Raw genomic sequence first — 57,671 nt, 5'->3', positions numbered from 1 at the left:
TCAAAGAAAGTCTCAACGGCAAAGGGATGACTTTTTAACAGTTCCATCATGCATTTAGGTATTTTAACCGTTTCGATAAAATAAACTCCTTATAATAAATCAGGGCTATAAATAGTATCGCAAAAAAGCTATTGAGCCTTCCCCATAATAACAACTCAGGAACCATGATAAATTCGATAATATTCATGATCGCGACGATTATCATCTGTGTTACCGAATTCCATTTACTCCTGAAACCGGAAAATATCCAAATAGCCATAATAATCTCCGAAAATCCTATAAGTATCGTATAAATTTCAGCATGCTCAGCTCCAATGATCCTATTTACGATCTCGCGATGACGTGGAACCAGATTCAGTACCTTACAAAATAATCCATTGATCAACCAAACGAAGGCGGTTATAAGGTTTAGAATTATATAAAGGTATTTGGTTTCCAATTTTAAAAGAATCCTGTTTCAGGATAACAGATGGTCATAAATTATAGTTCTATAAAGGTACTGATTTTCTTAATAATATGTAACAGAAGTACGTTGAGTTTTAGGAGTGATTACCTACTTAATTAAAGTATAATTCTACAAACGGTTTTGTCTATTTTTACAGATGTTTATTTTGATAGACTGGCCGTTGTATTAATTGAGTATAGTATGGTTAAAAGCTTCTGGTCTTTTAGCGCTTGAACATACTTGCGCGACCGGTGATGAAAGTATTCATCGCAGGCTCATTATATTGTTCATTCTAGCTAGCTCAGAAATTTCAGCTTTTATTTTCGGCCGGAGATCAAACTATCTACTTCCAGAAACTTTTCCCTGATCAGGCTCAGGGCAAAAGCACCTCCAGCAGCGGCAAAGACAGAATAATCGAAGGCTCCCTTAATGCCTGATGCAAAAGTCATCGACAAACCGAAGATCAGCATCAGATATCCACTGAGCTTTGCAAATAGTTCTGTTTTGAAGCCGATGATCAAAAAGAATGCAAAGACGATCTCAGCTAAGGTGGCTACAATGGCAAGAACAGGAATTACTGCAGCAGGAAACCAGGGATTGATCATCGCTGTATATCCAACGAAGTTATCCCAGTTACCCCATACCGACACCTTCTCGTCCCACATTCCGAAACGATCGGCTACAGCGGACAGAAATCCGGCAGCAATGGCTAATCTTAAAAATAGTTTGACAAAATTTTTATACATCGTATTTAAATTGGCGGTTTATATTGAATGTAAAGATAGTCCTTCCCTGAATTAATCTTAGATTTTTCTATTCATTCCCTTCCTATTATCAATCAAATACCACTCCTTTTCAGGAAAATTCATTTTTTTTAGCACGTTTGAGAATTCACCGACGTAATTCTGACTTTTTTACTAAATTCAGTCCGTCTGATTTCATCGGACCACTTTTATCATATAGAATACAAATGCTGCCTATACCAACAGGTAGCTTAAATACTAATATTTCAAAAACCAAAAACCAATAATTATGCGTAAACCACTACTCCTGTTATTCCTTATCCCCTGGATAATGAATGCCCAGGTTGAAGAACCCGACACACTGGCACTTTCAAAGATCAAAAAAGAAGGACTTGAAAACTCGAAGGTTATGGATTTTGCCTTCCACCTAACCGATGTCTCAGGCCCGAGACTTACCGCATCTCCGGGATTCCTGAAAGCTGCAAACTGGTCAAAAACCCGATTAACTGAAATGGGATTAGAAAATGCTCAGCTTGAGTCCTGGGGAGATTTCGGAAAAGGCTGGGAACAGGAAAAATGTTATGTGGCAATGCGTACTCCCTATTATACGCCTTTAATTGCTCAACCCCTTGCCTGGACCGGTAGTACTCCGGGCCGTGGAGAAATTTCTAAAGAAGTGGTCCTGATCAAGGCAACCGATACTGTTGAACTCGAAAAGTATTTGGATAAGATCAAAGGAAATATCGTAATGCAATGGTCTGATGACGAATTATCTCCATCATTTGAACCTGACGGAGCCCGATTCACTGAGAGCGAGCTTTTCGAAATGGCCACCGCCTTTGCCGGAAACAGTGGTGGAAGATCCTGGGCTACTATGAGAGCCGCAGAGAGAGAACGTCGTATGCAACAATTCCGTCTGGCACGTCGTGTTCAGGAAATGATCAATGAGGCCAAGCCAGCTTTGGTATTAAAGATGAACGGAAGAGGTAACGACGGTACTATTTTCGCAAGCAGTGGCGGTAGCTATGACAAAGATGCAGATAATGCTCCTGCTTCAGTTATGTTATCCAGCGATGATTATCTCAGAATTCAACGTCTGATTAGCGCCGGAGAGAAAGTGACTATTGAAGCTAATGTTAAAACCAATTTCTATACTTCTGACCTTAAAGGATACAACGTGATCGCGGAGATTCCGGGTACCGATCCTGCACTTAAAGACGAGATCGTGATGCTTGGCGGACACCTGGACAGCTGGCATGCAGCTACTGGTGCGACCGATAATGCTGCCGGATGCGCGGTAATGATGGAAGCAGTTCGTATCATCAAAGAATCCGGACTACAACCAAAGCGTACCATTCGTATCGCTCTTTGGGGTGGTGAGGAACAAGGCCTCCATGGTTCCAGAAATTATGCAAAAATGCATTTTGCGGAAGCTATCGATGGTGAATGGGATATCAAACCCGAACAACAAAAAGTATCGGCCTACTATAACCTTGATAACGGGACCGGACGTATTCGCGGCGTTTATCTACAGGGTAACGAAGCTGTTCGACCAATCTTCAGCAAATGGCTGGAACCTTTTGCCGATATGGATGCTAAAACACTTACGATCAATAATACCGGAGGAACCGATCACCTGGCCTTCGATGCTGTGGGTATTCCTGGATTCCAGTTCATTCAGGACCGAATCGAATACAATACCCGTACACACCATACCAATATGGACACCTATGATCATCTCGTTGCCGATGACCTGAAACAAGCTGCTGTCATCGTAGCGACTTTCGTATACAACACCGCTCAACGCGAAGAACAAATACCACGTAAAGATATGCCTGTGCTTTCAGACAGCGCTAGCAGATAATTAAATAAAAAACTTTTACATTAAAAAAGTCCTCACCTGTTCGGGTGAGGACTTTTTATTTGAATTGATATTATACTGATTATCAATATTTGGTATACTGTACCACTGGTACGTATCCAGAGATTATTACTTGCTAACGATCGGTAATTTGATCGATGAGGGGTACTTCGAAGAATGATGTACTTTATTATGAGCAATCACTCCTTCCGCTTCATCATAGTTATTTCCTCCAGTATTCAAATTACGAGCGAAACGCGGGAAATTACTGCTGGATATTTCAATTCTGATTTTATGTCCCTTTTCAAAATAATTACTCGTTGACATCGGAGTCAGATCGATTTTATAAACCTGTCCGTCCTCCATAAATACTTCCTTATCATATCCTTCTCTGTATCTCACTCTCTGGATGGTTTCATCAAGATTGTAAGCACTGCCATCAGGATAAACATCGATGAGTTTGATCGTGAAATCGGTATCTTTTGCATCCGAAGAAACATAGAGCGTAGCTTCTATAAATCCGGAGATCTCTACTCCTTCTTTCAAGGCTTCAGAAGTATACACCAGAATATCATCTCTGGTTTCCATATTTTGTTGATCATAGGAACCTCCTTTAACCGCATTTCCGGTGCAACAAACGTTTCCACCGTACGATTCAACCGGATCCATCGGATCGTACGTAAACCCATCCGGATTATCTTTCCTGGCTTTTTTGGTCGATAGTAAGCCGTCTTCCATTGAAGTTCCGGCATTTCCAGTACTGTTCAGGTAAAAGGTCTTTAACCTGGCTGCTTCCGGTGGCCAGGTATCGGCACTTTGCCACTTATTAATTCCCATTGTGTAATACTGCACTCTAGGGGTCTTCTCTTTGAAATCATTTTGTTCGCCCTTAAGCCAAAGATCGAACCAGCCATAGATTTGCTCCTCATAATTGAGTCGGGCATCCCCGACACTTCTCTCCCCTACAATGGTATTCTCAGTTGCTCGCGTATAGGCACAGTGCAGGGTTGGTGCGATCACCAAATATTGATTCTCCCTTACGTCTGCATCGGATGCATTTTCTCTTACATGGTTAAAAAGCTTCAGGTTTGGTGTGATCGACACGTCATACCACGATGCAAACCAAAAACTCGGTACTCCGAAATCCATATCATCATGGTAGAGTCCGCCTTCATACCAGGCTGGATCATTGGGCTTACGACGGATCATCTTATCGAAGATCTCCTTTTTACCATTAACATTCTTTAAAATGTCCTGAATCGGTAAATGTCTTAATGCTTCTGCCATATCCACCGGTGGATTTTCCGGAGCCAGATCATAGAATCTTGAAATCCTGATCAGGTCTTCCTGGGTCGCACCTTCCGGAATACGAGGTTTAAACTTATCCTGCTCCACTCCGTATAACCAGGCAAAGAAAAGCATTTGTTCAGCGCCTCCACGGTACCAGTTTCCCTGCTCATTGACATCGCCTACACGGCCAACTCCAGCACCAAAGCCTTGAGGTACCATGGCTGCATGCGACGGATGATCCAGAGCAGCAACCGCCATTTGCCATTCGGCAGTAGATGAGCAACCAAGGGTCCCGATCTTTCCGTTTGACCATGGCTGATCCTTCATCCACGAGAAAGCGTCATAGCCGTCTGTTAATGGTACACCAAGAATATCCCATTCTCCTTCTGAAAAATATCTTCCTCTTTCATTCTGTACCACATAGGCATAGCCCCTTTTTACAGCCTCCAATGCTCTTTCGGCCGTACGGGTCTTTTGTTCTCCATCACCCCAGGAATTAAAATTATAGGGAGTACGGGAAAAAATGATCGGTACTTTCTCTTCCGTTTTCGGACGATAAATATCCGTTGCGAGGCGAATACCATCTCGCATCGGCATCATTACCTTTTGGTCGATAATGGCAATTTCTGCAAGTTCATCCAGCGGATTGCTTTGAGCCAATAGGTACTGACTACTTCCCAAAAGAGTGACTAACAGAAACGTAATTAAAATACAGCGTTGTTTCATATGTTGATTGGTTAGGGTTAGATAATTTCAAACTGATGATAACCTACTCAATCGTAGGTTAATAGATTGTAATATTCTCAAGTAAAAAATTGTTATCAGGAATTTCTTCTAAACTTTTCATCTGAATCGCTTAAAAATAGCACTTTTTTTGTTAAAAATTCCTTTTAGATTTTCCTCTGCATCACTATAGATTCCGGTTCGGAGGATATGCACATTGACTATGAGGGGGTTCTGAAATTTTAACAGTGCTATTATTACCCAATACTAATACTTTATTATCCCAAGAATTGTTGAATATAATTAAATCAAATAATTTAATACGTAATTACACCAAACCATTACACCTAAATTACCTTTCAAATTATGAAAATTCTACCTTTTAAGATCCCCAAACCAGAACAGGAGGCTCTTGTCTATCAGGAGGACTCCTGTTTTCATTTTTATGACAAATTACACCAGCATGACGACATTCAAATCAGTTACATTGTTTCCGGAGAAGGATCGCTTGTTGTTGGTGATACGATTACCGATTTTATGCCGAATGATATATTGGTCATCGGTGAAAATATCCCCCATGTGTTTAAAAGTCATCCGGAGTCTTCGTCGATTTCCGTGATGCAAAAACTCTTCTTTACCCGTGATTCATTTGGGAAGGACTTTTTTAACATTTCGGATATGGCAAGACTTCAAAGTCTTTTAAATGAATCCCGACATGGCATTAAGATCATCAGTGATCGTGATAAACTGATTCCCTTTTTCAATGAACTTAAAAATCAAAATCGTATTCAGCGTATTGCAAGCCTTTTGAATATCCTGAACATCATGATCTCAGCAGAAAAGCAACAGTTGTCAAAGTTTACCTACCGAAAAAAATATTCAGATGATGACGGAAATAGAATGAATGTGGTAATCGATTATACGTTGAAGAATTTTCAGGAACCATTTTCACTGGATAAAGTAGCGGAAAAGGCAAACATGAGTAAGAATGCCTTTTGCCGATACTTCAAAAGTAAGACAAACAAAACTTATTTTCAGTTTTTAATAGAAGTCAGGATCGAATATGCTTGTCGTCTTCTCTTTAAGACCAATGACCTGCCGATCTCGGAAATATCCGGACTTTGCGGTTTTCCGAACATCGCTAATTTCAATCGGAAATTCAAGGATCTGAAGGGTACCACTCCCTCGAACTACCGAAAATTCATGATCGCAAAATGGAATAATCAAAATTCCATTTCTGCCTGATCATTGGTTATAAAACTTCCAATGCGCCTTATAATCTTTTTGTAAGGCAGCATTGGTTAATATATTGCGAATCATTTCCACGGGCATGGCGTTCAATTTGATCGTTTTGTCATGGAATTCCTTTATTCCCATTTTACCACTGTCAACCAGTTCTTTTTTCAAAGCATAGAACTGTCTGCCTCCGGTAAGATAACCTACCTGATATAAAGGGTCACTATTACTCGATAAAGGTCCTCTGATCTCACTTTCTGCATTTTTATATTCATGCCCCACCTTCTCTACCAGAAAGTCGATACATTCCTGAGGGGTCCATTCTCCCATATGGAAATTAAACGAAAAAATGATCCGGGCACAACGGTGCATATGCCAGAATAACATTCCCACGCGCTCTTCCGGAGTCGATGGAAAATCCATATCCCAAAGCAAAAGTTCCCAGTACAATGCCCATCCTTCCATCCAGAAAGGAGAATCAAAATTCCTATAGGTACGCTCCCTCGCATTCATAAAGAATTCGAGGTTATGTCCTGGTATCAATTCATGATGTACGGTTGCAAAAGAAAAATTAGGATTATTACCCCGCATACTCATCATCTTAAACTCATGATCCATCGTATTGGTCGGATACGAGATAGTAATATCCCATCCTCCGGTAAAGAATGCATTGGTTCGCTGACGTTCCGGCGACATCATATACATCCCCCACACCTCCTCTGCCAGCGGAGGTATCGTTACCAGGTCATGTTTCTTCACAAAAGAAACAGAGGTTTTATATAGTTTTAATATCGCTTCCGGTTGCTCACCAGGTGGCACATAGGTGTTTTTTACGCTTTCAAGGGCTGCTTTCCAATCATTTCCATACCCCATTTCCCTGGAAGCTTTCAGCATTTCCTTTTCACACCACGCGAATTCCTCATTAGCGATAATGGTCAATTCTTCGGGAGTATATGGAATCATACGATATTCCAGCTGGCGCATCAATTCTTCCTTTCCTACAGGTTTACGGGATACGATACCATTTTTATCCGGAATTTGTTTTCCCTGAAACAATTCTGTATACTCCTTCAATGCTGTATCTGCTTTTGGAAAAACATCGGAAGTCCACCAGGTAAACATCGGGTCATAGCCTTTGTAAAATGTATTGATATCTGCAAGAACATCCCTAAGTCCATTTCCGGTTTCGGTGGCCTTTCGTATCACCAGTACACTCAATTCATTTTCGGTAGCTAATTCAGCTTTTAAGGAATCGATCTGGTCCAGAATCTCCGACATATCTTCAGCAACCTTTTGTGCATCCGGCTGTATTCCTCTTCTTCGTAAAGCAAAGATTTCATACACTCTAGCACTGAAAGGATACCACCTTGAAACACTGTCCAATTCCTGTCTTTCGACTTCCGATTGCCTGAGTGCCTCTTCCAGATCGCGTTTAAACAAAATATAATCGGCTTGGCATTCCTGAGTTAATCCTTCAAAATCAAGTGTCTCAAGCTTTTGTAAGTAATCGTAGCTCAAGCGGTCAATCCTTTCTGATTTCTCCGGATAGGAAACGGCAGATTGATTCCGCCACCGATTATCGGAGCGACCGGCAGGATTGTAGAAATTATTCAATACCTGCCTGTCGGCCTGATAGTTCTGTATTAAAAACGGCATTTCCTGACAAGGAACAAAAGTCTGTTCCCCGGATTCCTGTGCAACGAGAGTCCCTGAAAAGAAGAGCATACTGCACAGAAATGGAACCCATTGTAAAAATTCTATTTTTCGGTATCGTAGAATTTCCATTTCGTTTTATAATTTTTTCTGAGTTTCTGATCAGTCATTATCGCCCGGATCATTTCCACAGGCATGGCGTTTAACTGCATAATGGTATCATGGAACTCCTTATTGGTCATTTTTCCACTTTCCACCATCTCCTTATGAAGGGCATAAAACTGACGTCCGCCGGTAAGGTATGCCAGCTGGTATAATGGTGGATAGTTTCCAACAAAGGAACGTCTTACCTCACCTTCTGCATTCGCTCTTTCAAACCCAACACGGTCTACCAGAAAATCGATACATTCCTGTGGGGTCCATTTTCCCAAATGGTAATTCAGAGAAAAAATGATTCGGGCGCAACGATGCATATGCCAGAATAGCATTCCGATTCGATCTTCAGGTCCTTGTGGAAAATCCATATCCCACAACAGTAATTCCCAGTACAATGCCCAACCTTCGGTCCAGAATGGTGTTCTGTAATTTCTATACGTCCGGTATCGACTGTTCATAAAGCCCTGAAGATTATGACCTGCAATCAATTCATGATGTACGGTCGCTCTGGAAAAATGCGGGTTATTTCCACGCATACTCATCATACGTTGTTCATATTCCATATCGTCGGTCGGATAAGAAATACTGATAGAGGAGCCTCCGGTGAAGAACGGGTTCACCAACTGCCGCTCCGGAGTCATCATAATCATTCCCCATACCTCCTCTGCGAGCGGTGGAACGGTGATCAGATCATTTTTCTTAAGAAAATCAACCGATTCATTATAGAGTCTCAGGATCATTTCCGGTTGTTTTCCGGGCTCCACATAGGAATTCTTCACTTTTTCCTGTGCTGCTTTCCAATCATCACCGAAGCCCATTTCACGGGATGCTTTCAACAATTCTTCATCACACCAGGCAAACTCTTTGTTAGCGATCTCGATCAGCTGTTCCGGTGTATAGGGAATCATCTCATATTCCAATTGTTTCATTAATTCATCCCGACCTGCCGGAACGCCTACAATACCGCTTTCATCCACCGCCTTGCCTTTCTCAACCTTTTTTTCAAATGTCGCGGCATACTGATCCAATGATGCGGTCATAGCTTCGTATACCTTGGGCATCCACCAGGTGAACATCGGGTCGTAGCCATTATAAAAAGTATAAACATTCTCAGCAGAACTCTTCAGATCTCCGATGACCAATAAAGCCTCTGCAACCTCATCCTTATCCATTGATGCGGTGGCTTCCAGTTTCGTTTTCAATACTTCTATCTGAGTTACCACTTCATTCCATTCTTCAGCCATTTTAGTCGCATCCGGCTGATGCCCTCTTCTTCTGGCTTTCAAATAGGGATAGATCTTATCTGAAAAGGTGAACCAGGGTTTGATTTTCTGGTAAATCGCTTCTTTTTCAACTGCAGCTGCTACCTCCTTTTCGAGATCCCTTTTAAAAAGGATATAATCTACCTTACATTCCTGAGGAAGACCTTCAAAATCGATCTTTGAAAGTTTTGAGAGATAATCTTTTCGTAATTCACTCATTCTTATTCTTCGCTCCGGAGATCCCCCGGCATCAAAAGTTCTTCCGTAGTATCCCCTTGATGCCGGCGAATAAAAGCGCACCAAGGCATCATGATCAGCGTTGTATTTCGTCATCAGATCCGGCATCACCTGACAGGGTACAAAGGATGCATCCTGTTGTGCACTTATTTGACAAGTGACACAGAATACTCCCATAATCAAAAGGTTCTTTGAGATCCGTATTAAATTTATTTTTCCCATTTTTCTAATTAATTTTTAAAACATTTTCTAAGTTGAAATTGTTTGGCGTTGCTCCTATTCACGTAGCGTATAAATCTTATATAATTTTGAATGTAATTACTCCAATAGAAAAAGGGGCCTCATTTTTTGGCGGAATCGGCCCCTTTCTTTGAAAGCTAAATACTAAACAACTCAAACAAATATTAATCTTTATAGAAATCCCAAGATGTCTTATAGTTCTTATTCAGTGATTGATCTGTGAGAATCGCTCTGACCATTTCTACCGGCATACTATTCTCACGGAGCACAGCATCATGATATTCCTTATAACTCATTTTTCCGGTATCAACCAGTTCTTTTTTCAAAGCATAGAACTGCATACCTCCTACCATATACGCCAGTTGATACAGTGGTCCGTAACGGGCGGTGAATGATCTTCTCACTTCTCCTTCTGCATTGGCGCGTTCATGTCCGACTCTGTCTACCAGATAATCGATACATTCCTGTGGTGTCCATTTCCCCAGGTGATAGTTAAGTGAAAATATGATACGGGCACAACGATGCATTCTCCAGAAAAGCATACCGATACGATCCTCAGGTGATCTCGGAAAATCCATATCCCACAACACCAATTCCCAGTATAGTGCCCAACCTTCGGTCCAGAATGGGGTACGGAAATGACGATAAGGTTTAAAACGGCGATTCATGAATCCCTGAAGATGATGACCTGCGATCAATTCATGATGCACGGTAGCCCTGGAAAAATGTGGATTATTTCCACGCATACTCATCATTTTATCATCATGATCCATGGTATTTGTAGGATAGGAGATCTGTAAAACCTCACCTCCTAAAAAGAAAGGAGCTATTTTTTGTCTTTCCGGACTCATCATACTCATTCTCCAGGTCTCTTCAGCCATCGGTGGTATAGAGAGCAGATCGTTCTTCTTCAGAAAGTCTACCGATTGTTTATACAGCTCATACATCGCTTCCGGCTGGTAACCCTCCGGAACATAAGATTGCTTTACTTTTTCCTGTGCAGCTTTCCAGTCATCCCCGAAGCCCATCTCTCTGGAGGCTTTCAACAATTCCTTATCACACCAGGCGAACTCCTTATTGGCGATCGCCACTAATTCTTCAGCGCTATAAGGAATGAACTCCTCTTCGAGTAAATGTTTCAATTCCTTTGCTCCTATTGGATTGCCGATAATACCACTTCCATCATCTTTGGGTTGTGTACTTTTATCGATTTTGGTCATGACCAAGGCATCATATTCCTGGAGCTTTGCCGTGAGCTTTTCATAGGGTTTTTCCATCCACCAGGTAAATTCAGGATCATACCCGTAATAGAACTCATATACACTTTTCAATGCGGTTTGATGTCCCTTAATCACATCCTGAGCTCTTTCCGCAAGTCTGCGATCCAGAAAGGGCTCCTTCGCCCCCAATGCAATTGTTAGTTTATCCAATGCTTCCGAAATACTGTTTAATTCGGCCGCTACTTCAGAAGATTTAAGATGTGTTCCTCTCCTTCTCAATTTCTCGATCTGATAGATGGGATCCCCGTAAGAAACCCAATCTTCGATCGATGTGTATTCCTCCTTTTCATCGGTAAGCGTTCTCAACGCTCTCTCGATATCTCTTTTGGTCAGTAAATAATCGACCTGCCCTTCTACTGATAATTTATTGAAATTATAAGTGCCCAGACGGGACAAATAGTCTTGATAGAATTCCTGAAAGCGCGCTCTTTTCTCCGGAGAACTTTGTACAATGTAGAACCTTTCAAGGCTACCGTAGTCCGCAGCCATTTCATTCATAAGCTGATAAAGTTCGCTTACAGGAGATTCATTATTTTGTGCATCAGCATAAGCCCAGAAGATTAGGGTCAGAAATAATGCAAAAACCTGTCTTTTTAAATTAGTTTTCATAGTGAGTAGTTGATTTTTGTTGAAGATACATATAAAGGGGTCAATTTTTAACTGACCCCGTTATCAATCATGCAACTTAAACTATTTGGCATCCCATGTAGTTCCTTTGGCAAACCAGTCAGGCTGGCCAACAGCACTTACATTCGGATTTCTTTCCACCTCATTGAGGGGATACGGAAATCTTCTTGGATAAGTTTCCGTATTAAATACGTTCTGTAACATATAGTCGAAATCAAATTCCGGGTAACCGGTTCGCACGTAATCCAGATAGGTCTCTCCGGTTCTGAAAACATCAGCTATATACTTTTGTTCGATGATCAGTTTCTGAGCACCTTCTTCATCAGCGGGCATGTCGAGCGACGATTGTGCCAGATAAGTGGTTATATCCGCTTCAGCTACACCAATATATTCCATATCTGCTCTGGCTCCTGCTTTCATCGCTTCTTCTGCCATAGCCCAATCCCCTTTTAAAGCATAAGCCTCGGCCCGCAAAAACTGAGTTTCTGCATATAACATAACATGATCAGGATACGACATTGAAAGATACGTGAAACGATAATGGCTGGGTGTTTGTCCCGGTTGTACCACTGCACCTGATTGTAACCCGGCAAAACTGTCCGGAAATTCCTCAGAATTGGTGAACATGATAGGCCTTCTCGGATCGTTATAGGAATTCATAAGATCGATAAGAAAATTACCAGGTGTTAGTCCGAGTCCTCCTGAGTAGGCACGATTCATATAGGAATACAGAATATTAGCATTTGCCAGTTCATCGAGATGTTGCCATGCAACGTTATCATCATTGGAAGCTAAACCGTTCTCAAGATAGGAAAGTACCAGATCTGCCTGTTCGGTCTTGGAATAGCCGGGAGCATAGATGAGTCGCATCGCCTGTCTTGCTTTCAGCGAATAGGCAAATTTCACCCATTTATCCATATCCCCTCCAAGTATGTAATCATCGTTATCAGGTACGATCTCACCTTGATTTGGTGCATTTAACAGTTGGATCGCCTCATCCAGCAGGCTTATGGCATGTGCATAGAGTTCCTCCTGAGAGGCTAGTGTAGGCTGAAGATTATCAAGTCCCTGTATAGCATCTTCCAAAGGTGCCTGATCATATACATCAGCGATATAGAACCAATGATGAGCAGCGATGATCCCGGCTACCGCCTGATAGTGGGTATTGGAATTAGCCTGTGCCTTGTTATAGAGTTCAACAGCATGTTTTAAAGAATTGGAATAGGAATACCAAACCTCATTTCCATAACTCGCATTGATATCCATAGATTTTGAGGTTGACCCTTCTATTGAATGCCAGGATAACCATTGAACATTCCCTTCCCAGGTATCCATTTGATTGTTTGCAAATTCTACCCATTCTGCCTCTACTCCGATCAGCATCACATCTTCTGTAATCAGCGGACTATCAACGATGGCGTTAGGATTCTGGTCAATATCTGTCCAGCTTTCACAACCTGTAAGGACAGAAAGCAGGGTCACCATAACGAGAGAGCGTTTTATTGTATTTCGTTTCATAATAATCAAATTAAAATTTGGCAGTTAAGGTGAATGTATATGTTTTGGTAGACGGCATACTATACCCCATATAGGCATTACCGTTGCTGATACCATCAGTGTTAACTTCCGGATCAGGACCTTCAAATCCATCCTTGAACTTTCTCCAGAGATTTCTTCCTGAAAGAGAAACATCCAGAGCGGTCAGTCCGATATTGGATAGGAATTTCTTTGGGATCGAATACCCCAGATTTACCTCTCTCAACTTGATATAATCTCTAGGCATCACATTATCTTCCCAAACGGATTGTGCAACTGTCTGCCAGTATAAATCATATCGTGTAGCCTCCGGAGTTTCACTGGTCACCACCACCTGACCGGTACTATAATCATAATGTCCCATCACCCCATCAAATGTGGTCATATTGTCTTCCGGTCTGTTCTCCTGATGCGCTGCCATTCCATAATAGGTAAGGTAGTGATCGTTCAAACTATATACGTAACCTCCCACACTCATATCGAGTAATGCAGATAAGGTAATGTTCTTATATCTGAAAGAAGTTCTGAAACTCCCCAGCCAGTCTGGCGTAGTTTGTCCGAGTATCTGATTCTGAGTATTATCCGCCAGAGGTCTTCCATAACCGGCACCCGGATTATCATCCAGAACAAGACGACCCTGATCGTCACGAAGGAAACCAGGTCCGTAAATCACCGGATAAGGCTGACCCACAACAGCAGTACCGTAAGAACCAACACCGATCGGCTCATTGTTTGTTCCAAGGTTATCTACTTTAGATTCATCTTTTGAATAATTGATGTTCACATTCCATTCAAAATCTTCGGTTTTTACAGGAGTTGCTGTGATTGCCAGTTCCACACCCTTATGTGTGATTCCACCGATATTTACATTCCCATAGGTATATCCGGTAGAAGGCAGGAACTGTTCGCTCAAAATTTGGTTCTCACTCCAGTTGTGATAATAGGCAAAGTCGATTCCAAGTCGGTTATCCAGAAAATTAAGCTCTGCTCCGATCTCAATCTCACTCTTAAACTCATTGGTAAGTCCTTCATTAGGCATCTGCGTGGTGGAAAGGTAACTTCTTTGTCCGTTAAAAGGCCAGGTTACCCCTTCTCCTCCGGCATCACCAAGTACCACATTTCGCGAATATGCTCCTGCTGGCGCACCTACCTTCGCATAACTGGCTCTTAATTTACCGTAGTTGAAGATATTCGATTCCGGTAAAAGTTCACTGAAGACAAAACCTAAACTATGGCTTGGATAGAAAAAACTGTCAGCCACACTGGATGCCCAGTCATTACGGCCTGTTATGGTATAATATAAAAGGTTCTTATACCCGATCCTAGCTTGTCCGAAGAAGGAATACGTTCTGAATAAACTCAAATATTCATAGGCGGTATACCCACTGACATTGGTCGTATTATAGATTCCGGGTAAGATCAAACCATTTCCATTATAGACCAGCTGTCGACTTCTGTTCTCGGAAATGTTATGTCCGACTAACGCCATCACATCAAAATCTCCGAACTTATTATCATACGTAATGGTCTCGGTAGATTCTATACTTCGGTTGAATTGTTCATTCGTAGAATAACTTCCCTGTACGGATGCGTACCCACCTTTATTATAATGTGTATCCTGATGAATACTTGAAGTATTTATACCGGTGATGGATCTGAAACTAAGTTTTGGAACGATCTCATATTCTACTGTAACGGTCGCATTGAAACGATCACGGATATTATTACTACCTAAATTATCCATCACCCATAGATACGGATCTCTGGATCCTCCCCGGTACGATCTAAGATTTCCGTCTTCATCATACAGCGGATAAGGATTCCAGGTATTCGGTGTACCTAAAACCGTATTCATAAAAGCACTGTTAGAACTATCTTCTCCAAGCCTTGAATTCTTCTGAGTAGAATACATGATGTTAGTGGATACCGATAATTTTGGTGTGAACTTAAACGTGGTATTAGCATTAAGTGAATTTCTGCGATACTCAAGCGGTTCAAGAATACCATCATTCATCAAATTACTATAGCTTACAAAATAAGAGGCTTTGGAAGATCCTCCGGAAACACTTAACGTACTTTCATTGGTAAATCCTGTTTTAAAAATATCCCAACGATCATAATATTGTGCTCCGGGAACATCTGCAATCCGTGGTCCAAAGCTCGTAGACGTAAACGCGCTTTCACCGTCTACATAACTCCAGTCTGTACCATCCCAATATCCCTGAGACCAGGATTTCTGAAGTGGGATCTCATAGATCTCATCGAAACTGGAAGAGTTAGAGAAGGTGATCACAGGTTTCGCCTCGTAGGTTCCGGATTTAGTAGTGATCAGAATCACCCCGTTTGCTGCTCTACTCCCATAAAGTGCTGAAGCTGAAGCACCTTTCAGCACACTCAGACTTTCGATAGAATTAGGATCTATATCTCCTAATCCTGAAGACGAACTACTGTTGGAAGCATCAAACGGAACACCGTTAACAACGATCAATGGCTGGTTGTTACCTGTAATGGATGAACCTCCTCTGATCACAATCCGTGTACCACTACCCGGTTGACTCGAAGTGCTGGAGATCTGAACTCCGGCAACTTTACCACTCAAAGCACTTACAAAGTTGTTGGCAGCTTTTACATTACTGATATCATCGCCACCTACCTGAGCCGTAGCATATCCCAGTGCCCTTTTATCACTTTTAATACCAAGTGCCGTAACGACTACCTCTCCTAAAGCTTCGGCATTTTCCTGAAGAACCACATCAATAGTGGTCTTTCCTCCTACCGGAATCTCCTGGGTTATATATCCAATATAGGAAACAGAGATCACAGCATCCGGAGACGAAAGTTGAATTTGAAAATTACCATCAAAATCGGTCTGAACTCCATTCGAAGTTCCAACCTCCATAATATTTGCTCCCGGAAGCGGAGTTCCCGTAGCATCTACTACAGTACCACTGATGGTAAGTTGAGGTTCGTCGGTAACAGTATTTAGTTCGTTTAAATGAATACTGTTGTTCATTCCAGAATTCTCTACGGTCACAGGATTCCCTGTTTCAGCAGCAGACATGGAACAATAAAACACCCATATGCCAAAAATAAATGCCTTATTAAGCACTTGGGTGGGTAACTTTATCAAGTTTTTCATAATTTAATTTGATCAATTGGTTGTTGGTTTCTTTTTCTTTAAAGCCTTTCGTTTTTGAAGTTTCGAAAGTGATTTTTAAACTAAGGTGTTATTCATATCAATTTTTGGATTAAACATTATTCAGATCGTTAATAAATGAATTGATGACATAGTGAATTAGGCCCGGAAGATCCGTAAGGTCATTGCAGATCATAATATTCAGCGATTGAACAATTCTCAGCATTTGTTGGAAAACGCTAAATTATCCACAGCCTAAACACTATTTATCAAACATTATCTGTAGTGTTTTTGTAATTTTTTTACTGAAACTAAAAAAGAAAAAAGGAGGTAAAAAATAAGTGGTAATATAATATCGGTAATTGCTAATATCTAATATGTCTGCCTATCTAAGCAGGTAAAAATCACCCTTTTTACAGAGGTTCGTGGTGAATTGTACATTGTAATTCCATTCTCAATTCTCAATTCTCAATTCATAATTCTCAATCCTCAATTCTAAACACTCTATTAATTCATTATTTTTCAATACATTAGAGATCCTAACTAATGCAAATCACTGTAATTTTAAAAAAGGTTTTTTATGAAAAATTCGTTTTTAGCATTAGCCATATTTCTTGCTCTTTACGGCTGCAAAGAAGACCCCAAAAAAAATTCCTCCACTGAAAAAATGACTTCCACCGAAACTCACATGAAGGAAGAGGTGCCAACAAATTCTTTAAAAGAGGTGTATTGGGGTGACCAGCATTTACACACGGCTTGGTCTGCTGATGCAGGGGCTGCCGGTACCCGTCTGGAACCAGCGGATGCCCTCAGATTTGCCCGTGGAGAAGAAGTGACCACCGCGACCCATCAAAAGGCCAAGCTTAAACGGCCGTTGGATTGGTTAGCCATTGCAGATCATTCTGATGGTGCCGGAGTGATCATGGCAGTGATCAATGGAGATGAATCGGTGATGGGAGATCCTGTTGTTGCCCAGTATCATGAAGATATGCAAGCCGGAGGTGAAAAAGCTGCAGCGGTAATGATGGACCTGATCAACCGGCAATCAAATAATAATCTACCTCCCGTATTTACCGATCCTACCTTCGCTAAATCTGTCTGGCTGGATAATATTGAAATCGTTGAAAAATTCAACGATCCTGGAAAATTCACTGCTTTTATAGCCTATGAGTGGACCTCAAATTATGGGGGCGGAAACAACCTTCACAGAAATGTCATCTACAGAGATGGTGGTGATATCGCAAAACAAATGAGTCCGATGACCACCTTTGATTCAGAAAATCCTGAGGATCTTTGGAAATGGATGGCTAATTTCGAAGAGAAGACCGGAGGATCCCTACTGGCTATACCACACAACGGAAATCTTTCGAACGGCCTCATGTTTAAAACAACCGCTTTTGACGGCTCTCCGCTATCCAGTGAATTAGCCGCTTTACGAAATAAATATGAGGTCTTGTATGAAATTACCCAGGGTAAAGGTACCAGTGAGTCCCACCCTATTCTTTCACCAAACGATGAATTTATAAATTTTGAGCTCTGGGATCGTGGTAATCTGGTGATGGTACCGAAGACCAAGGAAATGCTGCAAACTGAATATGCGCGTAAAGCTTTAAAGGACGGACTAAAATTAGAAAGTGAACTCGGGGTGAATCCATTTAAATACGGATTTGTCGGCGGTACCGATGCCCATACTTCCTTATCTACCGCTGATGAAAATAACTATTGGGGAAAATATCCTTCCTCTGAACCCAGTCCGGAACGCTGGGAAGAAAAAGCACTTGATTTTCCATCCGGGTTCGTACGTGGCTGGGAATTAGGAGCTTCCGGTTATACTGGTGTTTGGGCTACTTCCAATACGAGAGAAGCCTTATGGGATGCCATGAAGCGTAAAGAGACCTATGCTTCCACCGGACCCCGAATCACAGTGAGATTCTTTGGTGGTTTTGACTATACGGAAGGTGATATAAATGCAAATAATAGTGTCGCCATAGGATATGACAAAGGGGTTCCTATGGGTGGTGACCTTACCACTGCTCCCGATGGAAAGTCCCCTGTATTTATGATCAGTGCCGTTAAAGATCCGGAAAGTGGTAATCTTGACAGAATACAGGTGATCAAGGGATGGTTAGATGCCAAAGGAGAAACTCATGAGAAAATCTACAATGTTGCATGGGGTAATGCCGATAAAAGAAATTTGGATGCTCAGGGTAATCTTCCTCCTGTAGGAAATACGGTAGACGTATCTAAAGCAACCTGGGAAAATACCATTGGTGACACAGCTCTTAAAACCTTTTGGAAAGATCCGGAATTTGACCCTACACTCAAGGCCTTCTATTATGTCAGGGTTCTGGAAATTCCTACGCCACGATGGACTACCTATGATGCCGCTAAATACAATATTAAAATGACCGATGAAGTGCCCAGAACAATTCAGGAAAGGGCCTATACTTCCCCGATCTGGTATAATCCAAACTAAGTACCATGAAAAAATTTTTAAAAGAGCCGCTATTACATTTCTTTGTGCTGGGTGCATTGTTCTTTCTCGTTTACGGTATGATCAACCGATCTGAAAATGAGGAAGAAATCATTGTAGACAATGCTGATATCGAGCATATGATCGAGATCTGGGAAATGCAGTGGCAAAGACCTCCTAGTTCAGAGGAATTACAGGGAATGATCACTAAATATGTCGACCAGGAAGTGATGTACCGGGAAGCTCTCCGCCTGAATCTGGATCACAATGATGAGATCGTAAAAAGAAGGCTGGCGCAAAAGATGGAATTTCTGGGAAATGATTTATCTGCTATGGTCGCTCCTCCTACCCATGAAAACCTCAGATTATATTATGATCAGCATCAGGAAAAGTATGCCACAGAATACGTATATACACTTCATCAGATCATCTTTACTGCCGATAAGAACGAAGACCCGATCAGGAAGGCACAATCGGTTTTAAAAGAATTGCAATTAGGTAATATCAAGGATCTGGTAACCGCAGGTGATAATTTCCCGCTTCCATATTTCATTGCGGAAGCAGATGAATTTAAGCTAAATCGTGAGTTCGGTGAAAAATTCACCGAACAACTAGCTGCTTTAGAGACCGGGAAATGGATCGGACCTGTCATATCGGGGTTCGGAGCACATCTCGTATACATCGAAAGTAGAAAGGATCCTGTAATACCGAAATTTTCACAAGTTGAAGAACAGGTAAAAAGAGATTTTGAATATGAAATGGTTAAGGAAAGTAAATCAGCCATCCTGAATGAATTAAAAAAGAGATATAACATTCGCATCGAAGCTGATAATATCGATCAGGAATTGAAAAAAGAATTCGCAACCAATCAAAACTGATGAAATTATTCAAACATATCATTATCGTATGTATTTTTCTCATTTCAGGAAATGTCGTTGCCCATGAAATCAGACCTGCATACCTACAGATTATACAGACAGATCATGAAAATTATGAGGTATTATGGCGCGTACCTGCCATGGGAACTATGATCTTGCAAATCTATCCGGAATTCGATCCGTCCTTTACGCTTACTGAAACCGGAATACCCAAACCAGTTTATGCTTCCGTGATCAATCGATTTACATTATCCGGACCGAATGAGCTTGCCGGAACGTACCTTAATATTGTCAATCTCAATAAAACGATGGTCGATGTTCTGGTTACGATTACATATCTCAATGGTGAAGAATCAACACTGATGCTTCAACCAGATTCTCCATCAGGATTACTTCCCGGAAAAACCGGTAAAGGGCAGGTGATACAAACCTATACCCGATTAGGAATTGAACATATTTGGCTGGGAATCGATCATTTGTTATTTGTGCTTGCACTGATCATCATTACTAAAGGCTTCAGAAAGATTGTAAAGACCATAACCGCTTTCACTTTAGCCCATAGTATAACCCTAAGCCTTGCTGTTCTCGGTTATGCTGATTTACCCGCACCTCCTGTGGAAGCAATGATCGCATTAAGTATCGTTTTTCTGGCATCAGAGATCTTAAAGATCGATCAGGGAAAACCCACCCTGACTTCGGAAAAACCATGGTTGGTCGCTTTTTCATTCGGACTCCTGCATGGTTTTGGCTTTGCCGGTGCACTTTCGGATATCGGACTCCCTTCAACTGAGATTCCCCTGGCACTGGCTTTTTTCAATATAGGCGTAGAAATCGGACAAATACTTTTTGTGATCCTGATTATCGGAATATTACGACTCATCAGCTTAAAAAAAGAATGGCCAACCTTTGCACGAAAAATTCCCGCCTATGCGATAGGTACGGTCGCAGCCTTCTGGACCATCGAAAGAGTGATCGGATTCTTCTAAGTAAATGAAAAGGATAGTGGTAAGCGGTAAATGGTAAATTGTAGATTTTAGGTTATAATTCAATTCTTAATTCTCAATTCTTAATTCTCAATTCTCCATTCTCCATTCTCCATTCTCAATTCTAAGAATGAACTCAAACCTTATAGTTATCCGGCCTTAACTTGCAAAATATTATGTGATTACCTGTTAAAATAGTACCATGATGGAGGATTTATTAATATATCAAATGATTAAATACTTTTTTTAACAAAAAATTATGCTATTTTTGATAATATCGTAAACCGATAAGCTAACACCGACAACACACTATGATCAAAAGATCCTCTTTGATTTTTTGCTTCCTGATAAGCTTTATGCTACAGGCACAGATTGAATCTCCAAAATTCAGTTTTGTGAGTGTGAATGATGACATGCCTAAAGCTGGTATCTATTCCATCAATCAGGATGATTACGGATTTATCTGGATGTCTACTAATGGATCGGGATTATTTCGTTATGATGGAATGGAGTATAAAGGCTATAATCATGTTCTTAATGATACCTCCTCTCTAAAAAGCAGTGTGGTTTACACTACCTTCCTGGACTCAAAGCAGCGCTTGTGGGTTGGTACAGAGAACGGACTTAATCTCTATGATCGGGACAATGATCATTTTATAGATATTCCGAATGGAAATTTTGGTGACTACCTCAATGATTATATCGCCATAAAAAGTATCACCGAAAGTACTACGGGAAAATTGCTCGTCGGGACCTATGACAATGGGATGTTTATGGTTGATCCGGATAATTTTTCGGTTAAGCCCGTTAAAACAATTACAGCTGAACCATTTGACAGAGTAAATGTGCTTGCCCTGACCCGTGATGAAACCGGAAAGATCTATGCAGCAACTACGCTTGGTCTGATGGAGTTTGATCCGAAGACCAACAGCATACAGCATTCCGTATTTGGAGATAAAAAAATTACGGAAGCCCTTGAATCTTTAAAATTCGATCCGTCAGGAAATCTATGGCTGGGCTCTTATCGTGCCGGTTTGATAAAAATAGCTGCAGAGACCGATTCGAGAAAATTTGGTGAAAAGATCATGGTCTCACCAATCTCAGACCATCCGATATTCTCCATACTACCTTTGGAAAACGGAGGTTTGTTATGTGGGACGGAAAATGACGGTCTTTATCATATCAATACTGATGGAGCGGTCATACATCATTACGTTACCAGCAAGCGGAATGAAAAAAGTTTATTATCAAATTCAATCTGGTCCCTTTTCAGAGATAAGGATGAAAAGATCTGGCTTGGATATTACAACAAGGGTGTTGCGATTCACGACGAGCTATACGACAAGTTCCAGGACATTGAAAGTCTGTATAACAATACGAATTCATTACAATCCGGATCAGTGAAGTCTATAGTTCAGGATAAAGAAGGTAGATTCTGGATTGCTATGGATGGTGGTGGGATCGATGTGGTCGACCTTGCTACTAATGAATTTCAACATATCAATTCATCTGACAAGCATAGTTACCAGGGTTTAACTTCTGATTATATACAATCATTATGCATCGATAAGAAAGGAAACATCTGGGCCGGTAGCTGGGATAATGGATTGTACTTCCTCAAAAAAGGAAGCCGAAAATTCATAAATTATAATACCGAAAATACAAATAACGCGCTAAGTTCAAACACTATTGTTAGTTTAGCAGAAGACACGGAAGGAACCATATGGATCGGTACCTTCAATAACGGAGTTTGCTCGATCACCCCTACTGATCATAAGATCACCAATCATAACGAAGCGATCTTTGAACAAAATCATATTTCCAGCAGTAATATCTGGAAAATTCTAACAGACCAAAAAAACAATATATGGATCGGTACAACCAAAGGACTTTATAAGATTCGAAAATTGACTGGGGAAGAATTTGAAGTAACATCCTTAAACAGGAAGTTATCTGAGAAATTCGGGAATCAGATCACTGCGAATCATGTCCTCTCACTATTTGAAAGCAGGGATCATGCGATTTGGGTAGGTACAAAAGGTGCCGGAATGTGCCGAGTGGATCCTAAAACCGGAGAAATCACCTGGTATAACCGACAAAACGGACTGATATTCGATAATATTTGCAGCATAATCGAAAGTAAGAACGGAAATATCTGGTTTTCAGGAAATGCGGGAATTGCAAAACTCGATATGTCCAATGGCAGTTTTTCCCATTACACAAAGAATGATGGGTTGATCTGCAATGATTTTAATTTAAACGCAGTCTTTGAATGTTCGAACGGTAATATATATTTCGGAAATTATCAGGGTGTGGATTACTTCGATCCAGACAGAATTCCAGTCAATAAGAATGAGAATTCACTTTACCTGACCGAATTCAAACTGTTCAACACCAAGGTTTCACCTTTCCAGAAGAATTCACCCTTGCAAAAGGTTATTACCGTTACCGATAGTATTTCCTTGAATGCCAGTCAATCGGTTTTCACTATAGAATATTCCGGGATCAATTTTACCCGTCCGGAAGAAAATGAGTTCGCTTATTATTTGGAAGGCTATGAGAATAGCTGGAATTATGTGGGAAATGTTAGGAATGCAACCTATACAAACCTGGACCCGGGAAACTACACCTTTAAATTAAAATCTTCCAATAATGATGGAGTGTGGAATGAAAACCCATTAGAACTGAAGATTACCGTACTTCCACCCTGGTGGAAAACCAATTTGGCGTTGCTGGCATATCTCCTACTCTTTATCTGTGGTGTGATTCTATTGAACAAATTAACGCAAAGCAGAATCAGAGAGAAGCAGCTTGCGGAGAACGAACGTGCAAAAAGGGCTCAGGAAAACGAATTGAACGAAAAGAAATTTCAGTTCTTTACCAATATATCACATGAATTCAGAACGCCGCTTACACTGATCATGAATCCCCTGGAAGATCTTCTGAATAATGAGGATATGTCTTTGAGTCAGCGCATTCGTGAAAAACATAAGATCATTTATAAGAATACCTACCGACTTCATCGTCTTATCAATGAATTGCTCGATTTTAGAAAATTGGAATACCGCAAATTAAGGGTCAAAGCACGTCAATTCAACCTGAGAGCACTGGCATCGGATGTTACGGAACATTTTAAGGATGAGGCTTATACCCGTAATATACATCTCGGCCTTATCACCAACACACAAGACCTGCGTATCTGGGGTGATGAAAATATGATTGAAAAGATCATGTTCAATTTACTATCTAATGCATTTAAATTTACACCGGATGGTGGTAAGATCAATATCGAACTCTTTGCAAAAGATGATCTATGTGCCTTTCCCGGAGTTGCTCCTGGTTTTGTGTCAAAATCAGTAGAAATCACGATCTCCGATACAGGGCCGGGTATTGCCAAAGAGGAGATTGATAAAATGTTCGAACGATTCTATCAGATAGAAAGCCTGAATAAAAATTACTATGGTGGTACCGGGATCGGACTGGAAGTTGTGAGAAGCTTTGTAGAACTGCACAAAGGAGAGATCAAAGTGGAAAGTGAACTCGGTCAGGGGACCACGATCAAGATCAGTATCCCAGCTGGAAAGGATCATTTCTCTGAAGAGGAGATCATCACCGAAATCAGCGAACAGACCAATCAGCGTAAAACCATACCCGGGACCGGAATCTCTGAAACGATGGAAGCTCAGAAAGCTGCCACGATAGCAAATTGTTCCCGAACCTTATTGATCGTAGAAGATAATGCTGATCTCAGAAACTATCTGAAGAATGAATTAAAGGAGCAATACAAGATCATTACGGCTAAGAATGGAAAGGAAGGACTGGATCTTGCCAATGAAAATCAACCGGACGTAATCCTTACTGACGTGCTTATGCCGGAAATGAATGGGTTTGAGTTCTGTAAGCAGGTCAAATCGGATATCAGAACCAGCCATATTCCAATTCTGATGCTAACCGCTAAAGCCACCATCAATGACCGAATCGAAGGGATTGAAATAGGTGCTGATGCTTATATGGTTAAACCGTTCAATCTAAAACTGCTAAAACTACGAATATCACAACTCATCACCAGTCGACAGCTGATCTTCAATAAATATTTCAGTATCATTTCTGATCTGCCACAAGATATGCAGACGAATTCTCTGGATAAAGAATTCATAGAAAAGGTGTTCTTCTATATCAATGAAAATATCAGTGATCCTGATATCAGTGTGGAATCTCTGGCCAATAAATTAAATCTGAGTCGCAGTCAGGTCTATCGTAAGATTAAATCGCTTACCGATCAGTCACCGAATGAATTCATCAGAAATGTTAGACTTCAAAAAGCCAGGCAAATTCTTGAATCCGGAAACACCAATATTGGAAACGTATGCTATGCTGTTGGCTTTGCCTCTCCCTCCTATTTTTCCAAGTGCTTTAAGCAGAACTTCGGTATTTTACCCACAGAAGTTCAACCCGTTAAGATTTAAATTGGAGTAACGATCCCGGTCTCGGCCTACGGTGAGACAGGTGTGTCGTCGTTATTTAATGCTTGTTGATTTTAAATGTAAGAGTGACCTGAGTTATTTATGCTTCGCAGGCTCAAGGTATCTTTAGCCTTCGGCTATCAGTTTTACCAACTTTGTGTATATATTATGTTGCTGAAGGCAACACTTTCAAAAAATCAAAACAACATTATAAATAGCGATCAAAGGATCGCCTATTATAATAAGCTCAAGTCATCATGTCCCTGTATTAATAATTGTGCGAAACAAAAAACGACACTCAAGCATCATCGTGCGTCAGCACTATGATTGCGGTGACACTCGACGAAACCTAAGGCAGGCTTGCCTGAATTAGGGATGAATCCCGATAATTGGGGAGACACTCCCCCCTCGCCACAGTTGTCCCGAAAAATCGGGAACGGGATCATCGCCGGGTTAGCCAATTACCCTTCGCTACTTTAACAACTTCAAAATTAACACATTAACACCTGATGCAACAAATGTAGCATCCAGCCGAAATAGATGTTGCATACTCGTAGTTTTTCTCAAAGATTGCATCATTTGTTGCAACGGTTGCTCAAATCCTCCTAACAATTATTTAAGATATTTTTCACATTTACATAATGACTAAGAGATTTTCAAAATTCCGATGGAAGTACCTGAGCGAAATATTACTGATGGCAGCGATCATCAGTTTACTCGCATTTATCATCTTTTACATCCTTTAGATGCATAGTTCAGGAACGAATATCGTAATAGAAAGCTCAACACTAACTTAATAACTTAAATGATTAATATGATGCTAAAGTTTAAATTCATGTTTATTGCTTTGGTCATGGTTTGTACGCAACAGGCGTTCTCACAGACCCGGACCATTTCAGGAAACGTTACTGACGCTACCAATATGCCACTGCCGGGTGTTTCGGTAATGGTTGAGGGTACGAATAACGGAACCATGACAGACTTTGACGGTAACTATACCATCAATAATGTCGGACCGAACGACTTTTTGATCTTTTCATATGTCGGGATGCAGGAGAAACGGATTGCGGTGGGTACGAATGCTACCATCAACGCGGTTCTGGAAGAATCTCTTGAATCTTTGGAAGAGGTTGTGGTTGTAGGATATGGTGTTCAGAAGAAAGCGCTGACAACCGGGGCCAATGTCAATGTAAAAGGAGAAGACATAGCCCGTCTGAACACGGCCACCGCAATGGAGGCACTGCAAGGGGTGACTCCTGGGGTAAGTATTACACGAAACAGTGGGCAACCCGGGGCAGGAACCAAGGTAACTATTCGAGGTCTGGGTACAACGGGAAGTTCTAACCCTCTCTATATTGTTGATGGTGTTGCCACAGGAAATATCGATTATCTGAGTTCCGGAGACATAGAAAGTATTGACGTTTTAAAGGATGCGGCGTCTGCAGCGATCTATGGTTCACGTGCGGCTAACGGGGTGGTACTGGTAACTACCCGAAAAGGTAGAAAAGGGCGTCAGGCTCAGGTACATTATGAAACTTATTATGGATTTCAAAACATCTATAAGAATTTAACGCCACTGAATGCCCAGGAATACATGTATATCATGGATGAAGGTCGAGTAAATGACGGCTTAGCGCCCTATGACTGGCAATCAAGAATTTTGAATAACAGCTGGCTGAATAACAACTTTTCAGGTGATCTGGGAACTCAGTTAGGTGAAGATGTTTGGGCCATGTTACAAAATGGCTGGGAAGGCACAAACTGGATTGATGAGATGACCACCAAAAACGCTCCGATCTCTAATCACTCTATCAATATCACCGGAGGAAGTGAAGATATCGTATATTCTTTTGGAGCTTCCTATTTCGACCAGACAGGGATGCTCGGAGGTGATCTTACGAATGCAGGATTCAAAAGACTTACTACCCGTATGAACACCGAGTTCGTACTTTTTAAGAATAACAGTCATTCAATCATAACAATGGGTGAGAATTTCACCTATACGAATTCAGAGAACCGAAGTGTAGCTACCGGAAATATTTATTGGAACGACCTTCATAATGCATTGATACAACATCCGTTAATGCCAGCATACTGGGATAAATCTCCAAACCAATTCGGATTTACCCCTACTATGGAAGGGATTTCCAATTTTCAACATAATCCATTGGCAATTATGTTCTATCGCCATAATTATGCGAACTTAGGGAACAAGTCAAATTCCATCGTTGGAAACGTCTATTTGCAGATCGAACCTATTAAGAACCTCAAATTCCGCTCTTCCTATGGTGTGGATGCCTGGTTCGGACATAGTAGATCCTGGACACCAACCTATGCACTTGGAGCGCTATATAACAACTCTGTCGACGGGGCTTCTCAAAGTCAGTATTTTGGAAATAACTGGACTTTTACGAATACGCTAACCTATGATTTTGAGCTTGGTGATCATAAATTCAATGCGATGATCGGTAACGAACTTTACAAGAATCAGATCAACAATGAAGTAGGTGGTAGTATGGCTAACACGCGTTTCGGATTACCTGACTATGCCTTCCTGAACAACGTTGACAAATCGGATATTGGATCGATCAATACCTGGGGAGCCGACTGGGCTGCCGGTGGTGGCGGACTCATGTCATATATTGCCAGGGTTCAGTATAACTATAAAGAAAAGTATCTTCTATCAGGTAGTATAAGAGCAGATGGCTCTTCTAACTTCGCTGAAGATTTTCGTTGGGGATATTTCCCTTCAGTTTCCGCTGGATGGGTTATCAGTAAAGAGGATTTTATGGGAGATTCCGGTACTTTTATCAAATTACGTGGAAGCTGGGGTCAAAATGGAAATCAATCCATTCCTAACTTCTATTATACGACTACACTATCCTATGTGAATCCAGGATATTTCTTCGGAGATACCAAACCTATTTCCGGGGCTACAGCAATCCCTGCACGGGTTTCTAATCCAGACATCGGTTGGGAAACCTCAGAGCAGCTGAACTTTGGTGTGGATATGCGATTCTTTGATTCCAGATTGACCTTCACTGCAGATTGGTATGACAAATCAACTAAAGACTGGCTTGTTTTGGCTCCGCTATTAGGTACCGCTGGTGCTGCAGCTCCATATATCAATGGAGGTGATGTAAAAAATACAGGATTTGAAGTGATGGTGGGATGGAATGACAATTCCGGAGATTTCAAATACGGAGTAACTGTAAGTGGTGCCTATAATAAGAATGAGGTAACCAAATTGAATAATGCTGAAGGAATCATTCAGGGGCCAAGTCATGTTTTATCTCAAGGAACTGCTCCGGTATCAAGAGTACAGGTAGGTTATCCGATTGGCTATTTCTATGGATTTGAAACCGACGGACTTTTACAAAATCAGGATGATGTGGATGCATGGGTAAAACCGACCGACGGTACACCTTACTTCAGTGACCAACGTCCGGGAGATGTGAAATTTGTAGATCAGAACCAGGATGGGGTAATCGACGAAGCAGATAAGGTGGAATTAGGTAGTCCATTACCAGATTTTGAACTAGGTATCCAGCTCAATGCGGAATATAAAGGATTTTACGCAAATGCAACAATGGCCGGTAAATTCGGAATGCAGGTAATGCAGTCTTATCGTTCATTTGCTGACTCCCCTACTCAAAACTATACCACTCAGATCTTTCAACGCTGGCATGGCGAAGGAACTTCAGACAGGATTCCACGACTTAGTTCCGTTTCGAACAGAAACACAAATTATGTATCAGACATCTATATGCATGATGCAGATTACTTAAGAATCAGTAACTTAACAGTAGGTTATAGTTTAAGGAATCAATTAAAGAATGTAAACTATATCTCAGATATCAAAGTTTATATGGCAGTGAACAACCTGTACACCTTTACAGGATATGACGGAATGGATCCCGAAGTTTCTTTCGGGCATGATGCCAGTTGGGCATCCGGAATTGACCTGGGATTATACCCGCTTCCAAGAACGGTAATGTTCGGACTGAATGTAGATTTTTAATTAAAAATTAGAAGAAAATGAAAAAACTAGTTTATATACTATCTATTGCAGCAGCGACCGTCTCTTCGAGTTGTAATAACGACTTTCTGGATACTGATAACTTATATGAAAAAAGTTATGAGAACTTCTATAGAACACCTAAAGATATCGATGAGGCTATGTCTGGTGTATATAACGCCCTTTATGTAGGGAATCCGCATAGTAATGAAAGTATTGCTGCCAACCTTCTTTCAGACCTAATGTTAGGTGGTGGTGGTCCTGATGATATTTCCGCCAAGAATGTGGATGCATTTATGGATCCAGCTGAAGACACTTATCGTGATCTTTGGATTGAAACCTATAACGGTGCGACCAGAGCAAATATCATTATTTCCAAAGTGGCAGAATCTGATTACTCTGAATTTTTTGAATCTGAACAGGAAGCTGAACAATTCAAAATGCAAACTTTAGGCGAAGCCTATTTTATGAGAGCATTCTTTTATTTCAGAGCAGCAAAGTTTTTTGGCGGTATGCCGTTGATCACTGAAGTGGAAGGCGCTAGAGATGTTGCACGATCCAGTTATACTGAAACCTTTGGACAGATCGCATCTGACCTTAAAATGGCTATAGAAACTATGCCTGCTATTCCATTTTCGCAAATTCCAACTTCCCAATACGGGCATGCTAATAAATGGGTGGCTGAAGCCTACATGGCACGGGTTTATTTATTCTATACGGGCTATATGACCAATATTGAAGGGCAGGCTACCAGTGAGATCCCTTTAGCGGGTGAGGCTGGAGGTTCGATCACCAAAGCGAATGTATTGTCTTATCTCGAAGATTGTATGAATAACAGTACTTATGCCTTGGCGGATGATTTTAGAAACATTTGGCCTTATTCCTATGTAAATCAAAGCGCAGGAACCACAGTGTTACCCTGGGCTGAAAATGAAGGTCTGGAATGGGTAGGCCAGGATGGACTAAGTCCGACCTTTGGAACCGGAAATCCAGAAAGTATGTTCGTACTTCGTTATTCCACTACTAACTGGGATTGGGGTCAGGAATATAACAACCGTACTCCGCTTTTCTTTGGTATCAGAGATAACTCCATGGTTCCCTTCGGTCAAGGATGGGGTTGGGGCCCTGTAAATCCGAAATTATGGAATTCCTGGGATGATGCAGATCCACGTAAAAAAGGTTCTATCTTACAAATGTGGGATGCAGAACAAGGAACTGGTGGATATCAACAGGATAAAGGAGATCATGAAACAGGGCTTTTCAATAAGAAATACACCACATTACAACATGATGACCCCGATGGAGAAGATGGGGTTAAAGGGATGTTCTACTTCCTGTATGACATGAATAACGGGGATCCGTTACAACTCTGGGCAGCACAGGATTTCATCTATATGCGTTATGCCGATGTGCTCTTAATGCATTCAGAGATCTCCGAAACTGCTGACGGAATGAATGCAGTACGTAACCGAGCCGGATTAAGTTCAATAGGGTATTCATTGGATGCCATCAAAGAAGAACGTATGCATGAATTCGCATTTGAAGGTTTACGCTGGTTCGACCTGGTACGCTGGGGAGATGTAAATAATGCTTTTGGTGATCAGATCAATGTAAGGAATTCAGGAGTAGATGCTGTTTACAGTGTTCAATACAGACCTGAAACTAAAGGACTCGTTCCTGTTCCTGAATCCGAGATCAGGTTATCAAACGGTGCTTATGAACAAAACCCTGGATGGTAAATTAATAATCCTTAAAATTTAAAAATTATGAAATTGCATAATATAAAAAGAATTTTGGGTGTAGGTCTGATAGTATTGGCGACCGCCTGTCAGCCTATTGAAGACCCAGATTATTTAGAGAACTCCACCGATGTAGATGGCGTGGAACTCGTCGCCACCCAAAGTACTCCAGGAGGTAATAAGATCCAATTAGAAATGGTTAGTCCGGGTATTACAGGTTATTGGGACTATAACATCGGACAAGCCCTGACGAACAGAGTGGAATTTGTTTATCCAATTCCGGGAACCTCTACCTTTACCTATGTAGGAACTCTTGGAAAGGAATTCTTCACCAAGACTATCGATGTACAGATCGACGTTCTCGACAGTCCGTTGGAACAGGATTGGTATGATCTGGTGAGTGAGAATACCTCGGAAGGAAAGACCTGGGTTTTTGCAGGGGGGCCCTCTCCTGATGGTCAACGTTGGTGGTATATGTCTCCGCCAAATGATCCATCTGCCTGGGAATCTGCCTGGTGGAATGCTGCCGGTGATTGTTGTCCACCACAGGATGCTGCGGGAAAAATGAAGTTCGATCTTGATGGTGCTGCCAATTTCACTTATTGGGCTAACGAAAGTGCTTCTCCTCAATTAGCAGGTTTTGCATTGGATACAGAGAATATGACATTACAAATTAACGGTGGAAATATCCTTGGATTTGAAGAACCCTGGGGTAATCCGAATGGATTGTATACCATCATCGAACTCACCGAAGAACGAATGATACTTTACAACCCAAGTAACTCAGGAGGAACCGGATGGACCTGGATATTCAAACCAGAATAGCAACCTAACCACTACCCTGATATGAAACTATATTTAAATTTTTGATTAATTAAGTTAGTTTATGTCGAGCCTCATTATCCTTTTGGATAGTGAGGTTTTTTTATGCCGTTTTACCACAACGAATTCATTATATATCCTTTTTTGCAGTAGTCAAACCTTCCAGGGATATCGGAACGCTAACACACCTCTATTCCGACAACTCCTATGATTTCAGGCATGAAAAACCCTCCGTATTTCAGGAGGGTTCTTAATACTAAAACTTAAAAAATAATAATTATAAATGAAACCCTTAGAAACTCTGGTTTACTGTCTTTAACGCCGTCTTTTGAGCAGCTTCTTCCGGCACAAAAATTATATCCAGAAGGTCAGCATTCTTCAGGAACCGGCGAGCTGATCTTTGTATGTCTTTCGTAGTAACCTTATCCAGAATCTCCTCCAGATAGGCCGTTTGTGTCATATCTTCTCCATTCTCATAATAACGTTCCAATGCATCCATCCAGAATTTATTACTATGCATTCTGTTGGCTGTGGTCTTCTTCAGGTTTTGAAGAACCTTTTCTAGGTCATTTTCACGGACTTCTGATTGAATGATCTCCAGTTCTTTATAAACGAGGTCTTTTAAATGATCTACTCTTTCCGGATCGCAGCTAAATGATATATCCAGGGAAAGTTCTTCTCTGGGAACTCTACTGGCAGATGCATTGACTCTTACTCCATAAGTTCCTCCTTCTTTTTCTCGAATATTTTCGGTAAACCGAAGGTTAAGAATATATCCCATTATCGAATGTTCGATTAATCGCTTACGGTTATATCGAAAATTATCCTTCATTTTCATCATATAGGTTGCCTTTGGATGTTCCATGGCAACGGTGATCTTATGATGGTTCTCCCCCTCTGGAAAATGATCCTCATAAGTGATATAGGCCTCTTTTGAACCCTTTCCATTAAGTGCCCCGATATATTTCTCAACCAAGGTGCGGATACGCTTCTCTTTTACATTCCCAACGATGAAGAACGTGAAATCTGATGCATCATCAAATCGCTCTTTATATATTTCAACCATGCGATCAAAATCTACCGACCTTAAAAAATTGATATCCGATCTGACATGTCTTGGATCATTACCCCTTAGAATAGCATCGACCGTATCTCTCATTACCGATTCTGCGGTCTCCGGATTACTTTCCATCGATACTATGCTTCGAGCCAATAAATTGTCAAATTTATCCTCATCAAATCTCGGTTCTTCGAAACGCATGTATACCAATTTCATCATGGTTTCCAAATCTTTCGGCTCTGCACTGGCTGTCACTGTTTCAGAGGTTTTTCCCATGTAAAAACTGCTTTTTGCAGAACTCCCTGTCATTATCTTTCCATAGCTCACCGCATCAAAAGATCCAATACCGAAGCCTCCGATCATTTTACCTGCACTGTTATACGAGGGGAGATCTTCGACAGGATATAATGAAGATCCTCCGTAACTAACCGCTTTCAGGGAAATATTCGATCTTTGAAAATTGCTGTATCTGTAAACTACCCTTGTTCCATTTGAAAGCTTCCATTCCACCGCTTTGAAATCGTCTAATCGTTTCTCCTCAAGTATCTTTCCTCCCTTTGGCTCATAGGACAGTAGCTTCATATCTTCCGGTACACTATCCTGATATGGTTCCAGATCTAATAATTCCACCTCCTGAATAGCTGCCTGAAGTTCATTCAGTTCCGGATAGGTAAAATCTTCAATTACGGGACCGGTTACCGTAAATACACGATTCATTTCAACTACATTTTCTTGTGCAAATGCCGTGATATCTTCCAGAGTGATCGAAGGGATCACCTCCTTAACAAAGTCATACTTAAACTGTGGATCAGAAACAGAATACCCTTCCAGGAATGCGGTCTTCAATGATTTACAATAATTCTCCGAAGGCATATGACCACTATTTCTGAACTGTTTCTCCGCGGCCGCGAGCATGTTCTTTTTCATTCGGTCCAGTTCTCCTTCGGTAAAACCATACTGCAAAACCCTTTCAAGTTCTGCATAAACCGACCTGAATGCCGGGAGCATTGCATCTTCTCTTGCTTTTGCAACAATATCCAATGAATTATAACCTTTTACCAAACTTTTATAGTATATGCTTCCCCCCAGGAAAGGTGCATCTCCATCCGCAACCAACTCACCCAAACGTTTTTTCATCAAGCCATTGAACATGTTCTTAACGTACATCTTTCGTAAAGAACCATAGGTATTCGTGGTTTCGTCTTTGTGGCGAATACTAAGCGTTATCGTCCCGTATTTTAATTCTGTATCTGTAGCCAGTGCGTACTGATCATCGATACTATCCGGAATTTCAATGCTATTACGCGGTTTCGCATTTTTCACGGCCGGAATAGCTGAAAAAAGTTCAATGACTCTTTTTTCCACCTTTTCTGCATCGATATCCCCCACAATGGCTACCGCCTGAAGATCAGTTCGATACCAGTCGTGATAGAATTGCCTTAATGTCTCAGGATCAAAGTTTTTTACGACATCCATATTCCCGATAACATTCCTTACTCCGTAAATCGTACCGTTGTATAAGGTTGGGTTTATTTTTTCTCCTAAACGATAACCTGCATTGTATCGGGAACGCCATTCTTCCGTAATCACTCCCCTTTCTGCATCAATCTCTTTGGTTTCCAACGTAAGTTCATTACACCAGTCTCTTAAGATATACAGACAGGAATCGATCAGTTTCTCATTTTCCGATGGAACACGACTAATGTTATATACCGTTTCGTTAAGAGCTGTATAGGCATTTACATCCTTCCCAAACTTAACACCATATCGTTCCAGCATATCCAGCATACTGTTTCCAGGATAGGTACTGGTACCATTGAAGGCCATATGTTCCAGAAAATGTGCTAAACCATCCTGATCATCATTCTCGAGAACAGCACCTACATTCTGATAAATATAATAACTCGCTTTACCCGCAGGATGCGGATTATTCATAACGTAATAGGTAATACCGTTGGGTAATACGCCTGTACGAATACGGCTGTCGAAAGGAATTTCCTGATCAAGGTTCGAAAATTGCTGTCCGAAAGCCATAGTCGTGCCGAACAGCAACAGTAATAAGCCTGTTAATTTTTTTGTCATTCCCTATAAATTTTAAAGTAAAAGCCCCCCATTTGTTTCGCTAAATCTAAAAATACCATCAAATTACTTGACAAATAAGTTTATCAGGGGGCTATATACGGTATGTATGTTTTAATTCAGACTAATACAATGTGATCTCATCACCTTCCTTCATCATCTCAAGATCGGCAAGGATTCCGGATGCTCTTTTCAGATCCTCCTTCTGTGCTAGTTCGAAGGCTTCCTCCTTAATTTCAAGTGCTTTATCCTTATCTCCATACATATACAAAACATTCGCATACGTACTCATTATGATCGGATCATAAGGGATGATATCATAGGCGACTTTCATCCAGCGTTGCACGTCCGCTTTATCCCTTTCCGTTTGTACGAATTTGGAGTAATCCTCCACCATTTGAGCTATCTGTGTACTCCAGCGTTCAGCGTATGGGTGGAGTCTAAGGGCTTCCGGATCTCCTTCAGCTTTTCGTTTCAGCCAATCCAGGTAAAATGATCTTGTATCTTCAACGTCGATACCATTGACAAAGGCTTCATGGTCTGGTCGAACCAGCGCTTTATATTTTTCACCTTGTCCTGATTTTAAATAGAAATAAATATAGCTTCGCTTTCGTTGTGCCTTATCTACATTAACCCCTATCTCCGCAGCCTTTTCCATCGTCAATTCAAGAATAGTGGAATCTTTCCTGGCAATTGCATATTCTGTTGTTGCCATCACCATACTCTTTGGAATTTTCTGGTAAATTTCACGAATATCTTTCCTAACATATTGGTTCCATGCATCCGAATAGAGGTTGTCATTAATGATCTTTTCAGCCTTACCCCCGAAAATGAGTAGCTGATAATGATCTGCCAATAACATTACCATTTCTTTGCTCTCCTCAGGAATCGATGTTTGAATAGCCAGAAAATGTTCTAGTATATCGTAATAATCCGTTGCATTGGCATCCTTCAACACCTTTAAATAGTTCTTTAGAAAGGATTCATTATCCTTTTCTGACTCATACTTTTCCGCCATTCTTCCCAAACTATTTGGAGAACTTGCAAAACCATGAGCCTTCTTGCACTCGTCAAGAAATTCTTCTGTTGACATCGACTCAGCAAAACGATACACCACTTCATCATTTCCATCGATGAACACATACCCCGGAAGACCCGTAATTCCATACTTTGATTTGATCTGAGGGCCTTCTCCTCTTTCCACATCAACTTTCAGGGCGATAAAATGTTCCCTGAAATAATCCCCTACCTCCTGCTCCTTAAACACAGTTTTTTCCATCAATTTACAAGGGCCACACCAGGTAGCATAACCATCGATGAATACTGTCTTGTCTTCCATTTTTGCCTTTTTCAAAGCTTCTTCAAGACTGAGGTCTTCAAAATGAATACCCTGAGCTATGATTGACACAGGAAATGCGAGAATAATTACCAGTACTATATTTTTAAACATTTTCATCTATTTATATCGTTTGGTTTTTCATGGTTTTCAATTCGTACGCAATACTTACTTTCTTTTTATCGCTGTCCGGCCAATTCTCTAATGCTTTTTCTTTAAGGGCAATTGCCTTTTCCGTCTTCCCTTGTTTCATTAAAAGTTTCGCCTTAAGATTATCCAGTATATACGAATCTGGAATTAACTCATATCCATATTCGATCCATTTATCCAAAGTCCTGAACTCCTTTCGCCCTTCATTTAAAACAAGATAACCCGAGCCCACTTTAGCTATATTTTCGATCATTTCGGTTGCCTGAACACCTTGCTTCAATTTGGTCAGAATCCCGGCACTATAATAACTGGGCATACCTTCATAGGCACTTCGTTTTTTCTCATAGGTCTCCAGATCTTCTTTCTTTATTTCGGCTATTGATTTTGCATTCATTCTGGACTCCATAAACGTTTCGGCCAATGCGGAATATGTTTTTGAATCTTTCTTCATTTGATAATATTCCATTTCATAGAAAGGTTCTCTTCCGCTTGTTTTCATTGCTATGGGTAACGCTTTATACGCATCAAGAAATAATTTCATTTTTGACACATCATTATTCCTGATCGCATTCTCTCTGGTATTCGCAAGCATATGAAGTTTGAATTTTTCAATACGCTGTGCTTCCATTCGGGTTGCGATATCCATATACTCCGCACGATTGTTTGCAAAAATTTTCGCTGCCATTCCTCCTACTTCCATATACGTGATATTTTCAAGATAAAATTCCATCATTCTCACATGATCATTGGGGAATTCCGTCTGATATTTTAACCACTGCTCTATCGCTTCGGTGGGCGACTGACCATATTCCTTAAGTTTTTTGATATAGATCTTCAGGAATGATTCATCCTCTGATTTCTCTGCATACATTGAATTAAGTTTTTCAAGACTATATTTATCATGTAGCGAAGCGATTACCTTCTCACCTAATTCAATAAAGTCGCTTTCTGGTTTAGAACCTGTATCGAGATAAACCACATCACCTTTGGGATTCAGGAATAAAAAAGTTGGGTAGGCTGAAATATTATATTTTCCGGCAGCTCCTTTACCCTCCTTTTCTGCATCCAGTTTAATACTTATGAAATTCTTATTGAAATAGTTTCCAACGCTCTCCAGAGGAAAGATATTTTTAGTCATCACCTTGCAGGGTGCACACCATTCTGTATAAAAGTCGATGAAAACCAACTTTTCTTCCTTAGCAGCCATTTGCAAAGCATCTTCCAGAGATATATGTTCGAATTCGATACCCTGAGCCTTTGAATTCCAAACCTGACCTAACAAGGACAAGAATAGTAGAATGATCAATCGTTTATTCATTATTTAAGTTTTCGAGTTAATAAATTATAAACCAATAGCTATTAGGTTTATCAATCTGTTATAAGGACGTTCAGAATGTTGAAGAGAGTGACATAACCCTAAAAAAAAAGGTGTTAAAATAATTAACACCTTTATTACTAATTTAAATTTTCCTTTTTATCGGGTCTTCGAATGATCAGAAAAGGATCTTCGGGATCGATAACCTTTTTCATGACCTGCCTTATTTCTTCCGAAGTCAGGTTTTCTATCATAGCCTGAATCTCATCATACGACCAGGCGTGTCCATAATCCTGAATCCATTTTAAATAGGGTTCACTCAAGCGATCTTCATCATAGAAATAGATCAGGTAAGGACTCCCGATCATGGCCTTAAAGGCTTCCATCTCTGAATCCTTAAGCATGCCCAGGCTCATAGGTTCAAATACCTCCTTCTTCATGATTTCAACAGAACGAGGTATATTCAACGGTTCGATCATATAGCGAATACTAACACCCCCGGCAGGTTCCGGGGTATTTCCGCTAAAAGCACTGGTTCCCATAGCATAGATAAGTCCATATTTCCTTCTGAGAATTTCAAAAAGTTTAAACCGTCCATATTGAGCCAATCCTTCCATTAGTAGCTGATCTTTCATGGTCAATTTTCTTTGCGGACGATATCGGAACATAAAATCGATCAATGCCAGATCTTGTTTTCCTTCAAATTCCCGAACTGCCGGTTCAAAAGATTCATTCAAATGCTTCTCAGTTTGTAATACCGGAGCTTTGCGCCGTGGAATTCCGCCTATATAGCGGGCAATAAGTGCATCTATATCCTCCGGAAGATCGCCACTGATATAGATTACCGATCCATCAGTAATACCACTGATCTTCTCTTCATGCTCTAAAATTCTTTGAATAGCTTCAATAGAAACCAGGGAATCTTCGGGTTTTGACAAATATGATCCGGCAATGCGTTTTCTGTAAATTTCGCGTTCCTGATCATAATCTTCCGCATGCGATCTGCCTTTAAAGGTATTATAATCAGCCATTATTACTTCAGCTGCATTCCTACGAGGTTTTGTAATGAATAAATTAAAGTTTTTCAATACATTTTCAACCCCGGACGAAGGACCTGTAGCCTCATATTCATAATCAAAATCACCGATATCTGTATTGTCGTGAACATTCATATTCCTTTGTAATTTATACAACTCTTTACTGTCATAATTACCAATGCCATCACTAAGGAAACGTTGTACATTTTCATAAAGAGCCCGATCTTGCTCTGCTACTGTATTGAGCCCATAATTCACCCTTAATTTGAGAAAGGCCTTTTCTTTACCGTTCTTGTTCACCAAAACCTTGTATCCGTTATCAAGATCAATCTCATGCAAGTAACTATCGATCTTTCGATAATTGATGATTCGTCCCTCACGCGAAAAATCACCATCCAGGGAGACTGAATCCACTACCCTGTTCATCTTAAATCGGTTAGTCTCTGACGGCTTTACATACTTAAAAGGTATATTTCCAGACGTATCGAAAATTGTCAATTTAGAACGGATCAACTCCTTATCAAATTCAGGGGAAAAGGATGCGGTGTTTTTATCAAAAATTACTGAATAATGTAATTTGAGCATATCCTCTAAACGTTTCCTAAGATCCTGCAGTTTCAATTCAGAAACTACTCTCTCAGCCATATGATTTTTGGTACTCGATGTAACAGGAACATCTCCGCTTAGAAAATAATGAATTACACTTCCGGTATTTACCTTTTCCGTTGCCAGACGTTCGTAACGTTCAAGGATCAATTTGGAAAAATAATCCTTTTCTTCTGCTAGAAATCCATATTGAAGAATTTGACCAATTACCTCATTGAATGTTTCAAGGCGATCTTTAAACAACAATTTGGTTGAACCCAGTAATCTGAAATTATACATATCGGTTCCGGGAATTATTTGTCCCATAGAAACCGTTGCATCTTTCAATGCTTTTTTTCTGTTTCTCAACCGATATTCAAGTATTGAACAAACCATCTGATCGATGAGGCTATTTTTAAAATCCTGGTAGGAATCTATAGCATTTGAAGGTGATTTGAAGGCTAAAATTAAGGTTGTATTCCCTCTTTTTTGTTCATCTTCATAGTCGTTAGCAATAATAGATTCACGAGTGAAATCCGGATAGATACGAAGGTCTTTTTGTTTTGCCTTAGGTAATTTACCAAAGGATTCCTTCATGAATTCATGCAATATTTCTTTTTGAACATCACCTACGACCACCAGTGCCATCTGTTCGACATCATAATGCTTTCTGTAATGGTCGATGAGTTTAAGTCTTGAAACAGCATTGATTTCATCAATGGTTCCCAAACCATTATTCGATTCGAGGTAGGTTCCTTTAAGATATAAGGGACCTTTATTATTCCTTTTTTTGATCTCCTCGATCACCACTTTCTTTTCGATTTCTAAAGCAGTTGAATCAAATTCAAGATCCCTCACCCAATCCTTCATCAGCATAAGCGATTTACGGAGCATTTCGTCATTATGTTCCGGAATGGTAAGTTCAAACTGGGTTTTGGTATCGTTCACAAAAGCATTGTATTCACCACCGATCCTCAAGCCCATCTGATCCAGTTCATAGATACAGGAGTCGCCTGGAAAGTTCTTACTCCCTTTAAAGGCCATATGTTCCAGAAAGTGGGTATAACCCCAATTATCAGAGGTTTCGGTAAGTGAACCCGCTTTAGCGACCAGCTTAAAAAAAATTTTACCTGGCTCCTCTGAAGGAACCAGGTAATATGAAAATCCATTTTTTAATTCAACGGCTACAACTTCATCTGGAATATTTAACTTTTGTGCCCTGCTTTCTTGAATAGAAATTATACCTGCGCACAATAAAATTATCATTCCAATTTTTTTCATCATAGATATAGCTCTTAATTATTGTTCTGCATTATAAAAGAAATTATACGTTGAGGTTTTTCCTTCGTAATTATACCCTCCAGACGTATTTATTCTGTTGATCACAGTAATATTTCCTGTATCATCTGTTTCATAGCTAAAGGCAGGCTCTCTCAGGTAGGTTGAGCTGTATGACGGATCAGATGGAACGGTTCTGGTCATCATATACTTATTCCAGAAAAGCTCACTATAAACATCCAGCATTGAACTGGTTGGAACAGCAAATGGAGGTAATCCTTCCATGAAGGTAGGGATTAATACAGGGTCGTAGTCTTCGCGATGCTGTCTGCGCTGTGTATTACTTCCAAAGTACGAAGTTGACTGAAAGTATTCTCCATAGATGGATTCACCCAAGTTAAAAGGATCGGAATAATAGATGTTACTCACCTTTGAATTTGTGTAGAACGAAAGCACATTTCCGTCTGTATCATATTCAAAATTGTAAGCTTCTACTTCCAGATCATCTTCAGTAACATTTCCATCATCATCGTAATCATAATATTTACTTTCAATGCTCTCCAGCTGCGTAGTACCCGGTAAGTAGTTAAAATACAGGTAGGATATCGAAGATAATAATCCGGAAGAATTATAATTAGAATACTTCAGGGTATCTACCATATTCAAGTCGTTATAACTAAACTCATTACGATAGTTTTGCCCATTCTCCCAAATATAATCAAATCCAATTATTTTTTCCTCTGCATCATATTCCAGATCGATCTTGATCAATGCATCCGAAGCGTTTAAATAATTGATACGGGTTGGTTTCTTGATCTCACTTCCTTTACTTACGTTAATCGTTGTCAGCGAGGATTGCCCTTTATCATCCTCTATAAAGATGTCCAGATCATAATTTATTCCTTCTTGTAATTCTCCGAGAAAAACAAGTTGCTTTAAAGACATCTGATGAAGCGTATCTGCTTCGGCTTCCGGTATATAGGCATATTGCTCTTCTCCATCAAAGCTTACCTTTACCGTCTTGATAGTATTTAATCCGGTAGTCACTAAACCTTTAACCACATATGCGGGTGCTACAGGAGCAATAGAAGTTCCTCCCACCAATTTTATCTCCGGATAGGAAAATCCCTTAACATCGATTCGGATACCCTGATTAAAACTACGTTCATCCTGATCGAGAACCTTGACGATATAGTTCAAAACCGTATCCTTTTCGAAAGGGGTAAGATCCACTTGATAATTGAACTGAAACTTTGTCTCTCGGTTATAGGATGTGATATTTTCAATAACAGAATAATCCATTCCATCCAGGATCGAAATATTCTGAACTTTATTAGGTACATCCATCTCCATAGAGATGGTATAGGAATCTGCTGTGTCCCGACGTACTTCCACTCGCTGATCAGTAATCTCGAAATTCGGATCCGGGAATGCAGGATCATTTTGGCAGGCCTGAAAGGTTACTAAACCTATGACCAGAACCACCATTTGATATAATATATTATTTTTCATGTATTTGAGTTTCATTTAGTCTAGTTAAGTACTTCCAAATCAGGATTCATCTCCAGGATGCTTACCCCCATTCCTTCGAAATAATCGATCAGAATTTTCATGTTCTCCTGAATATTTTCCGGGAATTCCAGAAGCTCATCAGCATCTCTGAACATCATTTCATTCAAATAACTTCTCACATCCATAAACTTGTCGGATACGAATTCATATCCTGGAACCAAGGCTTTCTCATGCTTGATATAGGATGGAAGTCTGTTACCGTCCTCATCATAGAATTGGTAAAAATTTCTCAGTCCGGATCCATAGAAATACTGTGCATCCACAAATCCTTTTTCATAGAACCAATCTTTTTCAAAGACATAAACATTCTTCTCTTCTTCGATATCCATCTCTTCCCGATAAATGATCTCCATATCCTGTCCGTAATAGGTAGCCTTTCCTGAAAAGAAAGTAGCTGGAATTTCATTATAAAGCTCATGCATACTGATGATTCGATTCAGAAAAATATAGAAGTTATCTTTGGTATAGCCTTCGATATCTCCTTCCACATTGTCTTTATTGAAAGTCATAACGATCGAATGTGGATTATAAACCACACGTAATCCATTCTTTGAAGTAGAACTATAGCGTTCCTCACTTTCAGTAAGAATAGTTCCGGCACCACCGGGAACATAGGATGGACTGAAGATCGATTCACTGATCAATACCTTATAAGGCATATATTCTGCTATCTTCCCATTCGGGTCAAAATATTTAAAAAGTGTAGTATCGTAGAATTTAACCGCTTCCAGCAGATAATCCTCATACAGGGTTTCATTTCCGGGAATCATATTTCCCAGCGTATCTTCAAAAATGGTACGCATCATGGGAATCTCTACGGTTTCCCAGATTCTGGAGGCATCATCGGTGCTCGCCGCATAAGCGAAATCAAGTGTATCATGGTATTCGTATAATACACCCATATTAAATTCATTATACCATTTCTTTATTTCGGGTATAGAAAGATCTATCTGACCGGCCACACGATCCGTATCAGCATTCGAAGGTTCCAGAAAGTCTTCCTTTTCACAGGAAACCAGCAATACGAACATCAGACCCAGTACTTTAAAAAGTATATTTTTCATGGTCATTTTTTGGTTAATTGGTTGAACTTGATTTATCCAGAATGATCTCCTCATTCACTTCAGGAATCTTTTCATATCTTTCATTGTTCCTGATCAAAGGATTGTTTTGTCTTTCCTTAATAGGAATAGGTAACGTATAATTAAGATCATCCGGGAATAAGGTATAGGTTTCGGTTCCTAATTTAGTACCGTTCTCTTCCACCAGCGTATATACATGTTTGATCTCCGGACGATTCTTCATCCTTCTTAAATCAAACCAACGATGATGATCTTCAAAACACAATTCCCTTCTTCTTTCTTCTAAGACAAACGCCAAAGCATCTTCCTGCGATGTTGGGTATGTCTGAGATGAAGTATCGGATAACCGATAAGAATGCAAAGACTTAATGTCATTGATTCCATTGGTAACATCACCTTTTTGCACATATGCCTCAGCCCGATTCAGATACGCTTCTCCAACTCTGAAATTTGCAAATCCCAGAGATGTATACAGATCACGCTCGTATTTTTTGGTTCGATAATACTTTTTCCCGGTACCGTCATCGATCCCTAAAAAGAAGGCATCTTTTCTGCGATCTTTAGCGTCATATAATGCTATGAGTTTATTATCTACGCGATAGGATGCCTCTGTAAGTGTTGTACCATAATTAATAAGATTGAAAGCCGGACTCGTAGCATAGAACGAAAACAGGATTTCAGGATTATCTTCAGTAACAAAAGGAGTGCTCTCAGAAATACGCGAAAGCGGAGCCTTATTGATAACCATATCTGCATAGGTGATCACTTCATCCCATTGTTCCTGATACAGTTTAACTCTTGACATCAACAAGTAACATGTTTCGAGGTCTGGGTGCCACACACTTAGCGGACCTGAACTGTTGTCTATTAATTCAATAGCTGCTAAAAGGTCACTTTCGATCGCGGCATAACATTCTGCAACAGTATTGCGATTATAGGTAATTTCAACTCCTATATCCTCTCTTAATGGAACCCCCAGATCAACATTAGCAGTAGTTACGTCATAAGGTTGACCATAAAGATTAAGTAGATTAAAATAGGAAAAGGCCCGAATAAAATATGCTTCACCTTTTACATAATTATTATCCTGCTCTTCTCCCAGAGCATCATCCACCAGCTCTATCACATAATTAGCAACGGCAATATCTTCATACATATATTCCCAGGAATTATTTATCGAGCTGATATTTTTACCATTTTCATCGATCTCGATCTCACGCTGCCAGGTATACGTAGTCTTATTACTTAATTTTCTCGAATCCAACCCTGCCGGATCCTCGGTTACATTATCAGTCATATAATCAACTGTCTTAAACAACGGATAATTATAGTTGAATTCATTCAACAATAAGGCCGAATAATGATCTGTCTTTTCAGGTATAAGTTTATCCTGATCAACTTCATCCAGGAAGTTATTACAACTAAACAGCGTTGCAACTGTCAATATCAGTATTAATTTCTTCATGGTTATACTTTTAGAAGTTCATGTTTAAGTTCAAACTATACGTTGGTAAACTCGGCATTCCGATTCCGGAAACCTGATCAGGATCCTGTCCTTTCAGATCCTTATCAAACGCCCAGTAAGAAAGGTTACTCCCCTGAATACCAATATTCAATCGCTGAATCCCTAATGGGTTTATGATCTTTTCCGGAAGATTATATGAAAGCGATAGTGTCTGAAGTCTGATATGATCTGCACTTACTACACGGGTATCACTATTGTCATACATCCACCATAAAGTACTACCTATAGGAGCTACCGTTCCATAATTAGTCATATAGATTCGATCTATTCCATCAGCCTCAGTACTACTGGTTAACGCAAGTTTATTATTTGAGATGGCAGGTATGTTTGTATTGTCTTCATCTCCTGCAACTCTCCATCGATCGTTAAAATCTCCATGCATGTTCTCATAAGGCAATGGAAGGTTCTGCGTCCCGTTATACAGTTTTAATAATCTGGTTTTATACCCAAGTTTATAGGTGAAGTTTGCTGAGAAATTGAAATTACCGGCTTTTATCTGTGTACCGAAACCTCCGTAGTACATAGGCACTCTGCTTCCTTCATAAACCAACATCGCCTTCAACTGTTCTTCAGCTGATGCATCTTCCATAACAAGATTCTCAAAGTTTGGTAACCCTTGTTCAGTCAGACCATCGAACTTATAGGAGAAGAATCCGTTTGTCGGGAAACCTTCTCTGTAAATACTCCCTGCCAGATAATCATAAATGGTAAGGTTCTGTGAAGCTCCATCCTCAAATCCCTCCAGAACTCTGTCTTTGTCATAGGAAAAATTTAAATGTGTGCTCCAGGCAAAGTCCTTATTCTGTACATTGATGGTTCTTATTGCAAATTCATAGCTGCTTACATCCTTGCTACCAGAATTATATAACTGTACTGCGGTACCATTTACCAATGACACAGGGCGTTCCTGTAGCAAATCGGTACTCTTTGAATAGGCATAGTCTAATGCCCCACTAACTTTTCCACCAAAAAAGCTATAGTTCAATCCAAAGTTCATCGTCTCTGTCTTTTCCCATCTCAGATTCGCATTCGGAAATTGCGAAAGACTCGCCGTGTTTTCCGGATAATAAATCGCCTGATTTCTTCCGTAATTAGAAAGGATCAGATACGGACTAGCATTTGGCATCGTTCCTCTTATACCGTAAGAAGCTCTTAAGGCTAATTCATCGATGGATTGCGAATTTCTAAGGAAGCTTTCATTATGAATATTCCACCTTGCCGAAGCAGACCATGCCGGTTTAAACTTATAGCGCTCATACTGACCGAAAGTGTTTGAACCATCACTACGCATATTAAAGTTCAATACATAACGACTATCATAAACATAATTAAAGATTCCAAACCATGACATGGTATTCTGAACTCTATCGGTGACATTTGGATATACCGACATACCTCCGTCAGAAGTAAGCCAATCAAACATGGCTTCATAGTCATAATTCAAACCTCCTTCGATGTCCCCAACCGCGTAAGACGGAGAAGGTAATGCTATAAATCCTCTTCCCTGATAGTGATTGTATCCTGGTACCGTAAAACCAGTCGCTCCCCAATATTTAGCAGAACGCGCCTCCTGACCCAGGTTTAGGTTGAGCACATGTTTTGCACCGAATACCTTATTAAAGTTTAACTGGTTGATGACATCATACGTGTCCTGACTTACCATCCCTCCACTATATACACCTCCGAAAGGCAACATTGAACTCTTATCTACATTGCTTTCTACAAGATCTTCGAAAGCGTCATAAGTTCTGAGTTTAGCGGCATAATAAGTATCTTCTGTTATCCACTCTTCTGTCAGGTTTGTGGTATTTCTGTAACTAGCCTGACTTGTAAATCTGAAATTCTTAAGAAAATCCCATCTGAGGTTCGCTACGATAGTAAAATCTTTATTGGTAATATTATTTTCTGAATTATCCATTTCCTGCAGTGCATTGTACCCCGCATAGTAGTTAACACCACTCTCGGATAAGATCAGCTGACTTTGCTTAAAGTAATCACCATTATCTTGATAGATCGGTACGGTTCTACTGGTATAGTATGCCACATCAAACGGATTCACGGAACTGTGGTTATAAGTACCTTTCTGAACGGATCCATTCAACTTAAATGATAGTTTAAGGTTGTCTCTAAGATCAAGATCGAGATTCGACCTTGCTGTAATACGGTTAAGATCAACATTATTCTCTGCTCCGATCTGATTATCATACCCCATTGAGAAGTAATATTTTGAATTCTCTCCTCCTCCGGATGCACTGATCGAATGAAGCTGACTGAACGAATCACGATACAATGCATCAAACCAGTCTGAATTCATCGATTCCAAAGAACCAACCTGATCCTGAAACTGATTAAAAGTATAGGTGCCATCCCAAAGGTTCATCAAAGCACCTTCATAACCTAGTCGATCAACATTGTCATAATTAGTCGTATACCCCAGGTTCTTTTCATACATTTCACGAGAAACATCAATCCTTTCCTTAGAATTCATCAAATTAAAATCCGAATACCTTGGAGCACGAACAAAACTGAAAGCTCCGGAATAAGTAAGTCTTGGTTTCCCAACCTCTCCTCGCTTGGTAGTAATCACAATCACACCATTCGCAGCACGGGTACCATAGATAGCGGTAGCCGAAGCATCCTTTAAGATATCGATCTTAGCAATATCAGACGGATTGATACCCGAGATGGCATTTCCGATAATATTCACATTATCAAAACTATTGATCTCATCTGCACTAAGTGGAACGGGATCTTCATAGATCACCCCATCAACAACCCATAACGGGCTCTGATTTCCGGTAAAGGTACTCCCCCCACGAATTCTCACCTTGGCAGCAGCACCCGGTGTCGCACTTACATTCGAAATCATAAGTCCTGTTGCCTTACCTTCAAGCATACGGTCTACGCTGATTGCACTTACGATATCAAGGTCTTTCGCCTCTACAGAAGCGATCGAGCTGGTAAGTTCCCTTTTATCGATCACCTGATAACCGGTAACCACAACATCGCCAAGGTCAAGCACTGCTTCCTCAAGCAATATTTTAATTTCTTTATTCGCATCAACAGTAACTTCTTTGGTTTCATAACCTATATATGAAAAGACCAGAGTTCTTCTGCTATCAGGCACTCTTATTTCAAAATGCCCGTTAAAATCAGTAGAAGTACCTAAGCGACTGCCTTTTAACATTACTGTTACACCGGGAATCGGTGATTCTGTAGCCGCATCCAGTACGGTACCTTCGATTAAAGCCTGTTCATTACTTTTCTGTTCTCCTTCTTCCACGATAACAATAACCCCGTCTACTATAGTATAGGTCATCTTTGTACCCTTGAGTACTTTATCGAGAATTTCCGACACTAATGCATTATCCATCTTTATGGTAATACGATCCAGTGAAGCCATTTTTTCGTTGTTAAAGAAAAAACTGTAATCTGTCTGTTTACGAATTTCTTCGAACAATTCAGGTACACTCACATCGGTCAGATTCAGATTGATACGATCAGACTGTGAAAATTTCGCTGCTTTTACGGTGAATACCGAACAAAACAACAGAACAAATAATATCCTCATATTTTACACAATAGATTTTTCGTCCCTATTAGATCAGGGGTGGTTAATAGTTTTATTCTCATAATTGGTTAATTGGTTAGTGTTCTCTTGAACATCGTTTGAAATACAATACACTTAATATCCATTTTACACCGGTGTCTGTTTACTTGGATATATAGAGTATTCCGTCCTCTCCCATTTGAATATGCACAGACATATCAGCCTCAATGACTCTCAATATGCTGGTCATATCTTTATAACGTGGTAAGTCGCCGGTAAAGCGAATATTTTTAAGATCGTCATCTTTAATTACCACGTCTACGTCATACCATCTGGACAGTTTTGTAAAGAATGATTCCAGTTTTTCATTCTTAAAAATGAATCTGCCGTTTTTCCATGACGTATATAAATAGGATTGTACTTTATTTTTTTGAACGTTTCCACTGGCATTATCCAGCAAAAGCTGTTCATCCGGGAATAAATAGGACTCATGTTCATTTTTAGTCCCGGCTTCACTTTTTACTTTAACCTTTCCTTCCGCCAGGGTCGTTACGGTTGTTTTATCGGAAGGATATGCGGAGATATTGAATTTAGTTCCCAATACCTGAACTTCCTGACCACTGGACACCACTATAAAAGGCTTAGCTTTATTTTTAGAGACCTCAAAATAGGCTTCTCCTTTAAGATATACTCTGCGCTCATCTCCGTTAAAGGCCACAGGATAGACCAGTTCAGTCTCAGAGTTCAACCATACTCGTGAACTATCAGACAGTACGATCTGATACTCACCACCTCTTGGAATTCGCAATGAATTTTGATCGGTCTTTGCAGTACTTTCCTGATTTTTTTGCTGATAAGCCAGAATTCCTTCCGCATTGGTAATTGCAGCGGTACTTTCTTCAAGATTCATTTCTTCCGATTTACCCAGATGCACCACTTCTCCCGAAGAAAGTACAAGTTCTGCTTCAGAGGTTCCTGAAGAAATCGAAATCTCAGAAACAGAACGCATATTGTCTGCTTCTTCTGATCTGTAATTATAGGTAAGGAATAATGCCAAAATGGCGGCGGCGGCTGAAGGAATATAATACCTCCTCAATCTTCTCACTTTTGCCTGACGCCCCTGTTTGTTCATATTGTCAAGAAATAATTGCCATTGCTGATGCATGTCAATAGCATCTCTTTTATTTTTCCAGGCATTGAAATTTTCAGGATCAAGAATATCCTGATACAGGATGCGATCACGCTCCTCCTTCTCCAATTCGGAAAGGAATTCTTTATCTTCGGTATTCAAAGCATCCATGGCTTTTAATGCCAGAATTCGTGCTTTCTGAAACTGCTTCCTAATTTGTTTCATTCTAATTAATCAATTACACCTTTTATGAGGTGATTTATTAATAGGACGCAAGTTTTCGGAGTAAGGGTGACAGGAGTGTTAAAAAAAATTAAAAAAACTGGATAAAAACCGTCAATAGAATCTCAACGAAGTGATTTCCAAGCTTTTGTTTCAAGGCTTTATAGGCTCTTTTTTTTACTGTCTTGACTGTATTAACCGATATTCCAAGTTCAGCTCCGATCAATTCGTTGGAGTACCCTTTTAAAGTTAAGGTAACGACCTGTTCTGCCTGTGGTGAAAGCTCGCTGATCGCCTGATGTAATAAACGGTAAGTCTCTTCCCTTAATATCTGATTTAAATATTCCTGGTCGGTAATGTGAAGATTATCATGTAAAGCGGTATTATTAATACGCTTATCTTTTCTTAGCTGACTTATACATGCGTTTTTAACCAACACATACATATAGGCTCTTAATGCATTTTCATCGGTGAAATCCTGGTTATCCTTTTCCCACAGTTTTACAAATGCTTCCTGGGCGATATCTTTTCCCTTTTCATCATCATCCAGTATCCTCGTGGCAAGCATACATAAAGAGGGAAACAAGCGCTCAAAAAGACCCTTGAATTCCTGACTTTTGAATTGTATATCCTTACCCGATACTTTCATTAAATCAATACAAATTTACTTACAAACACTTTTTGAATTCACCCGATTAAAAATAGATGATCCGCGTGTTTCGCACGGTATTATATAGAGATTGCCAATTATAATGCGATGCAAGTTTAATGATTTTGCTATTAAAAACAGCACTGAAATAACTGATAATATAGAATTTATACTGCCGGACCACCCCTTAAATATATAACCTGCTGATATTCTTTAACTAAGAAGTTTTACTGAATTAGAAGCCATTCATTTCTAGCGACTTGGGATTTTAACACCTATGGTCTAGATTGAGAGGTAACCCCTTCATTGTAAGATTCATAATCAATGAATTAGGAGGGACACCAAACCCAAAAAGTCCACTCAACTATTATAACATATTTAAAGAGTTCTGTGCGTATTTTCTATATAATACCATCCTAACTCTTTACAGAAAATTCGGTTTAAAGACAGTAACGTTCATGAGAACTATGTATGGAGTTAAGAAGTTATATTTGAGGATGCAGCATGGTAAATTGAGACGCTTCATAATTATCCCCCTGTGAGATCACTCCCCACCGATCACTTGGGTCACAATGTTACCGTCGCACAGAATCAGCTCACTACTAACCCAGTGACGACCTCCTTTACTTCGCCTGCGAGAAATGTCGCCGCGATCATAGTGCTGACGCACGATGATGCTTGAGTGACGTTTTTTGTTTTTAAATTTATATGGGTTGGGACATGCTGACTAAGACTTATAGTCGGAGGCTAAAGACACCCTGAGCCTGCCTGCGGTAGACAGGATCGACACTCCTCCATCGCCGAGGTTGTCCCGAAAAATCGGGAGCTGGATCATCACTTCTCAGTGTGCTGGCAGACCCCAATGTTCGTAACACAATGGCAACTATTTTGAATAGCAAAGCAACGATAATAAATAACCGGAGATATTAGTACCACCAATATCTCCGGTTATTTAATACTTACTATTCGATCTCCGTATGCCAGAATCTAAAATCCTATTGATGACCTTTGCTCATCACCTGCTCGATGACATTCGACATATCAAAAGATTTACCACCCTGAACAGGCGGGTAATCCATAAGCGTTTTGAGGTGAATTTGCATTTGCTCACCCATTGGAGCCATAAGCCAGGATACTTTTTGCATTAAATGACCGTAAGCATCTTCAGAGGTGTAACTTTCAAAAGGATCCATCCTTAGGTTGAAAATATAAGGTGCTGTTCTGGGGATAGCATTGGAATAATAGGTTTCTTTCCAAATGAAATGAAACTTCCAGGGTCCCATTCTTACGGCATTCAATTTACTTTCATAATAATAAAAGAGTAAATTACGAGCCGACTCCTCCGTTTGACCTGTCCAATAAGGTACATTGTTCAAACCATCGATATACTGCTTCTTCTCTTTCATCATTTTATCGGCGACATCAGGAACCCCGGCAATGGCAGCCAGAGAGGTGAACATATCCATATGTGCTTGTATCCCGTTTAGGATCTGTCCGGGTTTAATTACCCCCGGATATTTCAGCATACTTACTACTCGTACCCCACCTTCGGTTGTCCCCATTTTTTCTCCTCTAAAGGGTGTAGTACCACCATGGGGCCAGGAAGCATGCTCCGGTCCGTTATCGGTACTATACCAGATCACCGTATTCTCATCAAGTCCGTTATCCTTTAAGAATTGCAGAACCACTCCGACATCGTGATCATGTTGCATCATTCCACTCCCATGAATATCGGCTTCAGAGCTGTACTTTTCAGCAGCATACCGCCATTCATCATTGAGTCGGGTATATAAGTGCATTCTACTGGTGTTTAGCCAAACAAAGAAAGGCTTACCATCATCTTTCGCTCTTTTCATGAAATCTTCTGCCATAGGAATTACTTCTCCGCCATCGAAGTTTTTCATTCTTTCCTGCGTTAAAGGCCCGGTATCTTCGATCCTTTGTTTGCCTACCTTACCAAACCTTGGGTCTTCCGTAGTATCTTCTTTATTTGTAGCGAAGGAATGAATCACTCCTCTCGTTCCGAATTTCTCTTCATAAGCTTCATAATCACCCCCTGTATATTGTCTGGCAAAGTTCTGATAATCTCTCTGTTCAGATTCTTCCTGAGTATTCAGGTGATAGAGATTTCCATAAAATTCGTCAAATCCATGTGCCGTTGGTAAATGTTCATTGCGGTCCCCTAGGTGATTTTTCCCAAAATGTCCGGTTGCGTATCCCTGTGCTTTCATAACTTCTGCCAGACAAGGCGAAGCTGCCTGAAGTCCAAGCGCATCTCCCGGCTGTCCCACAGTTGTCATGCCACTTCTTATCGGATATTGTCCGGTAATAAAACTAGCTCTTCCCGCAGTACAACTGGGTTGCGCATAATGATCCGTAAATCGGATACCTTCCAGACCAATCCGGTCTATATTGGGAGTCGTATATCCCATTGTCCCCATTCCATAGGCACTGACATTCTGCCATCCTATATCATCCCCCCATATTACCAGAATATTGGGCTTTTTCGTTTGTGCCAAACTTAAAACCGGCACGAGTAATACAAGTACTATTAACTTGTTAAACATTTGATTATTTTGCATTTGATATATAATTAAATTGATTGTTCAAAGGTCTGTTCTGCCAATAATCATCTGGATTTACTCCAAAATTTGATATACAGCAAAGCTCATAAACAACGGTTTATGAAATTTTAATTCAGTCTTAAGGTATCTCGGGTTAGGTATACAGGCAATAGTTGGAATGCCCTCTTCTATTGAAAAGTTTAAATTAAAAATTTTTTTTATAAAATAAAAATATAAATTATTGTATGTCAATTACTTAACGTGATCTTTATTCTGTTTTTAAACCGGGTAACCCCAACGATCTGTGTAATTAAAATCATTTGAAAGACCATTGAATCTAAAATGAAATTCATTCCTTTTCCACCTGAATAAATTTATAGACCAAACCAGCCAATACAGCACCAATGACCGGTGCCAACCAGAATAACCATAACTGGCCAATCGCCCAGTCACCTACAAACAAGGCCTGACTTGTACTGCGCGCAGGATTCACCGAGGTATTGGTTACCGGTATACTAATCAGATGTATCAGGGTTAGTCCGAGCCCGATAGCTAAACCAGCAAATCCGGCAGGAGCTTTTCCATGAGTTGCGCCTAAAATGATCATCAGAAACATAAAGGTCATTACGATCTCACATACCAATGCCGATACCATGGCATAACCGTCCGGAGAATGTTCTCCGTAACCATTTGCAGCAAAAGTTCCGATCTCGAACCCTGGTTTACCACTGGCGATCAGGTATAAGATACCTGCTCCGGTTATTCCGCCAAGTACTTGAGCAATGATGTACGGGATAAGATCTTTAAAATCAAACCTTCCTCCTACCCATAACCCCACGGAAACAGCAGGATTTAAATGACACCCGGAAATGTGTCCGATTGCATAGACCATGGTCAGAACCGTTAATCCAAATGCAAGAGCTACACCTGCAAATCCAATTCCAAGTTCGGGATACCCGGCGGCTAATACTGCACTTCCGCACCCTCCCAGTACCAACCAGGCGGTGCCGATAAATTCAGCGATAAGTTTTTTCATTTTAAAATGTGTGATTGATTAGAAAAAGAACATTCGAAAAAATAATTCAGAAAATTTACTACGGTTAATTTACACTTTTTCAATACTTTACACAATACACTAAGAAAATTATTAAAGATTTAAATTTCGGAATTATCAAAATTAACCCATTAAAATCACGAAAATGATATAAGTGATCCATTTGAAATGTTAAAGAGATTATAAAAGAAAATTAAGTGTCGATCCGGTCTACATTATTTCTATTTTTGAAAAAAAATTGCTTGTGCCAGACGAACTTTTAATTGCCGTACTCTGGAGTATCTCTCCATTTGGTGAAGCCAAGGTGGGGATTCCCTATGCTATATTCAACGAAGCCAATGTGTATATAACATTTCTGGTTTGTTTTCTGGCGAATGTACTGGTCTATCCCATCATGATTTTTTTTCTGGACTACCTGAATCAGCATTTTTTAAAATGGCGTTTCTATAAGAAAGGAGCCATAAAAGTTGCCAGAAGAGTGAAAACAGGAGCAGGATCCAATATTAGCAGATTTGGTTTTTGGGGAATTCTGATCTTTGTTATGCTACCGGTGCCGGGTACCGGGGTTTACGCAGGTACCATTGCTTCTTATCTATTTGGTATGCCTTACAACAAAGCTTTTCTGGCCAATAGTATCGGGATCTTCTTTTCCTGTATTATGGTCTGGGGTATGACTATGGCTACCTATCACGGAATTAACTGATTCCGCAGCTTTTCACGAATCTATAGCAGAAACTAAACCGACGATTTTTTCCGGCACCAAATTATTTAGACTAACGGCAACAGGCATTAAAATTTTAATGTTTTATTTTTACGTATACAACACCATCATCTATGTCTGATATGTCTGGAAATCGTAACCGTACCTTGAAAAACCCCTCTGTTTTCATCAGTAAACCAATACCGGAAGTAATAGTTTCATTACTAAAAGAGCATGGCTTCGAGGTTAAGGTGAACAATACTTCTCATAAACTTTCAAAGTCAGCGCTTATCGATGCCTGTCAACAAGCAGATTATCTGTTGAATGTGGGTATGTCGGCATTGGATAAAGAATTTCTGCAAGCCTGTAAACACCTGAAAGGTATTGCGCTGTGCAGTGTAGGTTTTGATCATATCGATCTGGAAACAGCCAGTCAATATAATATTCCGGTTTCGAATACACCGGATGTTCTTAGTAAAGCAACCGCTGATACAGCTTTCCTTTTGTTACTATCCGTTTCCAGAAAATCGTATTTCCGAAGTCGTGAGATCGAACGCGGAGAATGGAAGAATTTTGAATATATGCACCAACTCGGCAGAGATATTCAAGGTGATACCCTTGGAATCTTCGGACTGGGAAGAATCGGATTCGAAATGGCGAAAATGGCAAGGGCTGCCTACGGGATGCGAATTATCTATCATAACAGAAGTCGTAATCCGGAAGCAGAAGATAAATTGGAAGCTGAATATGTGAGCTTTGAAGAATTATTAAAACGAAGTGATGTGATATCGGTACATACCAATCTTACTCCGGACACGCAATATCGATTTGACAAAGTAGCTTTCAGCAAAATGAAGAAGAATGCCATCTTTATCAATACAGCACGTGGAAAAATACATAACGAAACCGATCTGACCAAAGCCTTGATCGATAAGGAGATATGGGGTGCCGGACTGGATGTTACCGATCCGGAACCAATGCTTCCGGACAACCCGCTATTACAGATGTCTAATGTATGTGTGTTACCGCATATCGGATCGGCGACTCTTGAAACCAGAACCGCCATGGCTGAAATGGCAGTAAGAAACTTAATAGCTGTGAGTAAAAATGAACAGATGCCGCAGATCATCAATAAGGAATTCTATTCAAAATCTGGAGCCCTTTAAACATTGTTGAATGCAGGATATAAAACGTTTTTTTACGGAATCTTCCATGATTATCTTCTCTTGATTTTTTAAAAAGATTCATTTTCACCACCTTTTTTTTAGTCTTTATTCTTTGTAAAGATACAACCAAACAACTGTTAATCAGTATTTTATTTTTACATCTAACATAGCTTCAACCTGGTTTTTTCAATTTATCTCAATTTTTTAAAACCCTGATTTATGTTTTTACGTAAATGTCCGTGTAAGACGTTTAATTTAAAACATGAATTATGAAAAACACCAAAAAATCACTCTGGTTAATCGCTCCCTTACTACTTGCAGGATTGTTGATCGCAGCCGATCATATCGACGCTCCTGCCGTGGAAGGAGGATCTAGCGACATTACCGATTTCTATGTATTTCAGGCGGCTGATCCGGATAATCTAGTCTTCACTGTCAATGTACAGGGACTTTTGAGTCCTACTGCTACCGGCATGGCAACTTTCGATGAACAGACGTTAATTGAATTCAACATTGACAATAACGGTGATAATGTTGAAGACCTGGTGATTCAGGCAATTCCACGAGATGGAACCATGTACTTTTTCGGTCCGATATCCCCAATGGAAACCGGATTGAACAGCACCATCATGACCGAGGCTGCTTCCGGCGCTGTTACGATCACTCCATACGGATCGAGCGCTATCACAGCTTCAAACGATGGGATGAGTTTCTTCGCAGGCCCCAGAGATGATCCATTCTTTATGGATTTTGCCAAATACTCCGATATCATCATGGGGAATGCCACTGGATTTGATAACCCGGGAACCGACACCTTTGCTGGAACGAATGTTATGTCCGTGGTAGTTGAAGTTCCAAAATCAATGTTAGGAGAAAGCGGATCTATAAATACCTGGGTTGAATCTAAAACCAAACAATAATCTTAAAATTTATGATCATGAAAAATAATTTATTTTCAATATTCACACTTTTATTATGCCTTTCGATACTACTTACTTCTTGTAGTAATGATGATGACAATAACGATTATATGATGCCTGCTGAACCCGATTTTTCCGGTTCATATACCCAGATGGATCAAATGGGTCGTCCGGCCGTTAATACCGTATTCGTAAGTTCAGACGCAAAAGATATGTTTAACGTTACAACACCTTCAGACCAGCAATCTGAATTTCAGTCTATGTTCGAATCAAATCTGACAGCTCTTAGTCCGGCATATGCAAACCCCGGTGATATGAATGCGCTCGGACAAGATGCTGCTGCATTTACAGGTTTACTGGCGACTGATGTGTTGAACGTTTCTCTGGAGGGTACAACAACTTTCTATGATGGTACTAATATACTTACTGGAAGGAACCTTTCGGATGATGTCATCACCGTTGAACTATTACTGATTTTTGGTGGAGAGGATTTTACTGAAAATCCGTCATTATCGGATGATCACGTTGATGCAAATGACAAGGATTTCCTTACCTCGTTCCCCTATTTGGCAGCTCCCTGGTAAACTAAGCCTACAAACGAGCACAGCCTTACGGGTTGTGCTCTCTTTCACTAATAAAACTTCATTATGAAAAATCTTCTTTTAATCGTATCGTTTATATTCCTCTTTGTTTCCTGCACCGAAAAGGAAAGTATTACAGATCCTAAGGAATACTCACAATTTCTCGAAAAAACAGACCATAAAAAGACTTCGTTCCTCCAGGAGGAAATTGAATTCTGGTCTTCCAAATTAAAAGAATCACCATCCCAACATCCTTACATCAGTAAACTAGCCGGTGCAGAAACTGCTATGTTCGAGGCTTCGGGAAAGATCGATC

The 57,671-nt window shown here is 40.2% G+C and carries 36 protein-coding genes (2 of these 36 running past the window's edge); 14 read left to right on the top strand and 22 right to left on the bottom strand.

Annotated elements, in window-relative coordinates; all coding sequences use genetic code 11:
- The 3 genes from DMZ48_RS04890 to DMZ48_RS04880 form a co-directional block, all read right to left on the bottom strand.
- Positions 1-50 carry the 5' portion of a DUF2071 domain-containing protein gene (locus tag DMZ48_RS04890; RefSeq protein ID WP_143953998.1) on the bottom strand. 688 nt of this gene lie to the left of the window's left edge, so 50 of the gene's 738 nt are visible here — the first part of the coding sequence; its start codon is at positions 48-50; its stop codon lies beyond the left edge, outside the window.
- Positions 47-439, bottom strand: coding sequence for a DoxX-like family protein (locus DMZ48_RS04885; RefSeq protein WP_143953997.1), 393 nt, complete (start codon positions 437-439; stop codon positions 47-49). The genes DMZ48_RS04890 and DMZ48_RS04885 overlap by 4 nt, the downstream gene beginning before the upstream one ends.
- A 323-nt stretch (positions 440-762) precedes the next feature.
- A complete protein-coding gene (locus DMZ48_RS04880) occupies positions 763-1,191 on the bottom strand; it encodes a DoxX family protein (protein ID WP_143953996.1) in 429 nt (142 codons plus the stop codon).
- A 286-nt stretch (positions 1,192-1,477) separates the two neighbouring features.
- Here DMZ48_RS04880 and DMZ48_RS04875 point away from each other — a divergent pair, with 286 nt between their 5' ends.
- Positions 1,478-3,052: a M28 family metallopeptidase gene (locus DMZ48_RS04875; RefSeq protein WP_143953995.1), complete on the top strand. Its 1,575-nt coding sequence runs from the start codon at positions 1,478-1,480 to the stop codon at positions 3,050-3,052.
- 126 nt (positions 3,053-3,178) lie between these two features.
- On the opposite strand, the gene DMZ48_RS04870 is transcribed toward DMZ48_RS04875, so the two are convergent.
- Positions 3,179-5,065, bottom strand: a complete 1,887-nt coding sequence (locus DMZ48_RS04870; RefSeq protein WP_143953994.1) for a CocE/NonD family hydrolase — start codon at positions 5,063-5,065, stop codon at positions 3,179-3,181.
- 363 nt (positions 5,066-5,428) lie between these two features.
- Between DMZ48_RS04870 and DMZ48_RS04865 the strand changes: the two genes are divergently transcribed.
- The gene (locus DMZ48_RS04865; protein ID WP_143953993.1) at positions 5,429-6,307 is read left to right on the top strand and encodes an AraC family transcriptional regulator; all 879 of its coding nucleotides are present in this window, start codon (positions 5,429-5,431) and stop codon (positions 6,305-6,307) included.
- Here DMZ48_RS04865 and DMZ48_RS04860 read toward each other — a convergent pair whose 3' ends face one another.
- The 5 genes from DMZ48_RS04860 to DMZ48_RS04840 all read right to left on the bottom strand — a co-directional run bounded on the left by DMZ48_RS04860 (position 6,308) and on the right by DMZ48_RS04840 (position 16,428).
- Entirely contained in the window at positions 6,308-8,083 is a 1,776-nt protein-coding gene (locus DMZ48_RS04860; RefSeq protein WP_143953992.1) for a DUF885 family protein, read from the bottom strand.
- Entirely contained in the window at positions 8,056-9,828 is a 1,773-nt protein-coding gene (locus tag DMZ48_RS04855; RefSeq protein WP_199287939.1) for a DUF885 family protein, read from the bottom strand. Before DMZ48_RS04855 ends, DMZ48_RS04860 begins: the two co-directional genes overlap by 28 nt.
- A 182-nt stretch (positions 9,829-10,010) precedes the next feature.
- On the bottom strand, positions 10,011-11,735 hold the full coding sequence (locus DMZ48_RS04850; RefSeq protein WP_143953991.1) for a DUF885 family protein: 1,725 nt from the start codon (positions 11,733-11,735) through the stop codon (positions 10,011-10,013).
- 81 nt (positions 11,736-11,816) lie between these two features.
- Positions 11,817-13,271, bottom strand: a complete 1,455-nt coding sequence (locus tag DMZ48_RS04845) for a SusD/RagB family nutrient-binding outer membrane lipoprotein (RefSeq protein WP_143953990.1) — start codon at positions 13,269-13,271, stop codon at positions 11,817-11,819.
- Between the two features lie 10 nt (positions 13,272-13,281).
- Positions 13,282-16,428: a SusC/RagA family TonB-linked outer membrane protein gene (locus tag DMZ48_RS04840; RefSeq protein ID WP_143953989.1), complete on the bottom strand. Its 3,147-nt coding sequence runs from the start codon at positions 16,426-16,428 to the stop codon at positions 13,282-13,284.
- A 577-nt stretch (positions 16,429-17,005) separates the two neighbouring features.
- Here DMZ48_RS04840 and DMZ48_RS04835 point away from each other — a divergent pair.
- The 7 genes from DMZ48_RS04835 to DMZ48_RS04805 all read left to right on the top strand — a co-directional run bounded on the left by DMZ48_RS04835 (position 17,006) and on the right by DMZ48_RS04805 (position 31,804).
- The gene (locus DMZ48_RS04835) at positions 17,006-18,901 is read left to right on the top strand and encodes a DUF3604 domain-containing protein (protein WP_143953988.1); all 1,896 of its coding nucleotides are present in this window, start codon (positions 17,006-17,008) and stop codon (positions 18,899-18,901) included.
- A gap of 5 nt (positions 18,902-18,906) precedes the next feature.
- Positions 18,907-19,776 carry a peptidyl-prolyl cis-trans isomerase gene (locus DMZ48_RS04830; protein ID WP_143953987.1) on the top strand — a complete coding sequence of 290 codons (870 nt, stop codon included), beginning with the start codon at positions 18,907-18,909 and terminating at the stop codon, positions 19,774-19,776.
- Positions 19,776-20,762, top strand: a complete 987-nt coding sequence (locus DMZ48_RS04825) for a HupE/UreJ family protein (RefSeq protein ID WP_143953986.1) — start codon at positions 19,776-19,778, stop codon at positions 20,760-20,762. Before DMZ48_RS04830 ends, DMZ48_RS04825 begins: the two co-directional genes overlap by 1 nt.
- Before the next feature lie 308 nt (positions 20,763-21,070).
- Complete coding sequence (locus tag DMZ48_RS04820; protein ID WP_143953985.1) at positions 21,071-25,225, top strand: hybrid sensor histidine kinase/response regulator transcription factor; 4,155 nt, start codon at positions 21,071-21,073, stop codon at positions 25,223-25,225.
- A gap of 811 nt (positions 25,226-26,036) precedes the next feature.
- Positions 26,037-29,243, top strand: a complete 3,207-nt coding sequence (locus DMZ48_RS04815) for a SusC/RagA family TonB-linked outer membrane protein (RefSeq protein ID WP_143953984.1) — start codon at positions 26,037-26,039, stop codon at positions 29,241-29,243.
- 17 nt (positions 29,244-29,260) lie between these two features.
- Entirely contained in the window at positions 29,261-30,979 is a 1,719-nt protein-coding gene (locus DMZ48_RS04810) for a RagB/SusD family nutrient uptake outer membrane protein (RefSeq protein WP_143953983.1), read from the top strand.
- A gap of 27 nt (positions 30,980-31,006) precedes the next feature.
- Positions 31,007-31,804 (top strand): hypothetical protein, encoded by a 798-nt coding sequence (locus tag DMZ48_RS04805; RefSeq protein ID WP_143953982.1) that lies wholly within the window; start codon positions 31,007-31,009, stop codon positions 31,802-31,804.
- Positions 31,805-32,093: 289 nt separating this feature from the next.
- Here the strand turns inward: DMZ48_RS04805 and DMZ48_RS04800 are convergent, their stop codons facing one another.
- The 13 genes from DMZ48_RS04800 to aqpZ form a co-directional block, all read right to left on the bottom strand.
- Entirely contained in the window at positions 32,094-34,943 is a 2,850-nt protein-coding gene (locus DMZ48_RS04800) for a M16 family metallopeptidase (RefSeq protein ID WP_143953981.1), read from the bottom strand.
- A 121-nt stretch (positions 34,944-35,064) separates the two neighbouring features.
- A complete protein-coding gene (locus DMZ48_RS04795; RefSeq protein WP_162558668.1) occupies positions 35,065-36,390 on the bottom strand; it encodes a thioredoxin family protein in 1,326 nt (441 codons plus the stop codon).
- 10 nt (positions 36,391-36,400) lie between these two features.
- Positions 36,401-37,744, bottom strand: a complete 1,344-nt coding sequence (locus DMZ48_RS04790; RefSeq protein WP_143953979.1) for a thioredoxin family protein — start codon at positions 37,742-37,744, stop codon at positions 36,401-36,403.
- Positions 37,745-37,881: 137 nt separating this feature from the next.
- The gene (locus DMZ48_RS04785; protein ID WP_162558667.1) at positions 37,882-40,629 is read right to left on the bottom strand and encodes a M16 family metallopeptidase; all 2,748 of its coding nucleotides are present in this window, start codon (positions 40,627-40,629) and stop codon (positions 37,882-37,884) included.
- Between the two features lie 33 nt (positions 40,630-40,662).
- Positions 40,663-42,153, bottom strand: coding sequence for a hypothetical protein (locus tag DMZ48_RS04780; RefSeq protein ID WP_143953977.1), 1,491 nt, complete (start codon positions 42,151-42,153; stop codon positions 40,663-40,665).
- A gap of 20 nt (positions 42,154-42,173) precedes the next feature.
- A complete protein-coding gene (locus tag DMZ48_RS04775) occupies positions 42,174-43,277 on the bottom strand; it encodes a hypothetical protein (protein ID WP_143953976.1) in 1,104 nt (367 codons plus the stop codon).
- A gap of 13 nt (positions 43,278-43,290) precedes the next feature.
- A complete protein-coding gene (locus DMZ48_RS04770; protein ID WP_143953975.1) occupies positions 43,291-44,760 on the bottom strand; it encodes a RagB/SusD family nutrient uptake outer membrane protein in 1,470 nt (489 codons plus the stop codon).
- Between the two features lie 10 nt (positions 44,761-44,770).
- Positions 44,771-48,391, bottom strand: coding sequence for a SusC/RagA family TonB-linked outer membrane protein (locus DMZ48_RS04765; protein WP_143953974.1), 3,621 nt, complete (start codon positions 48,389-48,391; stop codon positions 44,771-44,773).
- 142 nt (positions 48,392-48,533) lie between these two features.
- A complete protein-coding gene (locus tag DMZ48_RS04760; RefSeq protein WP_143953973.1) occupies positions 48,534-49,724 on the bottom strand; it encodes a FecR family protein in 1,191 nt (396 codons plus the stop codon).
- 88 nt (positions 49,725-49,812) lie between these two features.
- The gene (locus DMZ48_RS04755) at positions 49,813-50,370 is read right to left on the bottom strand and encodes an RNA polymerase sigma factor (RefSeq protein WP_143953972.1); all 558 of its coding nucleotides are present in this window, start codon (positions 50,368-50,370) and stop codon (positions 49,813-49,815) included.
- A gap of 734 nt (positions 50,371-51,104) precedes the next feature.
- Positions 51,105-51,245: a hypothetical protein gene (locus tag DMZ48_RS18510; protein WP_162558666.1), complete on the bottom strand. Its 141-nt coding sequence runs from the start codon at positions 51,243-51,245 to the stop codon at positions 51,105-51,107.
- A gap of 120 nt (positions 51,246-51,365) precedes the next feature.
- Entirely contained in the window at positions 51,366-52,937 is a 1,572-nt protein-coding gene (locus DMZ48_RS04750) for an arylsulfatase (RefSeq protein ID WP_143953971.1), read from the bottom strand.
- Between the two features lie 346 nt (positions 52,938-53,283).
- Positions 53,284-53,970, bottom strand: coding sequence for an aquaporin Z (gene aqpZ, locus DMZ48_RS04745; protein ID WP_143953970.1), 687 nt, complete (start codon positions 53,968-53,970; stop codon positions 53,284-53,286).
- A 262-nt stretch (positions 53,971-54,232) separates the two neighbouring features.
- Between aqpZ and DMZ48_RS04740 the strand changes: the two genes are divergently transcribed.
- From DMZ48_RS04740 to DMZ48_RS04720, 5 genes are all read left to right on the top strand, one after another.
- Entirely contained in the window at positions 54,233-54,691 is a 459-nt protein-coding gene (locus DMZ48_RS04740; RefSeq protein ID WP_143953969.1) for a COG2426 family protein, read from the top strand.
- A gap of 131 nt (positions 54,692-54,822) precedes the next feature.
- Positions 54,823-55,854, top strand: a complete 1,032-nt coding sequence (locus DMZ48_RS04735; RefSeq protein WP_242009128.1) for a 2-hydroxyacid dehydrogenase — start codon at positions 54,823-54,825, stop codon at positions 55,852-55,854.
- A gap of 269 nt (positions 55,855-56,123) precedes the next feature.
- Positions 56,124-56,774 carry a DUF4331 family protein gene (locus tag DMZ48_RS18835; protein ID WP_143953968.1) on the top strand — a complete coding sequence of 217 codons (651 nt, stop codon included), beginning with the start codon at positions 56,124-56,126 and terminating at the stop codon, positions 56,772-56,774.
- A 17-nt stretch (positions 56,775-56,791) separates the two neighbouring features.
- Positions 56,792-57,358 (top strand): DUF4331 family protein, encoded by a 567-nt coding sequence (locus tag DMZ48_RS04725; RefSeq protein WP_143953967.1) that lies wholly within the window; start codon positions 56,792-56,794, stop codon positions 57,356-57,358.
- 63 nt (positions 57,359-57,421) lie between these two features.
- Positions 57,422-57,671 carry the 5' portion of a tetratricopeptide repeat protein gene (locus DMZ48_RS04720; protein WP_143953966.1) on the top strand. 1,034 nt of this gene lie beyond the right edge of the window, so only the first 250 of its 1,284 coding nucleotides appear in the window; its start codon is at positions 57,422-57,424; its stop codon lies off the right edge, out of view.

It is taken from the genome of Robertkochia solimangrovi, assembly GCF_007279655.1.
Classification (GTDB): domain Bacteria; phylum Bacteroidota; class Bacteroidia; order Flavobacteriales; family Flavobacteriaceae; genus Robertkochia; species Robertkochia solimangrovi.
The sequence above is the reverse complement of the archived record's forward strand: the minus strand, read 5'-3'. Positions and strand labels throughout refer to the sequence as shown.

Excerpts from the sequence above, each read along its gene's own strand:
- DMZ48_RS04805 (WP_143953982.1), top strand. The coding sequence starts at position 31,007 with ATGAAATTGCATAATATAAAAAGAATTTTGGGTGTAGGTCTGATAGTA.
- DMZ48_RS04850 (WP_143953991.1), bottom strand. The coding sequence starts at position 11,735 with ATGAAAACTAATTTAAAAAGACAGGTTTTTGCATTATTTCTGACCCTA.
- DMZ48_RS18835 (WP_143953968.1), top strand. The coding sequence starts at position 56,124 with ATGAAAAACACCAAAAAATCACTCTGGTTAATCGCTCCCTTACTACTT.
- DMZ48_RS04760 (WP_143953973.1), bottom strand. The coding sequence starts at position 49,724 with ATGAAACAAATTAGGAAGCAGTTTCAGAAAGCACGAATTCTGGCATTA.
- DMZ48_RS04830 (WP_143953987.1), top strand. The coding sequence starts at position 18,907 with ATGAAAAAATTTTTAAAAGAGCCGCTATTACATTTCTTTGTGCTGGGT.
- DMZ48_RS04780 (WP_143953977.1), bottom strand. The coding sequence starts at position 42,153 with ATGAAAAATAATATATTATATCAAATGGTGGTTCTGGTCATAGGTTTA.
- DMZ48_RS04725 (WP_143953967.1), top strand. The coding sequence starts at position 56,792 with ATGAAAAATAATTTATTTTCAATATTCACACTTTTATTATGCCTTTCG.
- DMZ48_RS04755 (WP_143953972.1), bottom strand. The coding sequence starts at position 50,370 with ATGAAAGTATCGGGTAAGGATATACAATTCAAAAGTCAGGAATTCAAG.
- DMZ48_RS04870 (WP_143953994.1), bottom strand. The coding sequence starts at position 5,065 with ATGAAACAACGCTGTATTTTAATTACGTTTCTGTTAGTCACTCTTTTG.
- DMZ48_RS04800 (WP_143953981.1), bottom strand. The coding sequence starts at position 34,943 with ATGACAAAAAAATTAACAGGCTTATTACTGTTGCTGTTCGGCACGACT.
- DMZ48_RS04860 (WP_143953992.1), bottom strand. The coding sequence starts at position 8,083 with ATGGAAATTCTACGATACCGAAAAATAGAATTTTTACAATGGGTTCCA.
- DMZ48_RS04875 (WP_143953995.1), top strand. The coding sequence starts at position 1,478 with ATGCGTAAACCACTACTCCTGTTATTCCTTATCCCCTGGATAATGAAT.
- DMZ48_RS04840 (WP_143953989.1), bottom strand. The coding sequence starts at position 16,428 with ATGAAAAACTTGATAAAGTTACCCACCCAAGTGCTTAATAAGGCATTT.
- DMZ48_RS04880 (WP_143953996.1), bottom strand. The coding sequence starts at position 1,191 with ATGTATAAAAATTTTGTCAAACTATTTTTAAGATTAGCCATTGCTGCC.
- DMZ48_RS04770 (WP_143953975.1), bottom strand. The coding sequence starts at position 44,760 with ATGAAGAAATTAATACTGATATTGACAGTTGCAACGCTGTTTAGTTGT.
- DMZ48_RS04785 (WP_162558667.1), bottom strand. The coding sequence starts at position 40,629 with ATGATAATTTTATTGTGCGCAGGTATAATTTCTATTCAAGAAAGCAGG.
- DMZ48_RS04795 (WP_162558668.1), bottom strand. The coding sequence starts at position 36,390 with ATGTTTAAAAATATAGTACTGGTAATTATTCTCGCATTTCCTGTGTCA.
- aqpZ (WP_143953970.1), bottom strand. The coding sequence starts at position 53,970 with ATGAAAAAACTTATCGCTGAATTTATCGGCACCGCCTGGTTGGTACTG.
- DMZ48_RS04765 (WP_143953974.1), bottom strand. The coding sequence starts at position 48,391 with ATGAGGATATTATTTGTTCTGTTGTTTTGTTCGGTATTCACCGTAAAA.
- DMZ48_RS04735 (WP_242009128.1), top strand. The coding sequence starts at position 54,823 with ATGTCTGATATGTCTGGAAATCGTAACCGTACCTTGAAAAACCCCTCT.
- DMZ48_RS04855 (WP_199287939.1), bottom strand. The coding sequence starts at position 9,828 with ATGGGAAAAATAAATTTAATACGGATCTCAAAGAACCTTTTGATTATG.
- DMZ48_RS04775 (WP_143953976.1), bottom strand. The coding sequence starts at position 43,277 with ATGAAAAATATACTTTTTAAAGTACTGGGTCTGATGTTCGTATTGCTG.
- DMZ48_RS04810 (WP_143953983.1), top strand. The coding sequence starts at position 29,261 with ATGAAAAAACTAGTTTATATACTATCTATTGCAGCAGCGACCGTCTCT.
- DMZ48_RS04825 (WP_143953986.1), top strand. The coding sequence starts at position 19,776 with ATGAAATTATTCAAACATATCATTATCGTATGTATTTTTCTCATTTCA.
- DMZ48_RS04865 (WP_143953993.1), top strand. The coding sequence starts at position 5,429 with ATGAAAATTCTACCTTTTAAGATCCCCAAACCAGAACAGGAGGCTCTT.
- DMZ48_RS04750 (WP_143953971.1), bottom strand. The coding sequence starts at position 52,937 with ATGTTTAACAAGTTAATAGTACTTGTATTACTCGTGCCGGTTTTAAGT.
- DMZ48_RS04835 (WP_143953988.1), top strand. The coding sequence starts at position 17,006 with ATGAAAAATTCGTTTTTAGCATTAGCCATATTTCTTGCTCTTTACGGC.
- DMZ48_RS04820 (WP_143953985.1), top strand. The coding sequence starts at position 21,071 with ATGATCAAAAGATCCTCTTTGATTTTTTGCTTCCTGATAAGCTTTATG.
- DMZ48_RS04845 (WP_143953990.1), bottom strand. The coding sequence starts at position 13,271 with ATGAAACGAAATACAATAAAACGCTCTCTCGTTATGGTGACCCTGCTT.
- DMZ48_RS04790 (WP_143953979.1), bottom strand. The coding sequence starts at position 37,744 with ATGAATAAACGATTGATCATTCTACTATTCTTGTCCTTGTTAGGTCAG.
- DMZ48_RS04815 (WP_143953984.1), top strand. The coding sequence starts at position 26,037 with ATGATGCTAAAGTTTAAATTCATGTTTATTGCTTTGGTCATGGTTTGT.